Below are 57,671 nucleotides of genomic sequence, written 5' to 3'. Positions count from 1 at the left end.
CGCCGGTACGGACCTGGTCTTACGCTGTTACCGCTGGCGATCAGCTGAAAGACGCCTGGCCTCTGTCTTCTTTTGAAGGCGAACAATACCGTCTGCGTGCTTACGGTCCTAATGGTTTTTACCGCGAATTCGCCGGCAACGCCAAAGACCCGCAGGTGGACATTACCTGTGAATATCAGCGTTCGCTGCGTAACCGCAAACAGCTGACCGGCAATGCAGACCTGCATATCGCCAACCGCAGCAATAAAGCCATTACCGTCATTGTTACCGATAACGCCTATGGTAACGCGGTAGTACGTAAAACCATTGCCGCCAATACGCAGGCCGCCATGATCATTGATAACAGCAAAAGCCAGCACTGGTACGACTTCTCTGTAAAAGTAGAAGGTCATGACCAGTTTGAGCAACGCTTTGCCGGCAGAGTGGAAACCGGTGCTGAAGGGATGAGTGACCCGGCCATGGCATAATCATTTGGGTATTGGGTTATTTTGATATTTGATTATTGAGTTATGGTAGGGATTACGCCAACAGTTGAAAATGTTTATTGGCGAACCAGCTCTACCAATAGTCAAATATCAAAATAGCCCAATGATCAAATATTCTGGTGTTTATTTTGATAGGAAAAAGGCATGAGATACCTTCTTCTGTTCACCTTGCTGGCATATCTCCTGTCAGGCTGCAATTCGCCTTCAGCGCCTGAGCATGCCGAAGTCGTGACCGCTGACGTGCTTACCCCCCGAAATACAGCGATCACCCGCGAAAACGCCTATAACGACCTTTTCCTGGATACTGCCGCACTGGAAAACTTTATTACCAAACGACAGCTGAACGATAGCGTGGCCAACCGGTTGCGTAGTTTTTACAACGCCCGCAATTATCAGTTTGCCTGGATAGACAGCCGTGGCCTTACAGAAGAAGCCGCCGCCTTCCGCAGCCTGTTCAACCAAAGTCCGGACACCACCGGCGATAAGCCGCTGAACAATAAGCTGGACCGGCTCCTGGAAGAAGATACCCTTCATGCGAAAGCCTCCGATCCGGATATGATACAGACGGAATTGATGCTTACCTGGCGACTGGTGCGTTATTTCCGGAAGAATGGCGGTACGGTGGAACAAATGGAGCATATGGTGCCCATGCAGAAAGAAGATATGATGGAGATGGCCGATTCCATGCTGCATACCAGCGAGAAACAGTACCCGGCCATAGCAGGCCTCAAACCTGCCCTGCGACAGTACCGCGATATCGTCAAAAACGGTGGCTGGAAGCCAGTGGATTCATCAGCGCGGTCGATTAAAAAAGGGCAATCATCTCCCGTCATCATCGCTGTAAAACAAAGGCTGGCAACAACCGGGGAATTAAAGGAGAAAGACAGCAGTGATGTATTCACTGATGAACTGGAAGCGGCGGTCAACCGCTTTCGTAACGGTCATGGCTATTCGGAAAACGGTGTGATCAATGATACCGTTATCAGCGCGCTGAATGTGCCGGCGGAGGAACGTTTAAAACAATTGCTGATCAATATGCAGCGGATGAAATGGTTGCCCGCTACCCCTCAGGGGAAACTGATTGTGGTGAACATCCCGGCATTTATGTTGCACGTGACCAATGATGGTAAAAAAGTATTTGATATGCCGATAGTAGTGGGGAAAGAGGGGCATAGCACTACGATGTTTTCCGGGAAATTAAATCAGGTGGTATTTAGCCCTTACTGGAACATACCGCGCAGTATTGTGCGGAAGGAGATATTACCCGCTATGTCCCGCAACAGTGGTTATCTGGCGCGTAAGAATATGGAGATCACGGGTCATGTGAACGGCCTGCCGGTAGTGCGGCAGCGGCCGGGCGCCCGCAATGCACTGGGACGTGTGAAATTTCTGTTTCCCAACAGCTTCAATATCTACTTCCATGATACTCCGGAAAAAAGTTTGTTTAACCGCGACAACCGGGCCTACAGTCATGGTTGTATACGACTAAAAGACCCTGTTTCGATGGCCAGGTTTATATTGGAAGACTCACCTCAATGGACCGACGAAAAAATTGATGCCGCCATGAACGGCGGCAAACAAAAATATGTGGCCGTCAAACATCCGGTACCGGTGATTATCACTTACTTCACCGCGTGGGCGGATGAAGAAGGCGCATTGCATCTGGTACGGGACGTTTACGGCCACGATGCGGTGATGAAACAAAAAATGTTTTAGCTGTTCACACTGTCTTTAGCCAGCATCCTGGAATGCATGGAGTAGTATTTGTCCGGGCTGTACAGAAACAGGCAGGTGCCGTTGGCAATACGTTGTATCACTTTGCGATGTACCCCTTCCGGAATGGCCGGGCAGCCGAGGCTGCGGCCAATATACCCCTGGCTTCTGATCAGCGCTTCGTTGACATAATCAGCGCTGTGCATCACGATGCCGCGGCTCAGCGCATTGTCGTTGATGCCGGCTTCCTCGCCTTCCAGTCGAAGAGAATAACCATGCTCCCCGTTATAGGTATCGCCGGTTACATAAAATCCGAGGCTGCTCTTATAGCTGTTCGTTTTATTGGAAAAGGTGTTGGCCACCAAGGTTCCAGAGTTCCTGCCATGGGATACCAGCGTGTTGAATAACAGCAGTCTGTTTTTGATGTCAATCACAAAAAGCCGCTTTTTGCTGGATGGCAACGAAAAGTCGATGATAGAAAGGATGTCCGGGTTTTTGAGCCGGCCTTTACCTTCGAGTTGATTGTATCCCTGCAGCGCGCTTTCAAATGCTTCCCGGGACAAACCGGTCGTATCCAGTCGCATGCTTTCATACAAACTTTCCTCCTGCAGTGAGTCATTCACTGCCGGTATAAGGGTGCGATATGCGGTGGCAGGATTTTTTTCAGCTGAGGTAAGGGTGGTAATCAGGAATACAAAAAAACCGATGGTTGCAATAAAAATTAACGGTTTAATAAACTTCTTCACTTTCAATGTCACTCCGTAAAATATTTATCAAGGTTAGAGAATGATGATTAATCCATATCAGACGAAAATAACGATTATCATCGGGATATATTGCCCTAAAAAGGGCCATTCCAGCTCGCTTCCGGCTATTTTAACAAGATATTGACATACATGAAAAATGTTGATATGGAGCAATTTTGGTGAAAAAGGGGACAATTTCAGCATAGGATGCCAAGGGTGGATGATTATCTTTAATGTCAGATCTAAAACAGCTTTTGCGTTATGATAAAAAGATACCTGATCCTTATTCCTTTGCTGTTCCTTTTTGCCCGTACACATGCCAATACGGGTGAGCCTGTTAAGGCACTCATTCAACAAATGGCTGCAGATGTGGAAGACCTGCATAAAGTATACATTTTCCGGTACAGCCCGGAGTATTTCGGGCGTATGCGCACGTATTACCAGCAGACGCTGACATCGCTGCAATCGCTGCCATTTGCCTCTTTGCCGGTGAGCGACCAGGTGGATTACATTCTGCTGAAGCGCCGGGTGGGGCAGGAGCTGGGTCAGATCGATGAAAATGAGGCACTGTATAAGCTACTGCAGCCGGCAGTCATTCCCTTTGCACAGACACTGATGACCATGCAGGTGAAACGTCGTCGTGGTGATAACCCCGACGTACCTCAAATAGTGGCTGACCTGGCCACGGTGCAACAACAGATCATGGCCGCACAGGCATCGCTGAAGAAACGGAGCACACTAAGCCCCGCACAGGCGCGCCAGGCGGCAGAGATCGTGGATGATCTGCGCAACGGACTCAAAGGGGTATATACCTTCTATTATGGATATGAGCCTGCCTTCACCAAACAGGTGAAGCAGCCTTACCAGCAAACAGACAGCCTGCTGGGAAGCTACAGTCGTTTCCTTGGCCAGGAGCTGGCAGACAAAACTGATAGGACACTGGACGCCTCCGGTATCAAAGGAACACCTATCGGCCGCGAAGCGCTCATCGCACAGTTACAGTATGAGATGATCCCTTATTCTCCGGAAGAACTGGTGGAGATGGCCAACAAGGAGTTCGCCTGGTGTGATGCAGAAATGCTGAAAGCATCGGCAGCATTGGGCTTTGGAAAAGACTGGAAGAAGGCGCTGGAGAAAGTGAAGGAGAACCACGTGGAGCCGGGCAGACAACCGGAGATGATACACCGGCTGGCAGATGAGGCGATTAAATTTGTGGAAGACAGCAACCTGGTGACAGTACCGGCGCTGGCTAAAGAGGCCTGGCGCATGTTCATGCTCTCTAAAGAGCAACAGCGTTTCGCGCCGTTTTTCCTCGGTGGTGAATCTATTCTGGTGGCTTATCCCACAGACGATATGGACGAAGCCACCAGGGCCATGAGCCTGCGTAGTAACAATTACGCTTTTTCCCACGCCACTGTTTTTCATGAACTGATACCCGGCCATAACCTGCAAGGCTTTATGAACAAACGCAATAAACCCTATCGCCGTATGTTCAGTACGCCTTTCTCCGTAGAGGGGTGGGCGTTATACTGGGAAATGCTCTTGTGGAACAAAAACTTCCATAGCACGCCTGAGCAGAAGGTAGGCGCATTGTTCTGGCGCATGCACCGCTGCGCCCGCATTATCTTCTCCCTGAATTATCATCTGGGCAAATGGACGCCACAGCAGTGCATCGATTTTCTGGTTGACCGGGTAGGCCATGAACGTTTCAGTGCGTCATCTGAGGTGAGGCGTTCTTTTGAAGGCGACTATGGCCCGCTGTATCAGATCGCTTATATGATGGGCGGGCTGCAATTGCGGGCGCTGCATCATGAGCTGATTGACAGTGGCAAGATGACGGAGAAGCAATTCCATGATGCGTTCCTGCAGGAGAATGCTATCCCCATTGAGATGTTCCGGGCTATTATCACCCATCAGACGCTGACGCCGGACTTCAAAACACAGTGGCGTTTTGCGGACCAATTGTTGCAGCAGTAGGGAATCGTTATTTTTATAAAAAAAATGCCATGCCTGAATTACCAGACCTGAACGTGTTCAGCCACAACCTGGAGAAAGTGTTGTTACATAAACAGCTGGAGACCATCGATGTGGTGGTAAAGAAAAAACTGCATACGCCTGAAAAAGAGCTGAAGGCGGCGCTGGAAGGCCAGCAGCTGACGGCTATCCGGCGTGTGGGCAAAGAATTGCATTTCGAATTTAAAAACGGCCATGTGCTGGGCATGCATCTGATGCTGCATGGCAAACTATATCTATTTGACCAGAAAAACGAGCAGAAGTACACGATCTGCACGTTATTGTTTAAAGGTGGAAAAGGCCTGGCCCTGACGGATTATCAGGGCCAGGCGAACATCTTCCTGGACCCCGCACCCAAAGAGGCGCCAGATGCGCTTTCTAAAGAGTTAACGACAGCATGGCTGGAAGCGGCGCTGGCCAAAAAGAGAACGACGATCAAAAAATTCCTGACAGATCAAAAAAATATCCTGGGTATCGGCAATGCCTATGCAGATGATATCCTGTGGGAAGCGCGTGTCTCGCCTTTTTCTGTCTGCAATCAGATTCCTTCAGCTGCCGCGAAGGCGTTGCATAAAGCTATCCACAAAGTATTGACCACAGCAGAGAAAAATATCCGCAAACATCATCCTGATATTATCAACGGAGAAGTACGCGACTATATGCTGGTGCATAGCCACAAGCTGACAGAGAGCCCCGGTGGAGCAGCGATAAAGCACGTTTCATCAGGAGGTAAGACTTATTACACGGATGAACAGGTGGAGTATAAGTAATTTAATATTTGGGCATTTGGATATTTTGTTATTTAGACCTGCAATAAGGTCTTCAGCTCGCCGGCATTTTTTAGGGCGTATCCATGCCCGTCATTATTGAAAAAGGCCCATACGGCATGTTTGTCTGCATGCCATTGTTTTATTTTAGTGGCGTAAGCCTTTAAGGTTTTGTGGTCATAGGCCGTGTCGTAATGGCCGGTAGGACCGTGAAAACGGATGTATATATGCTTTGCCGTTATTCTTTCTGCAAACGGCCAGCGGCCGCCTGCATCTGCGATGACCCATGCGATGTTATATTGTTCCAGTAGTCTGAAGGCATCTTCCTGTAACCAGCTGTCATGTCTGGCTTCGAGTGCAAATTCATAATCCCGGTAAGTGGTTTTCAGGAGGTCAAAAAATACGTATAGCCGTTCCGGTTCAAAAGTCAGGGTAGGCGGTAACTGAATCAATACCGGCCCCAGGCTCTTTCTCACCGGATCGAACACACTGAAATAACGTTCCAGTGGTTCTGCCGGGTCCAGCAGCCGTTTTATGTGTGTGATGTACCGGCTAAGCTTCGGACAGAACCAGAAACGTTTTGGTACCTTATCTACCCAGTTTTCCACAGTACCAGGTTTTGGTAAATGATAGAAGCTGGTATTAATTTCTGTTGTCGTAAATGATTTTGCATAGAACGGCAGATACTCCACGGGCTTCAGCTCCGGAGGATAGAAAATATCTCTCCAGTGTTTATAGCTCCAGCCGGAAGTGCCGATATAGATACCCTTTTTTGCCATAACCAACAGGATACAAAAGCCGTTCCGGCGCCACAGATCAGCCTGGTGTGATAGCCACTGCCGGTGCTTCTTCCCGTTGTTCGTAAATGTTGCCTGCGATTTTTTCCACCAATGGTTTCGGGAAAAACTTCGGCAGGACTGCATTCAGTTTGTTGATGAACCCCGGCACAATTTCCGCCTTGCCTTTAAAAAGGCCGTTCACTGCTATTTTCGCTACACTTTCCGCTGTCATATTGAACCTGTCGGCAATTTTGCGGGTGCTGCGGCCCATGCGGGCGCGGTTCACAAAATCAGTGTCTGTACTACCCGGGCTCAATGCGCTCACCGAGATGGGGGAGTGACGCAGTTCATACCGCAGTCCTCTCGTGAACGACAACGCAAATGCCTTGGTGGCCGCGTAGATATTGAGGTACGGAACGGTTTGATAAGCCGTGGTGCTGGCCAGATTGAGCAGCCACGATTTTGGAAACCGGCGCAGCACCGGGATATAGGCGTATGATAATCCCACCTGGGCTTTGATGTTCACATCGATGATGTTGAACTGCTCTTCCAGTGTAAGATTTTCAAAAGCGCCATTGATGCCATAGCCAGCATTATTCACTACCACTGTCAGCTGATCGTGCCAGCGACTGCTCCATGCGGTGACTTTCGATAATGCGTCCGGTTTCGACAGGTCCTGATGAAGCGTGTGTACATGGACGTGATATAGCCCCACTAATGCTGTCGCTGTTTCCTGCAGGGACGTGTCATCGAGGTCCACCAGTAGCAGATGATAGTTTCTTTGTGCCAGTTCGGCTGCAATGGCTTTGCCAATACCCTTGGCAGCGCCGGTTACCAATGCGTAAGACATACGTATAAGATTTTTATATAGCAGTACTGTTGACTTTTGCCAGTTTGCCTTCGGCAGCTTTAGCAGTTGCCCACTGCGGTTTTCCGCCGTAGAGGTGTTGTTTCAGTTGTGCCAGTTTATGATAAAATGGAGTAGGTGATTGTGCATGTTTGGGTTGGTAAGCACCGGTGACAACCGGAATGTACATCACCCTGCGACGGCTTTTTTCGCCGGTGAAAGGAGACTGTTGTACGCGGTGCCACAGCCGGCCATCATGCACGGTGAGGTCGCCGGCTTCAATGTCGAAGCCTGTTTCCCGTTCGTCCGGCGTATGATCGATGAAATATTTTTTACGGAACAGCAGCCGGAAGATATTTTGCCGGTGTGTGCCGGCGAGTACGCGCAGGCCGCCGTTTTCCAGCGGGCAGTCATCCAGGTGGATGCCTACGTTGAGCATAGGCAAAATCCGTGAGCCGAGGAAAAGATCACGCGGGCTGTCCGTATGCCATCCCAGCTGCCGGAACTGGCTGCTGTCGGTATTTACATAGTGATTGATCACAAGACCATCTTTTTCATTTTCGCCGACGCGGCCATCATAGGGCGACAGCAGATTGGTCAGTGCCAGCAGGCGTTCATCTTTCAAAAGTTCCCGCAGGGCATTGCTGTAATGAGAGGCAAATGCGATACGTTGTATCAGCGGCGCACCGTTGATGTCGCTGCCAAACTTCAATGGGATGCCGTTTACTTTCTGTACCTGATTGCGTAACAGGAAGTCCTGTACCTGGGCCACTTCATTTAAAATAAGCGACAGTGATTCTTTGTCGAGGAAATGCTTAAACTGTATGATACCATGTTGCTGAAAATAGGTCAGTTGTGGCGCAGTGACAGTTTTCCCCAAATGAAATACGGGTTGGTTGTTCGTTTTCATGACGAGCAGATTTTGTAACAGTAAAAAATGGAGATTTGAAACGATGCTATGTGTGCGGAAGTTGGTGGGGAAGACCGCAGCAGGGGAGGATTAACAACAACAGGAGCAGGCAGCAGGTTGGCTGGCTGATAGAAGCCTTTGCAGGCGCAGGTTTAGATGTTGAGGATGATTTTTCATGATGGTAGATTTTATTAGTCTACTAATTCTGTAGACAAATGTAAGTAAAAAGATCTGATAAAAAATACAAGGGCGGAATGTTTTTTTTCGATGCCTGATAATGACGGGGTTAGCGGAGTTTTTCGAGATCTTCCGGGGTATCAATATCTATAATGCCCTCCGGGAAAGGGACGGTATTGATATCATCCTGATGTTGCCGGATGATTTTTCTCGCGCCTTCGGGTTCGGCCAACGTGAGTAAAGCGGGGAAATATTTACTGCTGAACAGCGCCGGGGAGCCGGTAACAGGGCCATAGGTACAGGCAGTGATGCCTTTGTTGTGCTGGTGATGTGTGGAGATCAGCGTTTGCAGCAGGGCAGGGGTAATAAAGGGTTGGTCGCATAAAAGGAGAAGAACGTTACTAACGTCATCGTCTATACGTATTAATTCACGGAGGCCGGTTTGTATAGAACTGCCCATGCCGCTTTCCCAGTCGGGGTTGATCACGACGGAGGCTTCGCTGTCCTGCAGGTCGGGCAGGATAGCGTCTGCGAAAGCGCCCAGGACCACTACTACGGGTTGGGCACTGGTCTGTTGCGCTGTGTGGATGATACGTTGCAGCAGGCTTTCCTGCTGGAAGCGGACCTGTTGTTTGGGCGTGCCCAAACGCCTGGAAGCGCCGGCAGCGAGAATAACTGCGCCTGTGTGCCCCATTATAGTTGTTTTTGGATGATCTCCTGGCGGGTGCGCTGATGGATAGCAGCCGGATTGTTGCGTAGTGAATCACCGGCAGCACCGGCCATTACCGCCTTCACTTCACTGATAATGGAAAGGGCTATTTCTTCCGGAGCATCCGCGCCGATATCCAGTCCGGCAGGACCGTATATGCGTGCCCGTTGTTCCGGTGAAACCATAGTGCCGGCATCTTCCATTTCCTGTAACATACGTTGCATTTTCCTGGCGGGGCCGAGTACGCCCGTATAAGGGAGATGGTGTGGCAGCAGCGCGGTCAGCAGCGCGATATCGTAGTTGTAGTTATGCGTCATCAGCACGGCGGCCGTATAATCGTCCGGTTGCAGGTGTTGCAGCACTTCTATGGGTTTGGCCACGATCACGCGTGTCGCTTCGGGGAAACGTTGTGGCTGGGCATAGGCCGGGCGGCCATCTGCTACAATGGTATGCCATCCCAGTACAGCCGCTATTTTCACCAGTGGCCGTACATCGTTGCCGGCGCCGGCAATGAGCAATTGCAAGGCCGGCGGATGCCAGGCAATGAGTGCGGTAACTTGTTCCTGTCCGTTATCGTAGGTCTTCACCGCGGAGCGCCGTGAGGAGAAGGCAGTACATACATCTGTTAGTATAGCGGTGCGCAGCGGGCCGTCTTCGAGGTGTACCTGTCTTTCTCCGCCGTCAGTAATGAGCACACAGGTGCCGGGCTGTGGGGCAGACCGTTGTTCGAGGTTAAACAGTGTAACCATCACCGTTGTATCCCGCCTGCCGGCATGTTGTTGCAGCAAGGTGATCGGGTTGAGGGCCAGGTGCGGGCCCAGCGGCTCCAGCAGGATGTGTATGACGCCGTTGCACCCCAGTCCCACGCCAATAGTAGCGTCATCTTCATCGGTCGTATCATAGGTGACCAGCATGGGCTGCTGTTGCATCATAGCCAGTTGGGCTTTGCGTAGCGCGTCGCCTTCGAGGCAGCCGCCGCTGATAGCGCCTGTCAGCGCACCTTTTTCCGTGATCAGCATACGGGCACCGGGTTGCCGGTAAGCTGAGCCTTCCACGTGTACGACGGTGGCCAGGGCTGTCCGGATGCCTTGCTGACTGGCGGCAAGGTACGCCTTCACAATATCTTCCAGCTCTTTCTGCATGGTATTAAATCAGTTTGTCGGGTGTGATGGGCAGGTCGCGGACCCGCTTGCCGGTAGCATTGAAGACCGCGTTGGATACAGCGGCAGCAAAGCCTATCAGGGCTATTTCCCCCATACCTTTAGCGCCCATCGGGTTAATAACAGGGTCTTTTTTATTGATAAACAGTACATCTGTTGGCGGCGTGTCCGCGTTGACGGGCACGTGATAGTCCGCATAGTTATTATTGACATAACGGCCAAAGCGATGATCGATCAGCGCTTCTTCTGTGAGCGCCATACCGATGCCGCCTACCACGCCGCCAATCATCTGGCTGCGGGCTGTTTTGGTGTTCACCACCGTGCCTGAATCGGCCACGCTGACGATATGTTTAATCCGTACCACACCGGTAGCCGGATGTACGTGTACTTTGGTAAAGTGAACGGAGAAAGAATACATGGCGTATTGTTTCCGTTCATCACCTGCCTGAGAGGTGGTGGTCACCATTAGCTCCGGAAGTTGCTGCTGTTGCAGTACTGCCGCATAATCCAGCCGTGTGTTGCCCGCTACCAGCTGCCCGTCCTCATGCTGTATGTTTTCCACTTTCAGGTCTTTGAAGGCCGGGATGTTGGCGGTTGCCAGTTCTCCCAGTTTCTGCTGCAGGTTGCGACATACGTCATTGACGGCGCTGCCAACGGTGGATACCGTGGAGGAGCCGCCCTGACGGGGTGCTTCAGGGTATTCCGACTCTCCCAGCAGGAATTTTATTTTTTTAACATCGATGCCGGTGGCGTCGGCGGCTATCTGCACCATGGCGGTGGCGGTACCGGGGCCGATATCTGCTGCGGCGCTGCGGATCACCAGGGAGCCGTCGGCTTTGAGCGTGGCGCTGGCAGTAGCCCTGCCGCGACCGGCACCAAATACGCCGCTGCTCATGCCATAGCCCACCAGCCAGCCGTTTTCCTCCAGTTTACCGGGCGTCTGGCTACGTTGCTGCCAGCCTATTTTGGCGGCGCCCATTTCGTAGGCTTCCTTCAGATATTTGCTGGAATAAGGCAGGTTCTTTTCCGGGTCTGTATCAGCATGATTGATGAGGCGTAACTGTAGCGGGTCCATGTGCAGTTGATGCGCCAGCTCATCGATAGCAGATTCCAGCGCAAAAGCGCCGGTGGCTTCACCGGGCCCGCGCATCCATACCGGTGTGCTGAGATTGAGCGATACCAGCTGGTAGTGCGTGTTTACATTCGGGCAGGCGTACATCATGCGGCTCATGTTCACGATCGCTTCCGTAAAGTCTTCGTACGGCGATGTGTTGGCTATCGCCTCATGTGTGATGCCGGTCAGTTTACCATCAGCAGTAGCGCCGATGCCGATACGTTGTTTGGCCGCAGGACGATAGCCCACCAGGGTGAACATATCTTTGCGGGTAAGGACCAGCTTTATCGGTTTGCGTATTTTTCTGGCAGCGATGATGGTGGCCACTTCCATGGGCCATATACGCAGCGCCATGCCGAAAGCGCCTCCCACAAACTGTGAGTGCACCGTGATCTGGCTTTCCGGCAGCTGGAACAGTGTTTTCAGCGATTGCTGCACGCTTTTAACGCCTTGTGTTTTGGCGTAGAGTGTCAGTTTATCGGGTGTTTCCCAGTGAGCGATGATACCGGCAAGCTCCATGGGGTTATGTACTTCGATGGGGATGTTGTATTCCGCTTCCAGGCTGACCGGCGCCTTTTTCCAGGCATCGGCTTCGCCGCGCTGGTAGTCTTTCATGTTTTTATTCTGGAAGGCTTTGTCGATGCTGCCGGCCATATCTGTCTGATGTACTTCCTGTGCATAGGTGACTTTCACCAGCGTAGCGGCGTATACCGCGCGCTCCAGGGTATTGGCCACCACAATGGCTACCGGCTGGCCATTGGAATAGATACGATCGTCGTAGAATATTTTAAGTCCCTGTTTGGGATTGGGATTCTCCACTTTATAGCCGGGAATGGGCGGTACGTTGAGGTGGGATACCACATCGGCCACGCCGGGTGCTCTGAGTGCCCGGGTAGCGTCGATAGCGGTGATACGGCCACTGCTGATGGGGCTGCATACCAGGGCAGCATACAGCATGCCTTCCGGCTGATGGTCGGCAAAATAGCGGGCGCCTCCGGTAACTTTGAGGCGGCCGTCTACGCGGTCCATGGATTGTCCTACTGCTTGCTTTTTCATACGGCAGCTGCTTTTTGTAAGGCGGTGACGATACTATTTTGTGCCATTGGCACTTTAAAGGCGTTGTGTTGATAAGTGCGGGCCGACTGCGTAGCTACGGTGGCGGCTATACGGAAATTTTCCACCGTCGGTGTTTTGCCGATCAGTGTTTTTTCTGCTTCGTGCAGGCGCCAGGGTTTGTGGGCCACGCCGCCCATCGCCAGCCGGGCATCGCGGATGGTATTGTTGCTGATATCCAATGCTGCGGCCACGGATACGAGGGCAAAAGCATAGGAAGCACGGTCACGCACTTTCAGGTAATATACATGATTGGTGAAGGGGCTGTGTGGTATCTCTATACCGGTGATCAGTTCCCCTTTGCCGAGGTTGTTGTCCTGGTCGGGCGTATTACCGGGCAGCCGGTGGAATTCTCCGAACGGTATACGGCGGTTGCCTTTAGGGCCGGCCACCAGCACGGTGGCGTCGAGGGCTACGAGGGCAATGCACATATCGCTGGGATGCACGGCGATACATTGATCGCTGGCGCCGAAAATGGCGTGCATCCGGTTGACACCGCCGATGGCGCCGCATCCGCTGCCAGGCGTCCTTTTATTGCACGGCATCGTTGTATCATAGAAGTAGCTACATCGGGTGCGCTGCATCATGTTGCCGCCGGTGGTGGCCATGTTGCGCAGCTGTTGTGAAGCACCGGCCAGCAGCGCCTGTGATAACAACGGGTGATGTGTTTTTATCAGCGGGTGCGCGGCCACTTCGCTGTTGAGCGTCAGCGCGCCGATATGCAGGATATTGTTATTCAGCGTAATATTTCTCAGCGGCAGCCGGTTGATGTCTACCAGCTTCTCCGGTGCGAGCACACCGTTTTTCATCAGGTCGAGCAGATTGGTGCCGCCGGCGATGAAACGGGCGGAACTGTCCCGGGTGATGGCGTCAATGGCGGCCTGCTGGCTGGCGGGCCTTACATAGGAAAACTGGTTCATACGGTATGCCCTCCCTGTTTTACTTCCGTAATAGCTGCCACGATGTTGTCGTAAGCACCGCAGCGGCAGATGTTACCACTCATGAACTCGCGTATCTCTTCCGGAGAGCCTGCATGCCCTTCACGGATACAGGCCACGGCCGACATGATCTGGCCAGGCGTACAATAACCGCACTGGAAGCCATCATGTTTGATAAACGCTTCCTGTACGGGGTGTAAGGTATCTCCCTGGGCAAGTCCTTCGATGGTGGTAATTTTTTTCCCTTCCTGCATCACGGCGAGGGTAAGGCAGGCGTTGATACGCTGACCATTGACATGTACCGTACAGGCGCCACATTGACCATGGTCGCAGCCTTTTTTAGTGCCTGTCAGGTTCAGCTGTTCACGCAGCAGGTCGAGCAGTGTCACTCTGGGCTCAACAGAGAGCTGATAGGCTTTTCCGTTGATTTCCAGACTGACCGGCATTTTCTCAAAAAGGCCGGCGATCGCTTCATCATGTTCGCCTGCTTTTACTACCAACGGCGGCGTGAATGCCAGGGCCATCAACGCGGAAGATTGTTTCAGGAAGTCACGTCTGGCTTCGTGCTTGTCCTTTTTACCCGGGCAGGATGGGTTTTCGTTTGGTGCTTGTGACATATACACAAGGGTTTTATTCAGCAATAAGATACAAAGAATATTTAGGAATTTTTTGATTTACGATTTTGGGGATGGGAGGGGAGGGATGGATTTGTGGATTTGCGGATTTTTTGATTTACGATTTTGGGGATGGGAGGGAGGGATGGATTTGTGGATTTGTGGATTTTTTGATTTACGATTTTGGGGATGGGGAAAAACGAGGAGACCGAAGCGATTTATTGTTCGCTTCGGTCTCGTTATCTATTCATCCCCAAAATTGTAAATCAAAAAATCCGTAAATCCCCACGTGTTCTAGTAACCGGGATTTTGACCGAGGCTTTTATTGATATCTCTCTCTTTCTGCGGAACAGGCCAGAGGTAATCCCTTTGCGGATTGAAGGTACGTTGTTCAACTACCACATGGTTGCCGGTCAGGGTCACCTTGCCGGTGTTGGCGTCTACGGTGCCCAGGCGGGTACCATATACGGTGCCGGTCCTGTCGGTAGAACCTGTCTGCCAACGTTGGATATCATACCAGCGAAGACCTTCCAGCGCCAGTTCCACGCGACGTTCGCGGCGGATGAGGGTCCGCAGGGAAGCTGCATTGTTATAAACGGCGCGGTCTACCACAGGCATACCGGCGCGGGTGCGTATATCGTCCAGTGCCTGGTATACGCTGTTGTCCATTACACCGCTTTCCAGCTGTGCTTCCGCATAGGTAAGCAGCACTTCCGCATAACGGATCACGATGATATTCACTCCGGTGTTCCACATGTCCGGGAAGTCTGACAGGAAAGGAACAAACTTCCGTACCAGGTAGCCGGTGGGGGAGTTGTTGCCTTCGCTGTAATAATCACCACTACCTGAAGTAATAGGATCATAGAATTTACCGCTGTATTGCAATCCGGGATATACTACGTTGGCGGCTAAACGAGGATCTCTGTTGGCATAAGGATTGTCTTCGCTATAGCCGGAAGCAGGATCATCGATGGTTTTACCGTTGGCCATTTCGTAGGCATCTACCAGTGACTGGGTAGGGCTCAGAGAAGCCCATCCGCCATAACCGGAAGAAGGCAGAATACCCAGATCGCCGTTGCTGTTATCTTTCTCGTTGGCTTTGTATTGCACATCCAGGATTACCTCCTGGTTGTTTTTCTTATCCTGACGGAAGAGATCAGTGTAGTTAGGATAGAGGCTATAACCCAGTGCCATTACTTTTTTACAGTCTTCGATGGCGCCTGCGTAGTTTTTGTCAAACAGCTCCACCCTTGCTCTCAGCGCCAATGCTGCGCCCTGGGTGATGCGTCCTACATCGCTGCCGGAATATTTCTGCGGCAGTATTTGTGCGATATCGGCCAGCTCATCTGTGATGAATTTGCGGATGTCGGCACGTGGTGTTCTGCTGATGCTGTTCGCTTCTGCCACACTTACATTTTTGGTTACCAGCGGAGCGTCACCATAAAGCTGGGACAGCAGGAAATACCGGTATGCACGCAGGAAGCGGGCTTCTGCTTTGAAGCGTTTTTTCAGATCGTCTCCGATGGTGGCTTTGTCCACATTTTCAATAAACCAGTTGCACCGCTGGATGGTGACATAATCCCACTGACTAACCACCTGCGGGTCTGTAGCGGTGGCTGTTCCGTTGCCCAGGTGCTGGAAATTGTCCCATGCCCACTGGCTGTAGCTGTTGTCACTCACCGCATCCATGTAAAGGATGTTGGTGCTGGTTTCCCAACCTTTGTAACATCCGTTGAGCGCGGCGGCGGCAGCAGCTTCGGTGGTCCACAGGGATTCATTGCTGTAACCATCGGAAGGAGATTTGTCCAGAAAATCTTTCTGGCAGGCAGTCTGTGTGAGTACGCCTGCAAGCAGTATATAGAGAAGGTTTCTTTTCATGATCATGATTTTTCGTAACGGTTAAAAACTAACATTCACGCCGAAAGTGTGCACTTTCACCTGTGGGTAATAATAAATACTGCTGCTGATGGAAGCTTCCGGATCTACCCATTTGTAGAGGTGGTCAAACGTGAGGATGTTCTGGCCGCTGTAGTAGAAGCGCAGTTTGGTAAGACCTATCCGTTTGATCATTTTTTCCGGCAGGGAGTAACCTACCTGCAGGTTTTTAAGACGCAGATAAGAACCATCTTTCACCCAGAAGGAAGAAGGTGTACCGCTGGGATCATTTTGTTTATAGTTATACCAGGCACGTGGCAGAGATGCATTCGGGTTGTCTGCTGTCCAGGTGTCGAGCAGGGCGGAAGTAGGTTTGTTGGCATTACCACCGATAGCACCGACCTTACCTGCATCGATATAGTTTTTAACGCCCGCTGCGCCCTGCAGGAAGATACCGAGGTCGATGTTTTTCCACGAAGCGTTCAGGTTCAGACCAAAAGTCACTTTCGGGAAGTAGCTGCCGAGGTATTGTCTGTCATCACCGGTGATTTTACCGTCGCCGTTGATATCACGGTATTTCAGGTCGCCAGGTGCAGTCGTTGGTAACTGGGTAGGTGAATTTTTTACTTCATCTTTAGACTGGAAGATACCGTCTGCGATATAACCGTAGAGGGAGTTTACAGGGTAACCTACCTGCTGGAAGGTGTATCCGGAGATGATGGGTCCGGAGCCACGGAGATCGGTTACTTCGTTATGAATAAAGGCGGTATTGAAACTTGCGCTATAGTTAAAGTCTCCTTTTTTATCAGCATAGCTCAATACAAATTCCCAACCACGGTTCAGTACAGAGCCTGCATTCTGGGCCGGCGCTTTGAAGCCGTAAACGGAACCTACCGGAATGGCCAGCAGGATGTCGTTGGTCATTTTGTGGAAATAGTCCGCTGAGAAATTCAGTTTACCATCGAGGAAACCTGCATCGATACCTACGCCTGTTTCTGTGGTGCTTTCCCATTTGATATCCGGATTAGCGCCGTTAACCGGTGCTACGCCAGGTACTACGCCGGCAGCTTGTCCGCCTAATACATAGTTCTGGTTGCCAACAACGGTGAAGATGTATGGGTAGTACGGATAAGTGGGATATGCAGCATCATCTATTCCTTTGATGTACTGGTTACCCAGCATACCCCAGGAAGCTCTCAGTTTCAGGTTGGACACCACCGGTTTCAGTGCGTCGAAGAATGCTTCCCTGTCGATGTTCCAGCCGGCGGAGAAAGAAGGGAAGGTGCCCCATCTGTTATTCTTGGCGAAGCGGGAAGATCCATCGCGGCGCAGATTGGCTTCCAGCAGGTATTTACCGTCGAAGTCGTAGTTCAGTCTGCCGAACCAGGAACGCAGGCCCAGTTGGTAACCATAGTTGAGCGCGTATTGTCCTTCGGTAGCGCCGAGGTTAAGATCGGTCAGTTCGTTGTTGAGATATCCTTTACGGTATCCTTCATCGAAGGTGTATTTCGTTTGTTCCTGGGAGAAACCACCCAGTATTTTGAAGTTGTGTTTATTGAAGGATTTGGAGTATTCCAGCAAAGCCTGTTGGGTAACGGTGTTGCCGAAGTTGCTCTGATCGGTAACAGAGCTGGGGCCCTGGTAGAAGGTCTTATCTCCGTTGGCATTGTAATACTGCTGATCGGCCCTGAACTTCTTATTGTTGCTGATCTTCATGATATAAGCCAGGGAGGGCTTGAAGTGCAGGTTTTTCACGATTTCCCAGTCAACGCCTACGTTACCTACGAGGTCGTAGTAGGAGTAGGTGTTGAGGCTGTTGCCTTCCAGCCAGGCCATCGGGTTACCGTCACCGATAGAGCCATATTGACCGTTGGCATACTTATAGGGTATACGTGGGTTGATCCTGTTGATCTGTCTTACCAGCTGATTAAAGTCGCCGGTGTAAGGGTTGGACGGCTCTTTCTGGCCGGTGGAAGTAAAGCCGAGGTTGGCATTTACTTTCACGTGGTTGGCCACTTCAGAAGTAAGGTTAAGACGGGTAGTATATCTTTTAGCGTTTGTTTTTTTAACGATACCGTTTTCGTCGAAGAGGCCGAGAGAAAGTGCGTATTGTGTTTTCTCTGTTCCACCGGAGAGACCAACATAATGATTTTGCTGGATGCCGCTGCCTTTGTAAAAGAGGCCGAGCCAGTCCGTGTTGGGATAGTTGTAAGGGTCGGAGCCGTCTTTATATTTAGCGATTTGGGCCGGGGTATATTTAGCGGAACCGCCTTCATTGATGGAGGCTTGATTTTCCAGTTCAGCTACCTGCCAGGAGGGCAGGAAGTCGGCGAGGCCGGTGGCTTTTTGTTTACCTACATAAGCATTGTAGGTCACCTGTGGAGCGCCTTTTTTACCCTGTTTGGTAGTAATGAGAATAACGCCGTTGGCTGCGCGGGAGCCGTAGATCGCAGCGGAGGCTGCGTCTTTCAGCACTGACATGGAGGCGATATCGTCCGGGTTGATGTTATTGAGGTTGGACACGTTGGTCACCACCCCGTCGATCACGATTACCGGATCGGTGGTGTTGAGCGTACCGATACCGCGGATACGGATTTTAGCGCCATCAGCACCAGGCTGACCGCTGTTAGCAGCCATCACTGTCACGCCGGGCATAGTACCCTGTAAAGCGTTGCTGACGCTGGTAACGGGCCTGTTGGCCAGTTCCTTGCTGCCGATGCTGGACACGGAGCCGGTGAGGTTGGCTTTTTTCTGGACGCCGTAGCCCACTACTACCAGTTGTTTCAGGGAGGCTACATCTGCCTGGAGGGTAATATTGAGATGTGTTTTCCCTTTCAGGGCGATTTCCTGCGGGGTATAGCCGATGCTGGTGATGGTCACCACGGCATTTTCATCTACGCCGGCGATCTGGAATTCCCCGTTGGGATTGGTGATAGCGCCTTTGGTGGTGCCTTTCACCATCACGGAAGCGCCCGGGATGCCTGCGCCGTTTTCGTCCACCACTCTACCGGAGATCGTTACCGGTGGAGGAGTGTTGCTCACTTCCGTTTTTATGTTTTTTTCTGTTTTTTCATTACGGGTGATGAAAACCGTATTTCCCTGTACCTCGTAGCTGAGGGACTGGTGCTGGAGCACTATGTCCATGGCTGCCTGCAGGGAAGCGTTTTTCAGTTCCACGGTCACGGGCGACGTGTTTTTCAGGTCTTCCCGGTCGTAGAAGAAGGCATAACCAGTTTGCTGGCGGATAACGTTCAGCACTTTCTGGAGACTGGCCGCACGGCCAGACCAGGTGACGGTCTGGGCGCTCGTGGCAGCGCTTACCTGTAAAATAGCCGTCAGGAGCAGAAGAGAAGTTAGCTTCATAACTAACAAAAGTTTGTTGAACAGCCCGGCCTTTTTTGGATGACAACCGGGTCCGGAATTACAAATAGCCTTTACTTGCATACTTTTGCAATGTTTGGTTGAATTAATAAAGAATGTTTACCGACTTGTTTGTTGGTTTAGCTGAACTAAGGCCGGGGTTCTGACGCCAATCTTAATCCCCGGCTTATTTCATCAAAGTACATGGGAATACCTCTCTGTTAGCCTGAATTGATCATTGTTCCTGTTTTGTTTTTCATCGTTCTTTATAAAGGTTATGGCTGGATAACGATCCTGTGGCCATCTTCTATTCTATATTTTATTCTTGTTTTGGACAATCCTTTCAACACCTGCGAGAGGGTGAGGCTGCGACCTATTTCGCCGTTAAACACGCGGTCCGGTATTTTGCCTTCGTAGCTGACTTCCAGGTTGTACCAGCGGGCCAGTTCCCGCATGACGGTGGGCAGGTCTGCGTTGGTAAAGGAAAAATATCCTTCTTTCCACGCCGTAATGGCGGAGAGGTCTACCTGGTCCGCCACTTGTACATCGGTATGGCCTACCCTTGCCTGCTGGCCTGGTTTCAGCACCAGTTGACGGTTGTGGGCAGATACACGGACAGCACCTTCCACGAGGGTGGTATTGATGGTGGCTTCGTCTGTATATGCGTTGATATTGAAATGGGTACCTAGTACTTCTACGGTGGTATTATTAGCCATGACACGGAAAGGCATGGTGGCATTTTTTGCTACCTCGAAGAAGGCTTCGCCCGTTACGTTCACTTTCCGTTCCTGGCCGGTGAAGGCGGTTGGGTAGGTGATAGATGAACCGGCGTTGAGCCATACTTTGGAACCATCGGGGAGGATCAGGCTGTATTGTCCGCCGAGAGGAGTGCTCATGGTGTTATACAGTATTTTCCCCTGACTGGTGCCGGAGGCATCGTATACCAGTTGTCCGTTGGCCAGTTTGGTGACTTTACTGCTGCCTTGTTGTGCCAGTATGCCATTGGTGGCGCTGTCGAGTGTTATTTGTGAGCCATCGCTGAGGGTCAGTACCGCTTTGTTGCCGCCGGGTGCCACATCGGGCGTGGCTTGTGTATGTACCGGCGCTGGTGTTTTAGTAGCGGGTTGCAGCCGCCACCATGTGCCGCCGGCCAATAGCAGCAGGCTGGCCGCCGCCACCCATCTCCAGGGGAGACGTCTTACCGGGGCGGTATGCTGTGCCTTGTCGGCCGCGAGGATATCGGTAACGAGTTGTTGCCACTCCGCAGGATCGTTGCTGTCCGGGACCGTAGGGCCGTGGAAGGCTTCTATCTGCGCATTGACCATACCCGTGTCGTCTGCCTGGATCATCTCCAGCAGTTCCGTGTACTCCTCTTGCGTGGCGAGGCGTTGGCGGGCCTGTGATAATAGATATATCAGTCTTTCAGTATCTGGCAATGACGTGGTTTTTGTATCGCGTGAACGTTGGATTTTGGTGTGGGATGACCCGGTTGCAAGGGGTGTCCCTGCATATACGTACCGTGAGCAACGCGATAGTACCTATCGACGGGAAAAAAAATTTAAAAAAAGTGGGAGAGGCTGTAAGAAAGCAGCATTAAAGGGATACTAATACCGTGTCTGAGCAGGTATTCCCGGATGGTGCGGAGGGAGCGTACCAGTGAATTTTTGACCGTTTGAACGGAGATGTCGAGGTGGCCGGCTATTTCGGCAATTTTAAGGCCGCTTTCCCGGCTGAGGAGGTATATTTTCATGGCCTGCGGCGGCAGCTGTGCGATGGCTTCCCGTATCAACCGGGAAGTTTCGGAGAGCGAGAGGTTCTCTTCGGTGACGTTGGTGTATTCGTCTTCGCTCCAGGACAACTGGTGACGGGCTTTTTCGCGGACGCCCTGTTTTTGCAGCCAGCTGTAGGAACGGTGGTAGGTCATTTTGAAGATCCAGTTACGGGGACTGGTGACGGCGGAGAGTTTGTCCCGTCCCATCCAGAGGCCGAGGAATATTTCCTGAATGATGTCTTTTACGGGCGTTTCTTCCTGGATGATTTGCAGGATGACGGGCCTGATGCGGGGCACATAGAGATGAAACAGTGCTTCAAACGCTGTTTCGTCTCCTTCCGCGATCCGGTCAAATAATATCGTCTCCTGTGCTACGTCGTTCTGCATCCTTCGTCCAGATACTGATCAATCAATTATTTGCCCCCGGCGAGGTCATTAACAAAATGATGATGGGTACAACAGTGTAATGAAAGAAATGGCAACCGGGGTCGTCAAAGATAACATGATAAATCGGTAAAAATGCCAGAACCTTTTAGCCAGCGGCAGAGGGGGATATGGCCAGGGTATTGATGGCAAATATTTGGGGCTGGTAAAGTGGGCGGTAGGGATTGATACTCAGTAATTCAAATATAGTCACCGAGGCTACTATGGCGCAGGGCGGCAGGGAGGCAGGGAGGCAGCGATCCGGTTGGTGTCCCGGAGGGCTGGGAAAATAGCCTTGCCGGCGACAGGGCAGCAGCCTGGTTTTCCGGGTTCATCGATATGATTTGCCGGCATTCCGGGTTTCGAAATCCTGTATATCCTTTTGTAGCTGGCGTTTCTGAAGAAGGTAGGTTTTGAGGGCCATACCGGGTTTTTCGGCTTCCAGCGCGGCGAGGGCCTGGTGCAGTTTGATCCATTCGTTGCGCAGTAGGTTTTTCTCTGCGTGGCGGGCGGCTATGAAAGCGGGGGCTTCCCGTAATACCTCCAGGGAGTAGCCTTGTTCTGCCCATTGCAGGAAATCGTCGCTGAGAACATCCATGCATTCGGGGTCGAGGGCGCCATAGCCGGTAGTATACACCGTCAGCGTGGGTTGGGTTGTATTCAGGAAGATGCCGCAGCCGCCGCTGTCGTCTGCAATGCTGAGATAGCCGGGCAGGTATTGCTGTACCTGGTAGTCCTCGTTTCTGGTCACGAGATCATCGGTGCCGTAAAGGTTCACCAGGTCGGTGACGAGGCGGCTTTCGCGTAGCTGTTCGGTTTCGAGGAAGCGGGCATAAGCACCCGGCAGGGTGATGCCGAGTGCTGTTGTTATGTGGGAAAGGATGTTATCCATTGTTTTTGAGATGAGCCAGCCACTGTTGGGCAAATTCATTGTCCGGTTCGATGGCCAGCACTTTTTCGAAGGAATCGATGGCCATAGGCACATCCTCCATTTGATAGAAAAGGATGGCGCGGTTGAGGTGCACGTAACTGTTGTCCGGTGCGATGGCCAGCGCTTTGTTGTAGCAGGCGAGGGCTTCTTCGTAGTTTTCGGCCAGCATGTACAGGGAGCCCATGTTAACGAGCAGACCGGGTTCGTTGGGCGCCAGCTCAATGCCTTTCATGGCGTATTGTAACCCCTGGAGCAGGCGTGTTTCAATACTTTTCTGCATGGCATCATCGTAGCCATTGTCTTCCATGGAGGAAATACTCTCATGGATGCCTTCCAGGAGGTTTCTCACTTCGTTGTCGTACCAGCTCGCAGTTTTCTCTACTTCCTGCGTAAAGGGAACAGCGTCGAGGTCTATGCCCTGGTCCAGTTCTGCGGCGGTTTTCATTTTCCCTTTGGCGGGAGCGTACCACCATTCGCAGAACTTGCCCAGCTCACCACCTTGCGGCAGTTCGTCGACCGGAGGGAGGCCTTCTTCATAGATGGCGTCGTTGGCCACCACATGATCCAGTATTTCTTTCAGGGCTTCCTGATCGATCGGCTCATTTTCCTGTTCGGCAGCCATCACCATGTAGGGCAGCAGCTGATACCAGCTGGCGAGTACATCGCGGTACTGTTGCTGCGCTGCGTTTTTAGCAACGATGCGGGCCATGGTGAAAACATCATACAGCTGCGGCGGCGCAGCATCGGCGCCCTGTAGGGTGCCATTGGCCACAAATGCCTCCCACAGCGTGGAACCGGCATCGCAGTACAGGATATAACGTTGCTGTTGCTGGTCGAAGTGGGCGTATCCGGCTACCGGATTGGTTTCTGCATCCCATTCGTTTTCCGGCTCGGTATAAATAAAGCTGAATTTCTGTGCGGCGGAGAGACCATCCAGGAATGCCTGATGCTGGGCATAGGACGGATGCGCGGTTATCGGGAATGTATATACGAAACGGTGTTGTATCAGAATGTCCATTACCCTGAAATGGGTGAAGCCGGTGTCAAACTGCGATTGCAGTTCATACAGACTGTAAAAGAGGCTTCTGCGGTCCAGTGCATCGTCCTGGCTTTCATGCAGGCAGTACACAGACATTTCCACCAGGGATTCTATTTCATGCATCGACATATCTTAGTTCGCTTTGTTTGAAATGCGAAAGTACGTCATTATGGAAAAAGCACCGGGGTGGCATCTGAATTAAAAAAATGTTATGAAAAACGTCGGGGTCCCTATCGTTAAACTATGCCTGGTAGGTTGCAGCCTACTGCTGTATTTCGGAAGTTTTTTTGAACTAAGGATGTATGAAATGGAATATGAGTGGATAAGGCTGATGATGGCGGGTGGGGGAAACTGGCGTGATGACTGGCCGGGACATGTTTGTTTTGTATTGGTGGTAATGGCGCAACTGGGAATATTACTCAGCATCCGGATATCGATGCGCCTGACATGGCAGCTGGTACTGGCGAGTGGGCTGGTCGCCTGCGCCATAGGGATGGCTATCCTGGTCGGGCAATTTACCCTGACATTATCATGGTTATTACTGGGAATACTATATGCCGCTTTGCTGGTGGGATTGATACCCCGGGCCGTGGCCCGGGGCTGAAGATTTTATTTCAGTAATACGTTCTTTACGTAGTTGTAACTTTTGGTGATGCTGTCAAACGGATCGATGGTGATTTTATCCTGCTCAACGAAGATATGCTGCACCCCCGCCTGCTTCGCCTGGGCGAAGATCTGCCGGAAGTTGATGCTGCCGGTGCCTACTTCTGCGAACGACACGCCGGACAACAACTGCATGGACGTTTTATTTTCGTTGCCGGCAGCAGTGAGACTGGCAGTATTCTTTTTGTCCATGTCTTTTACATGCCAGGCTACAAAACGGCCGGGCGCTTCAGAGAACAGCTTCAGCGGATCTACCCCTGACTTCACGGCCCAGAAGAGGTCCAGCTCAAAGGACACCAGTTTAGGATCGGTATTTTTGAGCATCACTTCATAACCAGTGGTGGCGCTGTCTGCCAGCTTTTTAAACTCCCAGTAGTGGTTATGGTAACCAATTTGAAGATTTGATTTCTTACAGATTTCACCGGCTTTATTCAGCTGTTCGGCCATGAACTTATAATCATCTGTTTTCAGTTTTTTATCCCAGAGGGAGAGCGGCAGTACCGGCACAATAAAATACTGCTGGCCCAGTTCCGCTGCGAGGTCTATCTGTGGCTGCAAAGCAGCGGGGTTGCCGTTGCCGCGGGTCAGATAATCGTTGAGCTGATAGTGGCCGCTGGGAGTGGCCAGCTGATATTCCTGGAACAGCGCTTTTAGTTCGGACGGTTTGAGGCCCCAGAAGGTGCCTTTGTCTTTTTCTCCTTCATAGCCGTAATAGGTTTCCACTTCTTTGTAACCAATTTGCGCTACCCGGATGATGGTGCTTTTAACGTCTTTGTCCAGCTGATCGCGCAGCGTGTACAATTGCAGCCCGATGTTGCGGGTGAGGCCTTTCTTCTCTGTCTGGGCGAAGAGGTGGCCGGGAAGCATCATGCCGGCAGCTAACAATCCGGCCTGCTGAATAAATGAACGTCGTGAGTTATGCATCTGTAATAATATTGTTTGTAACGTGGACAATGACCGAAATTAAGAAAAAGGGTTTTATCATCACGGAAAATGTTGCTGCTGCTTTACCGCAGCGGGTTTTCGGCTAAATAAATTTTATACGGATATGGTTTTAATTGGTTAAATTGTTTAGACAACTGATTATCCTAAAGCCAACTCGATGAAGCTATTTTTCTGGAAGAGGAAAACAGCCGGGGGACCCCAAAAAAAGAAATCAAAAGTCAGGGAATGGATAGACGCGGCCGTTTTTGCCATTGTGGTGGCCACACTGATCCGGACCTTCCTGTTTGAGGCTTTTATGATTCCCAGCGGCTCTATGGAAAGGACCCTGTTAATCCACGACTATCTTTTTGTTAGTAAGATCAGCTATGGTCCGCGTATTCCGATGACACCACTGGCGTTCCCGTTTGCTAATCACACGCTGCCCTTTACGAAAACCACGAAAGCCTTTTCCACGGCGGTGCAGTGGCCCTACAGAAGATTGCCCGGCTTCGGTAACATAGAAAGAAATGATGTGATCGTGTTCAATTATCCTTGCGGCGATACGGCGTTGTATAGCAAAACGGGTGAGGATGTGGATTACTATCGGGTGAAACGGGCCCTGACACCAGACTCGCTGAAACTGTTTTATCAGGACCCCATCTATAGGCCGGTGGATAAACGGGAGACCTGGATCAAACGTTGTGTGGGCATCAGTGGGGATACTATTATGGTAGTAGATGGACAGCTGTTCGTAAACGGCAAACCCGGCTTTGAGCCGCCACACGCACTTACCAGCTACCGGGTAAGAACAGGAAGCGGAAAACCGTTCAACGATAAACAGGAAAAAGACCTCAGCCTGGAGAGTGGATACGGAGTAGGACAGGATTCCAGCCGGTACCTTACTTATGATCTGACGAAAGACAATGTAGCGCTGATAAAAAAATGGGGAGATACTGTGCAGCCTGACCCGAAAATACAAATCCGAAAAGCCATTTTTCCGGGAGATCCTGGCAGGTTTCCCTGGAGCGAGGATACATACGGACCGGTGTACGTGCCTAAGAAGGGAGCCACTGTACAGCTGGATACCTGTGTATTGCCGCTTTACAGCCGTATCATCACCACCTATGAACACAACCAGCTGGAAGTGAAAGGAGATAAAATATTTATCAACGGCCGGGAAACAAAAGCTTATACTTTCAAAATGAACTACTACTGGATGATGGGGGATAACCGCCATCAGTCCATCGATTCCCGCTTCTGGGGCTTTGTGCCGGAAGATCATCTGATCGGCAAAGCCTGGGTGATATGGTTTAGCTTCCACAAAAGCTATAAGGCATTTTATATCCGCTGGGGAAGATTTTTTACGCTGATTAAATAAGGAAAGCGAAGCCACTAACAGTAGCCTCGCTCCATATGTATACAGCAGGGAAAATTAATGTGCGTTGGCTGCTTTCACCTGGTTGAGCAGCTGGTCCAGCGCGGTGCGGTCCAGCAGTTGCCCTTTGGTGACGACCGCATTTATTTTTTCTGTGTTGTGGATATCTTCGAGCGGATTGGCGCTGAGCAGCAGGATATCCGCTTTTTTGCCGGCAGCCACAGCACCATAACCTTGCTGATGCAGGAACTCAGGAGAATGGATCACTGATGCCTGTAGCGCCTGTAACGGCGTAAGTCCGAAATGTACCATCAGTGCCAGTTCGCGGTGCAGCCCAATACCGGGATAATCGAATGAATTCAGGTAACCTGCGTCCGTACCAGCCATGATCATTACGCCGGCTTTTTGCAGCAGCGGCAGAATGGCCGATTCTTTTTCGTATAGCGCTTTCCGGTAGGCGATAGCTGCGCTGTCGTCTTTCATCACCCTTTTCACCCGCATCTCGTACGTTTTCTGCAGCCCTTTGCCGATATAGGCCAGATAAGGGTCCTGCGCGTGATTGTCCTGATCGAAATAAGCGAGGATTTGGCCGAGCGAAAGGGTAGGAGTAACCGCCGTGCCTTTGGCTGCCATGTGACGGTAGGCCTTCAGCGCGGCGGCGGTATCAAAATGGGTCAGTATATACCGGTTGATATCGCGGCCTTTGATTTCCCCGTTAGCGATGCTGCGGGAAAGGGCTGCTTCGTCTTTTACGCCTGCTTTCCAGACATATGACAGATGCTCCACGGAACTGAGGCCTGCATCGGTCACCTGTTGCAGGGTAAGTGCATAAGGCACATGCCCGGAAATGATCATGCCTCGTTGTCTTGCTGCTTTCACCGCTTCCAGGTAGAGCTCGGGCTTAATGGTGTTGTCTGTGATTTTTACGAAGTCTACGTGCATACGTTGCAGTGAGTCCAGCGCATGATTTAGTTCGGCGGTGGTGCCTATTTCTATGTCACCAATCCATACGGACTTATAGCCTTCCAGCTTAGGGCCGGAAGTGAAGATGGTAGGGCCCTGCAGCGTTCCTTTGTTCACTTCATCGCGCCATTTCAGTACCTGTGCGCTGATGTCGGCGGCACAGTCACGGATAGTGGTGATGCCATGGGCGAGGTAGAGCGGGAGGAAGTTTTTATTTTCATCGGCGAGGGTATCGCCGCCACCGAAGTGCATGTGGTTGTCCCACAGGCCGGGCATGGCATACTGATGGCCGCCGTCGAGGGTTTGGGCTGCATGGTATTGCCGTGCGCGCGCTGGTGTGGTAACGGCGAGAATCGTATCGTGCCGCACCACGATCGCCTGATGAGGGGTGATCTTTCCGGTTTTGATATCGATCACTTTCACCGGGGAGATGATCAGGTCTGCCTGCTGTTGTGCGGAGACGGTGATACCACCCAGTAAAGAGAGGAAGAGGAAGATACTTTTTTTCATGATGGTGTATTATTCCGTTGTTGAAAATTCAGTAAAAAGGCTGCCAGTACAAAGGTGCCGCCGAGGAAACAAACACCGGTCCATTGCCAGTGGCTCCATACCTGCGCACCCAGTAGCGAGCCGAGGGCGCCGCCGGAGAAAGCGCTGGTCATGTATACGGTGTTGAGCCTGCTGCGTGCTTCCGGCAGTAAGGCAAATACTTTCGACTGATTGGAGATATGCGCTACCTGTTGACCAATGTCCAGCAGGATAACGCCTACGATAAGTCCTGCCAGTGAGGCGGCAGAGAAGCCCATGATCACGAAGGAGACCAGCATGGCCAGTACGCCGAGGCGCAGCGTGAACTGCGGCCCTCTGCTATCGGCTGATTTACCTGCTGCCGGCGCAGCCAGTGCGCCGCAGGCGCCTATCAGCCCGAAGAGGCCTACCATATCGCTCCTATAGAAGAAGGGGCTGCCTTCCAGCAGAAACACCAGTGTGGTCCAGAACACGCTGAAAGCGCCAAAGGTCAGGAAGCTGGTGAGTGCTGCGTGCCGCAAAGGCGGATATGTTTTTATCAGCGATACAAGTGATTTCATCAGGGTGCTGTAGCTGCCGGTGAAAGTCGGCGGGTCTGTGGGCAGCATACGATAAAGCACGATCAGTAAGATGGCCATCATACCGCCTCCCAGCAGAAATACGGCCCGCCAGCCCCAATGGGCGCCGATGATGCCACTGAGGGTGCGGGACAACAGAATCCCGATCAGCAGTCCACTCATTACTTTACCCACAATCCTGCCACGGGATTCATCCGGCGCCAGTGTGGCTGCCATCGGCAGCAGCAGCTGTGGCACGGCAGAAAAGAAACCGATGAACAGGCTGGCAGCTACCATCATATAATAGTTCATGGATGCCGCAGCAAGCCACATACAAATGGTGGCGCCTGCAAGTTTCCATAATATCAGTTTACGTCTTTCTGTTTTATCTCCCAGTGGTACTACCAATAATAATCCCAGTGTGTATCCTACCTGTGTAATCGTAGCGATCACGCTCACTTTGCTGTCGCTGACACCGAAGGTGTCGGCCATCATCAGCAACAGTGGCTGATTGTAATAGATATTGGCTACTACCATTCCACAGGTAACGGCCATGAGTATTACAAGGGTATTCGTTATCCGGCTGCCTTTCCTTTTGACCGGCAGTGTCATCACATTTTCCATACAATCATTCATTTGCTACAAAAGTAGACCGCATGGCAGGGCTAAAATGGTACTCATTATTGAATGAAGGGTACTTTTTATAGGTGGCCGGCATGCCGACGAAAGTCTACCGGGGTTTGTGTGGTATACTTCCTGAAAAAGCGGGAGAAGTAAGAGGTATCGTTGAAACCGAGGGAAAAAGCAATTTCTTTCACATCCATATCTGTCAGAATCAGGAGGCGTTTGGCTTCCAGCAGCAGTCTCTCCCGGATATATTCACCGGCGGTGATACCGGATTCTTTACGGCACACGGTGTTGAGATAGCTGGGCGTGACATGCAGTCTGGCGGCATAGTAGTTTACTTCGCTTTGTTGAGCGTATTGTTTTTCCAGCAGCTGGAGGAAACGGTTGATCAGCCGGTTGCCTGCGGCGGCTGTTTCGGATGGATAAGCTACCGCATACCACCGCTGCAACAGGAGCAGGATAATTTGCAACCGATGTTGCGTGATATTGGCGGCTGTGTCGCCACTCATCAGCTGTAGCTCTGCGTTGAGCTGCGTGTATTGTTCCGGACTTAATTTCAGCACAGGATGAGCGGAAGGGGTAAAAAACGGCCACATGGGTCCTTTCTGTAACATAAAACTTCCGGAGAACATCACCTGACAGCCGGTCATATTGGCGGAAAAGTTCCACTGGTGTGCCTGCCCGGGTGCCAGGAAAAATACGGTGCGCGGTCCTGCCTTATAATCCCTGAAATCGATGGTATGGGTGCCGCTGCCTTTGCCCACTATCAGCAACATGAAAAAATCATGTTTGTGCGCTTCGTCTATCACTGGCATATTGATAGGGTTGTGTTGCACGAGTTTAAAATCCTCCTGCCGGTAGGGGAGATTGAAGATTTTCTCTATGCCCAAAGTCTTTAATCCCGTGATGGCCATGATGATTTGCTGATTGGATGAGGAACGCTCATACAGCGATCACTATAAATTTATGATAATCACCGGCAATTTACTGTTTATCTTTGTGTCCTGATATAAAATGCAGCCATGGAGTACGCAGCGCCTTTCCTTTTACGTAATCGTCATATGCAAACGATCTACCCTTCTCTTTTCCGGAAGGTGAGGCCGGCTGCTTATCAGCGGCGCCGTATCGACACGCCTGATGGCGATTTCCTGGACCTGGATTTCAGCGAACAGGGGAAAGACAGCGTGGTTGTGATCCTGCATGGTCTGGAAGGCAACGCTTCACGGAAGTATGTGCTGGGTATGGTGCATATCTTTAATGAAGCGGGTTTTGATACCGTATCCATGAATTTCAGGGGATGCAGTGGGGAACCCAATAAGTTGCTGCGGTTTTATCATAGCGGAGAAACGGAAGATCTGCATACAGTGATACAATACCTGGTTTCACTGGGAAAGTATAAGGCCATTCATCTGATAGGTTTTTCCCTGGGCGGCAATGTTACGCTGAAATACGTCGGAGAGCGGGGAAATACGATCCTGCCTGTGATCAAATCGGCGGTGGCCATCTCGGTGCCGGTAGACCTGAAAGGCAGCTCAGCTGAACTGGAAAAGAAGCATAATATCATTTACATGCAGCGGTTCATTCGTAATCTGAAAGAAAAGCTGGAGCTGAAAAAACAACAATATCCGGATGGTATCAGCCTGGAAGGTTTTGAGCATATCCGCAGTTTCCGGCAGTTCGATGACCGCTACACCGGTCCTATGCATGGTTTCCGGGATGCCCTTGAATACTGGGAGCTGTGTAGTTCGCTGCGGGTGTTGCACCAGATCAGTATTCCCACGTTGTTAATCAATGCGAAAGATGACCCTTTCCTCAGCCCCGCCTGTTACCCTTACGAAATAGCGCGCCACAGCGATACTTTTTTCCTCGAAACACCGTTTAATGGAGGCCATGTGGGCTTCGTGACTTTTAATGAGCCTTACTACTGGTCAGAACAAAGGGCGCTCGCCTTTATCCGGGAACATGCTTAACATCACGGACAAAGAAATGCGCCGGCGGGTGTTTATTTTTTATTATTTTGATGTTTAATGGCCACCAACAGTAGTGATCAAATACGGATGTTGTTCGAAGAACAACGTAACGGTACCCTCTCCGAATCTGCAGCGCAGCAGCTGAAACAGTTGCTGGACAATGATCCGCTTGCCCGTGAAACATGGGAGGCATTGCAGGCGGAGGCTTCCTATCCGACATTACCTCCTGCGCCCCCTCGCCGTCTTTCCGGTCAATGGTTTGTATGGGCCGCTGCTGCCTTGCTGCTGATGGTGGCTGCCGGTAGTTTTTTCATTTATCACACCCATCAACATGACAGCACATTTCCCGCTGTGACACGCGAGTTTGTGCCGATAAAAAACGCGGTGCAGTTGCTCGTCCCCGGCCGCGCTTCGCTGGCGCTGACAGGCGACAGTGCTTTTCAGCTTTGGCAGGTGGGACAGGTGCAGTTGCGCAATGATTCTGCCGGACTGCATTACAGCGGTAATGCCAAAGGATATGGGCTCAATACTTTGCTGATACCGGCTGGTGCGGATTATCGCGTTACGTTGTCCGACGGCACCGAAGTGTGGCTCAATTGCGCCTCCAAACTGCGTTTCCCTTTCAGTTTCCCCGACCATAAACGGGAAGTCTACCTCGAGGGCGAAGCCTGGTTTAAAGTGTCGCCCAATGCGCAACAACCTTTTGAAGTACACACACGCAATACCTCCATCCTCGTAGTGGGCACGGCGTTCAACGTCAATGCCTACGATGACGAACGGGTACGGGTGTCGCTGGTGCAGGGCGCAGTGACCGTACAAGGCGCCTCCGACGAAGCCGTGACGCTGAAGCCTGGCATGGAATGCGTCTATGGTGATTACAACGGTCTCCGTACTGCCCCTTTCGATACCACCACCATCCGCGGATGGATGAAAGGTGAAGGATACGCCATCAGCAATCAAAAACTGCGTGACCTGAAACCTATACTGGAACGCTGGTTTGCCGTACAGGTCATTTTTGATAAACCTGAAATCGCTCATATCGCCGTCACCGGACCACTGGAAAAAAATAAACTGCCGGCTTTCCTGCATGAAGTCGAAACCTCCGGGCATGTCCGTTATTATTTCACAGGCAACGAATTACATTTCGCGCTACCGTAAATTAATGTAACAGTTTCTCAATAGTAGAAGCTTGATTTTTACACAGAAGATTTAGAAGGACAGATCATCACCCGTCGGCGCATTTTCTGCTGAACTTAAAGTGGCTAAATAATCACTATTAGAGCCTTGTAGATTACTAAATCTGGCATCTAATTCACTTTTTATAGTATTCTGAATATTTTTTTGAATAGTAGCAATGCTTCTGCTTATGTCTTCATTGTGTGTAATTATTTGTTCAATTGCTCTCCATTCCGAACCATACCCTTGTAATCAAGTTCCTTTCTCAGAGAGGTTTATTTGCTTTTATGGGTATAATTGGGTATTTTTATGGGTATAATTGGGCGTTTTTATGGATATTGCTAGTCTTGTTTCAAAAATCTTCATTACTCCTGAGATCTTATACCTCATTGCTGAAATCGATGAGTTTAAGGGCGCCTGGCAGGCCTTAGGTCAACTCGCTCCAGATCGTCTTTATAGTTTGAAACGGGTTGCAACGATCGAGAGTATTGGTTCTTCAACTCGTATTGAAGGTGCTAAACTGACAGACAAGGAGGTTGAAATCCTAATGAGCAATCTTTCAATTCAACAATTTGGCTCGCGAGACGAAGAAGAAGTTGCAGGCTATGCAGCCGTTATGAATATGATCTTTGAAAGTTATAGCGATATTACACCAACGGAAAGCCATATTAAACAACTTCATCGCGATCTCTTAAAGTATAGCCGTAAAGACGAATGGCATCGAGGCAATTATAAAAAATCTACCAATCATGTAGAGGCATTCGATCTAAATGGTAAAAGCTTAGGTGTGATATTTGAAACTGCAACCCCTTTTGATACGCCATTAAAAATGGAGGAACTTGTCAACTGGACGATGAAAGCTTTTGAGAATAAAGAACTTCACCCTTTATTAATTGTTTCTGTTTTCACTGTTGTATTTCTTGCTATTCACCCCTTTCAAGATGGGAACGGTCGGCTAAGTCGTATTATGACCACGTTATTATTATTGAGAGCTGGTTATGCTTATGTTCCATTTAGTTCATTAGAAGCTGTTGTTGAACAAAGCAAAGACGCATATTATCTTTCATTAAGGAAAACACAAAGCTCTTTAAAGACCGAGACACCAGATTGGATGCCATGGTTATCATTCTTCCTTCATGCCTTACAGCAACAAAAGAATCGTTTGAAAGTAAAAGTTGAACGGGAGAAATTATTACTCGGACAATTACCTGCGCTATCTCTGGAAATATTGGAACTGGTGAAATCTCAGGGAAGGCTGTCAATCAGCGAAATTGTGATATTGACGAATGCTAACCGTAACACGGTAAAACGACACCTGGAAAATCTTGTAGCGGGTAAACACCTTCAAAAACATGGAGCGGCACGTGGGTCATGGTATTCAATCTGATGGAGATGACTCCATAACTTTATTCTCGTCCTCATGCACCGCTGCGGGTCCGCTGCCCGTATATTTGAAAAATATTCCTTCCTGATTTTATTATCTTTCTGCTCTTGACCAATTGATCTCCTATGGGACTTGCACGCAGAAAATTTCTGAAGAACATCGGGCTGGCCATGGCCGGCACTATCATGATAAAGATACCGGCGTTAGGTAGGGCGATAGCACCTGATGGCAGCGTGTTGCTGACCAGGCAGCCCGATACCGCATGGCTGGCGTCTTTATATGACCGTGGGCAGACCACTACCTATCTGAAAAGCAGAAATGAGCTGCAATACATTGGTATGCCGGTAGGCGGTATCCTTTGCGGCACGGTATATCTCGGCGGTGATGGCCGTTTGTGGCTGTGGGATATTTTCAACCAGAACCAGGAAGGGATTGAACCGAAAGAGGTAGCGTGGAAAGAAGCAGTACTGGGACAGGCAAAAAAAATCCGTTCCCGGGATGGTGCCTGTTACATTCAGCCTTCCAAAGATATCCGGCCGCTGGACCAGGGGATGGCGCTGCAGCTCACCATGGGCAAAGAAACCATTATCCGTCCGCTGGACGAAGCCAGCTGGCCGGAGATAGCGTTTGAAGCGACGTATCCCATGGCGACCATTCGTTATATAGATCCTACGCTGGCGGTGGAACTGACGCTGGAAGCGTTTTCGCCCTTTATTCCGTTGAATGAAGATGATTCCGGTCTGCCAGTGACGCTGCTTTCCTTCCATATCCGAAACAAAGGCAAAGTGCCGGTGGAAGCTACTTTGCTGGGATGGCTGGAGAATAAGGCCGGCATACATCATGCCCGGGAGAATCAGCACGAGCGTGTAAACACCGCCACCGGTGGCAAAGGCTGGAAAGGCGTGTTGGCTACCGTACGCTCCAAAGACGCTGCGGATGCGGCTTTGCAGCAAAGTCCGGATTATGGTAGTCTCTGTCTGGCTGCACTCGATGAAAAAGCGGACATGCATACGCAACTGGCATTGCCATTAACAGCTACTTCGTTTAGTCGGTACCGTGATCAGCCTGTTGTACAAGACATCAATAAAAAACTGACCGGCGGCGTGATGGTAAAACATCGTTTGCTACCGGGAAAGGATATACGTACCGATTTCGCCATCAGCTGGTATTTTCCGAATCTCTCCTTTAAAGACATACAGGGCAACGGCCGGTATTATGCCAACCACTTTACCGATGCCGCCGCGGTAGTGAATTATGTACGAGCGCATCATAGCCGATTGACCGGCGACAGCCGCCTGTGGAAAAATACCTGGTACGACGCATCGTTGCCATGGTGGCTGATGGAGCGTACCTTCCTGAATATTTCCACCTTGGCCACTACTACCGCGCACCGCTTTCAGTCGGGCCGGTTTTATGCCTGGGAGGGCGTAGGCTCCTGTGAGGGCACGTGCACGCATGTATGGCAATATGCGCAGGCAGTAGGAAGGATATTTCCCGCGCTGGAGCGTGATACACGGCAGCGGGTGGACCTGGCCATCGGTATGCAACCCGATGGCGGCATCCTGTTCCGCGGAGAAGCAGAGAAACGTCCTGCTATCGACGGACAGGCAGGTACCGTGCTGCGTATTTACCGTGAACACCAGATGACCACCGACGACCGTTTCCTGCAACGGAACTGGCCGCAGATCAAAAAGGCCACGCAATTCATCATCCGTCAGGACCGCAACGGCGACGGGCTGGAAGACACGCCCATGGAGAATACACTGGATGCCATCTGGGACGGTGAAATAGCGTGGATAGCAGGACTGTGCATCGCCGCCGTGCAGGCAGGCGCTCTTATGGCCACCGAAGCAGGAGATACTGCCTTCGCCGATATCTGTAAAGACTATGTGGAAAAAGGCCGCCGGAACATGGAATCGCAGTTGTATAACGGAGAATACTTTATTCATCAGCCTGACAAAGTGAAAGGCCGTTCTGTGATCGGCAGTTATAATACCTGCCATATAGATCAGGTGTATGGCCAGAGCTGGGCATTTCAGGTTGGGATGGACAGGGTGCTGGACAAAGAAAAAACATTGTCCGCCCTGCGGGCTTTGTGGAAATATAATTTTATGGAAGATGTAGGCCCGTATGTGGCCACTCATCCGGGCGGCCGCCCTTATGCCCTGCCGGGAGAAGGAGGCATGATCATGAATACCAATCCTTACAGGGAAGAATATCCTTTCGGCGTGAAAGATGCGTGGCAGCTGGGATATTTCAATGAATGCATGAGCGGCTTTGAACACCAGGTAGCCTCGCACATGATGGCCGAAGGCATGACCACCGAAGCGCTCACCCTCACCAAAGCGGTGCATGACCGTTACCATGCCGCCAAACGCAATCCGTTCAACGAAATTGAGTGCAGTGATCACTACGCCCGTGCCATGGCCAGTTACGGCACTTTTATCACTGCCTGTGGCTTTGCGTACCATGGACCGCACCAGTACATCCGTTTTGCGCCGGCACTGCAAAAGGAGCATTTCAGAGCGCCTTTTGTTACTGCCGAAGGATGGGGCACCTACACGCAACAACAGCAGCACGGCCGCGGAGAATACCGGTTGGCATTGAAACATGGTAAGTTGTCATTGCTCACCTGTTGTTTTGAGCAGGCTGCGCCGGCTACCGTAGTGGTGAAGAACGGCGCACGCCAGCTGCCGGCTTCATTCACGCACGACAACGGCCGTATCACGATTACGTTGAAACAGGCGGTCACCCTGCATGCGGGAGAAACGTTGCAGGTGACCATGATTTCCTGACACCAGAATTCAGTAGTTTTGCGTTTTCGTTAAACCCTAAGTAAATGGAATCTTTGAAACTGTACATGTTATTGCTGGGCTGTACAACACCCGGCCGTCATACGGAGCAACACGATGTTTTTTTTGGTATCGCCCATAAACTGAGCGATCTGGTGCCAGTGATGAAAGCCTTCTGGCCTGAAGCCGGTGATAAACTACATATCGATGCCTGGCGCGAAGTGACCAGCGTCGGCAACTATCGCATTACGATAGTGTCCCGCGAGGAAACAGTAGACAATCCGGAACAGCTGTATTTCCTGAATCTTGGCGGATATAAGCCGGGAGAAATGGAAGAGTATCACTATAAAATGCTGAGTGTAAGCAAAGATATCGGTGCCGCTATCCGGGATGCAAAGGAAACCGCCTTCTATAAGCATATGGGTTTTTCCTCCGACGCTTCACCTGCTGCCACCTCTTATGTGGATGATAAATACGGCGTAGATGTGGATGATATTATCCCCGTAAAAGATATCTTACCAGAACCGGTAAGATCACAATACCAGCTGAAAATAACGCCGGTAGCGGAATCCGGACCTGAAGATGAACTTCACTTAGGTTATTTCCAGCTCCACAAAATATAATCAGGAATTTACGGATTTTGGGATTTTTTGATTTTGAAATTTATGAAACGAAGTACAATATTGTATTGTTGATCTCCGCTGCATTTCTACATCTCGAAATCAAAAAATCCAAATCCGTAAATGATTAAGGGTTTTCTTCATCAATTTCTTCCTGTGAGTGCTCGTCCAGATCTTCATCGTATTCGAGTTCTTCCTGATCTTCCAGATCTTCCTGGTCTTCCTGCTTTTTCTCGTTTTGCTGATCTTGTCGGTCCTGGTGGCTCGGTGAGTTGGGCTGGACAACACCATAGTTGCTGGTTTCCTCGGTCTGATGAAATTCACCGCTTTCTTCCCGTTCTGTATGATGTTCGTTACCATCGGGCTGACCGGCGGGTTTACGTTCTTTTGCCATACCACATGATTTTACTGAAACCGTCACAAAGACTACGCCATAGGGATGAGCGGTAAATCATTTTTCCGTTTTTTTTAATACTTTTCCGGTCACAACCAACCATAAACCACCGATGAAAAAAGTTTTTCTCGTATGCGCTGCTATGGCAGGCATGACCAACTTGTATGCACAAAAAAAGGGGGTAACGATCACTGGTAAAATACCACCCGTTTTCAACAATGAGTATATCTATCTGGCAAAAGGCTTTACAATCCTGGATTCCGCGAAAGTGGAGAAAGGGTCCTTCACGCTGTCTCATCCTTTAACAGATACCATCCAGGCGCTGTTAAGGGTGGCAAAGAAAGAAGATGGCAAGATCTACCGGGGAGTAAAGGTAATGTACCTTGCGCCGGGCGATAAAGTCACAATGATGGTGAAGGACACCAGTGGAGGCAACTTGCTGGCTCAGGGTATTGTGAAGGGCGCACCGATCAATGCACAGGAGGACCAGTTACAGCAACAGTTGAAAGACGTAAGACGGGAAATCGATTCCGCTCGTAAAGAATACATGCAGCTGATGCAGTCACCCAATGGTAAAACAGATACCGCCGGAATGATGGCCCGGGGCAAACGGATGGACGTGCTGTTTGATAAGCAGGAAGAAATGGTGAACGCCTTTATTGATGCGCATCCTGACTATTATATCAGCCTGACAAACTTTAAGGAAAACCTCGGTAGTCCTGTAAAAGATGTGGCAGCTGCTGAAAAACGTTTCGCCAAATTTACGCCGGCACTGCGTCAGTCTTCCCTGGGGCTGTCCATTCAGGACCTGCTGAAAGCGTCTGCCAAACTGAGCATCAATCAACCTGCGCCTGATTTCGCTTCTACCACGCCGGACGGTAAAACGCTGAAACTGTCTGACCTGAAAGGTAAATATGTGCTGCTCGATTTCTGGGCCAGCTGGTGCGGTCCCTGCCGTGCGGAAAACCCGAATGTGGTAAAAGCTTTCCAGCAATATAAAGACAAAAACTTCACCGTGCTGGGCGTGTCACTGGACCGTGAAGGGCAGCATGATAAATGGACGGCAGCGATTGAAAAGGATGGTCTTGCATGGCATCACGTAAGTGACCTGAAGTGGTGGAAAGCAGATGCAGCCGCGCTGTATATGATCCGTTCTATCCCGCAGAATTTCCTGATCGACCCTAACGGAAAGATCATCGCTACCAACCTGCGTGGTGAAGCGCTGCAACAGGAACTGGCCAAGTTGCTGCAATAACAAAATAGTCAAATAGTAAAGTAATTATCGCTCCAGGATCGCGGTAACGCCCATACCACCGGCGGTGCAGATAGATACCAACGCCCTGCCTTCGCCGCGTTCCTGGAGTATTTTGGCCGTTTGCGCCACAATTCTTGCCCCGGTGGCCGCAAAAGGGTGACCAATGGCCACACTGCCGCCTTTGGTGTTCAGCTTGCTGCGGTCAATACTTCCCAATGGAGCATCCAGTCCCAGTTTCTTACAGTAGGCGGCGTCTTCCCAGGCTTTGAGGGTACAGAGTACCTGTCCGCAGAATGCTTCATGAATTTCATACACGTCAAAATCCTGCAGGCGCAGGTTGTTGCGTTTCAGCAGCCTCGCTACGGCGTAGGTAGGCGCCATCAGCAACCCTTCTCCCTGTACATAGTCTACCGCGGCGGTCTCTCCGTCTGTCAGGTAAGCTTGTACCGGCCATTGTCTGCGCTGCGCATATTCTTCGGATGCCAGCAGCAAAGCTGCTGCGCCGTCGGTATAGATGGTGCTGTTGCCCGCGGTGAGCGTGCCTTTGCCGGTATGGTCGAAGGCTGGTTTCAGCATAGCTAATTTTTCGGGCGTAGTATCGGAGCGGATAATGGTATCGCGACTAACCTGTTTAAAGGGGATGACGAGGCCTTCGAAGAAACCGTCCATATAGGCATGGGTGGCGTTCATATGGCTGGTATAGGCCAGTGCGTCCTGGTCCTGCCGGCTGATGCCCCATTCCTGCACCATCTTTTCGGTATGCTGTCCCATCGAAAGACCGGTGCGCGGTTCCACGATGGAAGGATAGAGCGGCGACAGTTCGCGGAAACGGATGGAAGTGAGTATGCGTAGTTTTTCTCCCGGTGTTTTAGCCGCTTTGAGGGCGGTGAGCTTCCATGACAGCTGTTGTTGCAGCATCAGCGGCAGGTCGCTGTTGGTATCACTGCCGCCGGCGATGCCGGTTTCTATCTGTCCTGCTGCGATGCGCAGGCCCAGCTGGATAGCGGCATCGAGGCTGGTGCCACAGGCACGTTGTACATTGTAGGCAGGCGTGTGCGGATCGAGCGCAGTGCCCAGCACACATTCGCGGGCGAAGTTCCATTCGGTGGAGCGGTTCAGCAGCGCGCCCAGCGCCACGTCGCCGATACGGACGCCTTCCAGTTGATAGGTACTGACAAGCGCATGCAGACAGGTCGTCAGCATTTCCTGATTGGACACCCGGTTATATTCCCGGAACGACTTAACGAAAGGAATACGTTTCCCACCGATGATAGCCACTTTTCTCATAAAAGCGCATTTACTTAAAGGTACTTAAAATGAGAGAAGCGACCACGCTGTTATAGGCTGGTGACCTGATTGGGCAGCGGTGTGCCTTCGAAAGCGGCCAGGATGTTTTTCGCCGCCATCACCGACATGGCATTGCGGGTTTCCACGGTGGCGGAGCCAATATGTGGTAATACCGCCACAGTAGGCATATCGAGCAAGGAATTATCAGGCTGCATGGGTTCGGGATTAGTGACATCCAGCCCGGCGCCCCAGATGATGCCCTGTTGCAGTGCGGTAATCAGATCGGCCTCGTTGTGGATAGCGCCTCTGGCGGTGTTGATAAAAATGGCGGAGGATTTCATCTGCCGGAAGACATCTTTGTTGAACATACCGGTGGTTTCAGGTGTCAGCGCGGTATGCACAGAGAGCACATCACTCTGCGCCAGCAGTTCCTCGAAAGAAACCCTCACCGCACCGAGCTCTTTTTCTGCCGCTTCATTGCGGCCACGGTTATGATAAATCACTTTCATGCCGAACGCACTCACGCAGCGTTTGGCCATCACATGTCCGATGTTGCCCAATCCCCAGATGCCGAGTGTTTTCCCTTCCAGATCGATGCCCAGGTTGGCTGTCGGCTCGGAAAAATTCCATTCCCCGCGCAGGATACGTTTGTAATTGAAAAAGGCTTTGCGGGCCACTGACAGCATCAGCAGAAAGGCTGTATCGGCCGTAGCGGCACTTAATACGCCCGGTGTATTGGTCACCGGTATACGCAGTTCATTGGCAGCTGCCACATCTACTTTGTCATATCCTACGGACAGCAAAGCAATGATCTTCAGGTGACGGCACTGCTCCAGAAAAGGGCGGTCTATGTGGTTGTCGCTGGCCAGCAGCAATGCGTCGTACTGTTGACAATGCGCGATCAGCTCTGCCGCGGAGAGCCCGCGCTTTTCCGTCCACTGGGTAACGGTCAGGCCTGCACGTTGTAATAATGCCAATCCATCGGGTGGAATAACTCTTGTCGCAAATATTTTCATATTTGGTTATTTTTTTATTTAGATATTTTTTGAAGGATGAAGAAGTCTTCCATACTTAAGAAATCTCCCAATAACCAAATATCTAAATGTCTAAATATCTAAATGTCTAAATGTCTCATTCTTTTGCTCCATTTCCAGAGTTCAAACCACCATACAGATATCGCGCCAACGACGGCGCAGGTGAGCACGGAACGTGTATCCAATGCCGTGATACTGAAGAAACCCGCCACCGGCGGGATATACAGCATTGCTGCCAGCAATACCAGTGTGATCAGGACCACTCCTACCATCAGTTTGTTGCGATTGTTACGCATGCTGGTGATAAATGAATAATAGAAAGAGCGGTTGACCTGGGTGAGAAACACGTTGGCCAGCACCAGTGTGGTAAACACCATGCTGCGGGTATATATTTCGTCGTATCCCTGTGACAGGCTGTATTGATAGATGCCCAGTACGCCGGCGGTGATCATCAGTCCCTGCAGCAGGCTGATGGCCATCTCCCTGAAAGACAGGAATGTTTGGCTGATAGGCCTTGGCGGCAGCCGCATGGCGTTGGCTTCCATCGGTTCGTTTTCATAAACGATGGAGCAGGTGGGGCCCATGATCAGCTCCAGGAAGATCACATGTACCGGCGTGAAAATATTAGGATAGGCCCATCCCAGGAACAGTGGCAGCGATACGGTGAGGATGATGGGAATATGAATGGAAATAATGTATTGTACCGCTTTTTTGATGTTGGTATAAATTCTTCTGCCCATGGCCACGGCATCTACCATGCCGGAGAGGTCATCGTTTACCAGAATCAGCGCTGCTGCCTGTTTGGCGATCTCGGTGCCTTTCTTTCCCATAGCGATGCCGATGTGAGCGGCTTTCAGCGCGGGGCCGTCGTTGACGCCGTCGCCGGTCATGGCTACCACTTGGTTGTCTGCTTTGAGTGCGTTGATAGCGGCCAGTTTAGCTTCAGGGAACATGCGGGTGAAGATGTTGACCCGTTGCAGGGTGGCCTGCATATCGGGGAGGGATTGTTGCATCAGCGCTTCGCCGTCTATCGCTTCCGTGGCGTGCCGCAGCCCTGCCTGTGTGGCGATGGCTTTGGTGGTGGCGCTGTTATCGCCGGTGATGATCTTAATATCGATACCGGCCTGGTAAAACTGCCGGAAAACGTCGCCTATATTAGCTTTGGGAGGATCGTAAAAAGCAACCAGGCCCACAAAGGAAAATGGCAGTTCCTGCTGCTGCTCCGGATAATCTGTGCCGGTGAAGTCAGACGTAGCGACGCCTAATATGCGGTATCCTTTTTCTGCCAGTTGACTGAGCTGTTGTTGTACCTGTTTTTTTTCTGCCTCCGGCAGATGACAAACGCGGAGGATGGCTTCCGGTGCGCCTTTGGCGGCGATGATGCGTTGGCCTTCAGTTGTTTCAAAGACGTGGGTCATCATGGGTGGTTTGCCTTCCAGCGGATATTCATGAACGATACGGTATTGCGGGCGTTCATCCGTGGCCGTAGTTTGCGCGTACAACTGGTGCAGTGTTTTTTCCATGGGATCAAACGGTACCGGTTCGCTGGCCCACATAGCCGCGCGGATAACGGCAGCGGGCCATTGGCCGTCTTCATACAGCGTATGGTCGGCAGCGTTATACGCCGATTGCAGGCTCATTCTGTTTTCTGTGATAGTACCGGTTTTATCGGTGCAGATGACAGTGGCGCTGCCCAACGCTTCCACGGTGCGTATCTTCTTGACGATGATGCCCAGCTGCATCAGCCGCCTGGAACCGAGCGCCATGAAAGTAGTGAAGGCCACGGGTATTTCTTCCGGCAGGATAGACATAGCGAGGGTGAGGCCTTTGAGCAGGCTGCCGGTCAGGCTGCGGCTCTGGATAAAATTATAAAGCCATACGGCAAGGAATACCCCGATACCGATAATGGCCATCCATTTTACAAATTGTTCTATTTGTTGTTGCAACGGGGTGGGCTCTTCCCGTATGTCCAGGATGGCTTTGCCCAGCTGCCCTATTTTGGTTTGTTCCCCGATCTGTTCCACGCGGCAGATGGCGAGGCCGGACACCACTACGGTACCACTATATACGTAAGGATCATCGCTGTCTGCCTCCTTAAAAACGGCATAGGCTTCTCCGGTCAGGGCGGATTCATTAACAGAGAAATCGTTGCTGTGTACAATCACGCCGTCGGCGTTGATGGTGTTGCCTTCGGAGATGACCAGCATATCACCGATGACGATATCGGCGGTGGAGATGGATTGCAGCGTGCCGTTGCGGATGACTTTACTCAGCGGCTCATTCATTTTCTCCAGCGCTTCCAGGGCCTTACGGCTACGGCTATCCTGATAAAAAGAAATGCCGGATACCAACGCGATGGCCGCCAGCATAAAATAAGCCTCGCCCCATTCGCCCAATACGAAATAAATGGCTGTTACAGCGATCAGCAACATCAGCATGGGCTCCTGCAGTATCTCCTTCAGCAACGCCAGCACCGGATTGATGGACGGTTCCGGCGGAAGATTACGTCCGTTCTCTTCTCTGGAAGCAGCTACTGCTGCATCATCGAGGCCGCTGATATTTTCCGGGAGATTTATTTTTACTGCTGCCATACGCCAGATTTTTTGTTGATAGTGCCGTTGAAAACCGCCACAGTTTGCATCAGGATGGGGAAATAATAGTATGTCGAATATAACAAATAATAGCGGGGCAATGTGCAAAAGTGTTATCTTCCCGATAGAAACACGTCCGGAATGGTTCTTGTGGGCATATTTATCTAACTGTCGTCACAACTCATGCGGAAACCTGGCCCGAGCAATCTGTTTTTCAGATACCTCTATGCGAATAAATGGCTGGTAGCTGCCATCTGTATCGTTACTGTACTAAGACTTTCTTTTGTAGGCGCTATGGGGCTGATGCCTCAGGATGCGTATTATTTTTTTTATGGTCAGCATCTGGCGCTGTCCTACTTCGACCATCCGCCGGCTATTGCCTACACATTGCGGATTTTCACGGACGTATTGGGCAGGCATGCCTGGGCGATCAAGCTGGCCGATACGCTGGTAACGATCGGAACGTTGCTGGCCTTTTACCGGCTGTCCACCTTTTTCCTGTCGCGGCACCGTGCCTGGAACGCGGTACTGCTGCTGTATTCCACGCTGATGATCACGTTGCTGTCGCTGGTGTCTACGCCGGACGTGCCGCTGATGCTGTGGTGGAGTATTTCACTGATTGGTTTATATAAGGCGGTGTTTGAAGGGAGCCGCATCGCGTGGGTATGGACGGGCATTGCTATGGGACTGGCTTTTGACAGTAAGTATACCGGCATATTGTTACCCGCGGGCGCGATACTGTTTTTATTGTTGTCTGCCCGTTACCGGCACTACCTCTGGTCACCGTGGCTGTTGCTGGCCATTGCGTTCTTTTTGCTGACGATTTCTCCGGTGGTGATCTGGAATGTGGACAACCAGTTTGCCTCCTTCCGTTTTCAGTCGTCCGGGAGGGTCGGTGGCATGGAACTGCATCCGCTGGATTTCCTCGGTGTGATTGGTCATCAGGCGGCGGTGTTGATACCGGTATTGCTGGGCGCGTTGTTTTATTATCTCTACAAGGCGTTCAGGCGTTATCAGCGTAGCGGGTGGCGTATGCCGGCGAAGCAGTTGTTCCTGTTTTGTTTTTTCCTGCCGTCGTTTTTGGGTTTTATGGTGATTTCCCCCATTTATTGGGTGAAGCTGAACTGGATGATGCCGGCGTATATCACAGGAATTATCTGGGTGAGCGCCTGGATGGGCATGAAATATATCCGTTGGCAGTGGATCGTGTCGATGGTGGTGCATCTGGCGCTGGCGGTAGAGATACTTTTTTATCCGGTGCCTATTCATTCAGATGATACAATGATTGGCTGGGAGGGGCTGGGGAAGGCTGTGAGGGAGATACGCGGACAATACCCGAATGATTTTATTTTTTCGGCAGATGATTATAAAACGAGTGCCATGCTCAATTTTTATCTTCCTGAGCTGGTGTATTCAAGGAATGTTATTGGCGAGCCTGCGCTGCAATTTGATTATATAGGTACGGATCTGCGTAGGCTGGAGGGCAGGAATGCCATCTTTATTAATTCGCTGACCGATGTGGACGATGATAAGGATGAACAGGCCTTTGTAAAGGAATTGCACCCCTGGTTCTCCGACGTGGAGCCGTTGCCGCCTATTATCGTAAAACTGCATGGCAGGGTGGTACGTAAGTTTCTCGTGTACCGTTGTTTCGACTACAGGCCACCACAGCCGGCTGTGGAATAGCGGCCGTTTACAGGTCCAGTTCTTTTCTCACCAGTGGTACATTGTCTTCTGCGGCGGTGATCAGCATGGTAAGACTGTTATAGGTGGCGTTGTCCCAGGCGCCGGTATGTTTGATCTGATCGAAGCAGGGCTGTAGGTAGTCCATACCGAGGCTGTTGAAAGAGGTAGCTATCTTATGGGTTTGCTGTTTCAGGGCTTCGAGGTCTTTGTTGGCTGCGATTTGGCGGCAGTCTGCCGCATAATTCACCATCGCATCCAGATACATGGTGGCGATTTCTTTAAGGAAAGCATAGTCGCCGGCGCTGACGAGCAGGAGGTATTGAAAGGAGTAGGCGGGCGTGGCGACATTTTCCAATTGTCTGAGTTTTTCCGCAGCAGTGAGCATACGTGGGTTTCTTGAGGGTTTATAAATAGATCTGTACCATTAAGTTACGATAATCAGCCGGATTTTGTTGACGGCGGTCACTGATTTCGTTGATGACAATCATTGCATGTTGCCACATTTATCATTGTTCAGGGTTGGGGGTGGCGGTACCTTTGTGATGTCGGGAATATTTAATGTTTTTCTTTTTTTAATATGAACGCATATGTTTACCGGTTTCTTTTCCTCATCCCTGCAGCGGAGATTTTGTGAAGGCTTTCTTTTTTATCCGATCAGGAGGCTGCGCCAGTACGGAGGATATATTTTCAAACAATATAAATCCAAGTCTGGTATCAAAACGTTGTTGGACAACCAGCGGCAGATATTTGACTTCAATGGTTACTATGCGGCCGAACTGGCCCGGCAGTTGAAGGAAACAGCATTACCACATGCCGTGAAGCTCTCCCGTAAACTGGAAGCGCTGTATGTGGCCAGCCGGCAGGAGCATCATGCGGTGGGCTTTATGGAGTTCAATGAGATGATCATTAGTTATTACCGTGAACTGAGCACTTATCAGGCGGTAGTGTTGGAGAGCCTGGAAAAAGAAATGAAGCCGGCTATTCGTATCAAGGCTGATGACACGCCTTTACAGTCTTTCAGGCCCGATTACCACGGCAACGTGAGAGACGTGATGAAAGCCTTTATCCGGGAAAGTAACCGGACGGCCCGATATTTACAAAAATGTATTGATAGTGACAGTAATATTTATGATATTTGTGCAGATAGAAAAATGCAGGACCTGGTCAACAGCATCAAGGAAATGTCATTGATACAGCGTGGAATGGTTACCTTGCTGCAACACTGGGAGGACCAGCAACGACTAAATGGTCTGCAAGTGTATTATAATTAGCAGTACTTACTATGAACAACCGGGAAGAAATAAGGGGCAAGAATCTGCAAGACCAGCAGATATGCAGAGGGTGGCTAAGTATTTTGGAAGGATTGAGAAAAGAGAACACAGCACTGTTGGACAGGCTGACTGCCTCTCTGCGCCATACCAATTCCCGGGAGTTTCTGGACCAGGCCGAATCGTTTCAGGAAAAGATGATCAGTAAAAATGAATCGCTGAAACTATTACGGCATGAGGTGATGGAGCAGCTGGACTGGCTGGATATTGTGCCACAGCCCAGAGAAGAGGCGCCACACGACTGGCCGGTGCTGACGCAGGATATGCGGAAAATGCAGGAAGAATTTGAAAAGATGAAAGCGGCGTTCAATAACCTGCTGCGCAACTGGCAATTAGAGTAGATACCTGAATGATTGATAAATGAGAAGGAAGACGATTGTAAAAGATGTAATGTGAATGTGCGGGGGAAAGTGTAGCGAAATGATGAGAAAGACAGCGTGGATGTAAAGATGGTGAAAGTGAGTGTAGGGATGGTTTGTGAATGGATGGGAATGTGAAAGTGCTATGCGGCGATGATGGGTTTGAAATTGTGGGGAATGTGAAAGTGATGATGTGTGGAGATCATTTTTTGTTCCCCGGGCTCACTGGCCCGGGGCAAAAAGTGCTTTAAGCCGGATCAGTTGCGCATCGCGGCGATTTTATCTTTTTCCATCAGCACAATGGTACCGTCGCGCAATGTAATCAGTTGTTCGTCCCTGAAATCCCCGAGGGTACGTATGAGCGACTCCTTGGCCACTCCGGCCACAGCAGCCAGGTTCTCCCGGCTGATATCTATTTCAAAATGTGTTTTTTGTGTGGTGTTGTACTTATGGTCCAGCGTAATCAGGGCAGAAGCCACTTTTTTACGCAGGGAGCTGTAAGCCAGCGCAATCAGTTGCTGTTCTTTTTCTGCAATGTTTTTGGCCAGCAGTTGCACAAAACGGCTCAGCACTTCCGGATTGTTATTCACCAGGTCTTCAAAATCCTGGTGCGGAATGATGGCCAGTACGGTATCTTCAATCGCTTCGGCACTTTCCTGATAAGCGCCTGCTTCCAGTAAAGCGGTATAACCCAGAAAATCTCCTTCGTTATATAACCCGGTGATCAGCTCTTTACCATCATCATTGCGCTGATAGATCTTCACCTTGCCTTCCATGATATAGTAAAGGCTCTCGGGCCGGTTGCCGGCCGCGTAAATCTGTTGTTTTTTCTTATAATGATTGGTGTTGCGGCCTTCCTTCAGCGATGCCAGGAGGTCTTTCCCTGATGTGCTGGACAACAGGGTATGCAGTCCGCTGATGCCGGAGGCTTCCGGTTGTCTTATTTCCGCGCATCTCCGGAGGCGGCTTTCAATGGCGCTGAGTAGTTCGGCGCCTTCAAACGGTTTGGTGATGTAATCGTCGGCGCCCATCTCCATTCCTTTTCTGACATCGGTGCGTTCGGTTTTGGCGGTCAGAAAAATGAAGGGGATAGGCCGGAGGCTTTCATTCTTATGTAGCATATGCAATACGCCGTAGCCGTCCAGCACGGGCATCATGATATCGCATACAATGAGATCGGGCTGTTGCTCCAGGGCTATGGTCACACCCTCTTTGCCGTTGGAGGCCGTCAGTACATGGTAATTGGCCAGTTCAAGAATCTCCGCCAGGTTATCACGGATATCTTTGTTGTCTTCGATTAACAGGATTTTTTCCAAGATATGTCAGGTTTTGGGGGTGGGAATATGAACGATGAATTCGGTGCCTTTGTTTGGTTCACTGTGACAAGTCACCTGTCCTTTCATCAGTTCCGTGTACTTGGCCACAATATGGAGGCCGAGTCCGGTGCCCTGAATGTTTTCCACATTGCTGCCGCGGAAAAATCTTTCAAACAGGTGCTGTTGGTCTTCTGATTTAATGCCAATTCCGCAGTCTTTTACCGACAGGGTAAGCCGATAGGGAGTAGACAACGTACGTACATAAACGATACCCTCTTCAGGAGAGAATTTTAATGCGTTGGATACCAGGTTGGTGAGCACGTGGCGAAGCAGGTTACCATCGAAGGTGCTTTCTGCCGGGCCTTCGTGGCTGTATACCACCTGTTGTTTGCCCCGTTTCAGTCCTTCGGCTTCTGCCAGTATTTTTTCAACATGTTTCCGTGTGTCGGTCAGCGCAGGCCGTACCTGTATTTTGCCTTCCTCAATTTTTCCGAGTGACAGGAAATCATTCAGGATGTCGGTCAGCAGATGTACGGCGGACGCAATCTTCCGGATATGCGCCAGTCGTTTGGGTTGGTCTTCTGTGGTGGTGTATTTCTCCAGCAGGTAGGTAGATGACAACACGGTGCTCAGCGGTGTACGGAATTCATGTGAAGCGATAGAGACGAACCGGGATTTGAGTACGTTGAGCTCTTTTTCCTTGTCCAGTGCCTGCCGCAGCTCTGCTTCCGACTTCCGCCGGGCGGAAATGTCGAGGCCTATGGCGATATAGCCGGTGATCAGCTGGTTTTCATCCCGTATAGCCGATACCGTTAACGCCACGGGAAACCGGCTACCGTCTTTGCGGATGTAAGTCCATTCGTTTTCGTTGGGCAGGTTCAGCCTTGCTTTGACGGTAAGGGTGTTGAAGCCGGCTTCTACCGGCTGTTGCAGCTCTTCCGAGAGCTGGGCAGCCCGAAGCTCCAGCTCCTCAAAGTCGTGAAACTGTATCAGGGCGCCGGTGTCTGTCACCTCGCAGGCGGGATATCCCAGCATTTTTACCGCTGCGGGATTAAAGAACCGGATATGTCCCATCGGTTCGGTGACAATCAGAATCGCGTCAAGATTGGTCCAGATACTGTTGAGGAAATTACTGACCCGCCGGTAGGCAGATTCCTTGCCCGCCATGATGTGCGCTTCCAGCTGTTGAGCGTCCTGCGCGCGTTTCAGCGCGTCGGCGGTTTGCTGTTGCGTGGAAATATCGGTGACAAAACAGATCTGGTGATGCTGGTCGTCCTGCAGATAGGAAGTACTGCTTACTTTTACGGGCAACGCCTGTCCGTTTTTACAACGCAGCCATGAACGGATATCGCCGGCCAGCAGGGAGTCCATCGGTTTGCCCTGCACTTCTTCCGCAGTATAGCCGCTCCATTCCAGAAAACAGGGATTGGCCGCCTGAATCAGGCCGGCCCCGTCTACCAGGAGGATGCCCTGGGTAGCATGATTGAAGAGCAGCTCAAAACCGGGCATACGTGCCGTGCTTGTGATGGTCATGGGTCTGAAAGGGTCTGTATAAAAATAAGGAATCCATTGTTATAAAAATACAGGTCGTTCGATTTCGGACCATCTCTTTTGACAAATGGATAGATAAATTTAAATTTTAATTGGTAAAAATATCATTTTGACATGACTGTAAAATTGTCAATGCCATGATCGGGATATTTTGAGGAGAGGAAGTAGGTTGATGACGGCCTTCGGTACGGTAAGTCTCCAGGCGTAACGAAACAGTGGTGAGGGTAAAAAAAACTGATGAGGATTATTTCTGATTGATGGGCGTTTCTATAATCAGAAACTCGGTTTCTTCGCCGTGTTGCAGGCTGATTTCGCTCGCTTCCCAGATACCCATGGCATCGCGGGGATGCAGCACCTGGTTGTTCACTTTCAGGGTCCCTTCTATCAGGAAGATAAAAAGACATTTATTGAGTGGTTGGAGGGTATAAGGCACAGAGCCGGGCAGATCATAGTAGCCAAGGGTGAGCCGGCTGTTTTGATTGATCCAGCAGTGTTCCTGGCCTTCTTCGGAGGACACGATGGTGGTGAGGCGGTTTTTTCTTTTGTTGCGGGGAAAACTTCTCTGCTGGTAGCGGGGGGTAATGTTCTGTAACTTAGGTTGGATCCATATCTGAAGAAAATTTACGTTGCCTTCGCCTACATTGTATTCTTCATGTCTTAATCCTTCTCCGGCGCTCATGATCTGTACGCCGCCGGCTTCTATTTTGGTGCTGTAGCCCAATGTGTCTTTGTGGTTCATTTTGCCTTTCAGCAGCACGGAGATGATCTCCATGTTCATATGCGGATGGATACCGAAGCCTTTTCCGGCGGCCACAACATCATCGTTGAAAGCCAGCAGCGTACCAAAGGCGCTGCGCATGGGATGGCAAAAGTCGCTGAAGCTGAAGAAGAAGTTGCTTTTCAGCCATCCAATGTCTTTTACCCCTCTCTCACCGGCAGGGAAGTATTGTGTTTTCATAGTCAATGGGGTTAAGTTTCACGCAAAGCCGCTAAGCAGCAAAGACGCAAAACAAAATAAGATAACAAGATCAGATTGTTCCTGGTTGCTTAGCTGCTTTGCGTCTTTGCGTGAAGAAATTAGCTGTTGAAAGAATTGTAGCTGCTGATCAGGCTGTCGTAGCTGCTACCCAGTGATTCCACCTGGTATTCATCTATTTTGCCTTTTTCAGCGCTGTCACGCATTATTTTTTTCGCAGTGATCAGGAAGTCATTCACACGATCATAGAAAGATTTATAGTAGCCATCCTTGTTTTCCTTTTTAGCATTGTCCAGGTTCAGCTGGCTGTGTTCACCCTTGGCTTTTTCCAGTGCAGCATAAGCGGCTTCTGCTTTTTGTTTGATGGCGTTGTAATTTCCCTCGCTGCCTTCTGCCAGTTCCACGAAGTCGCGTACTGCTTTCAGGTCGGCTTTCATGGCGAGGATATAATCTTTCAGCGGGCTCTCTTTCAGTACAATGGCTTCACTGGCGTCAGCGATTTCATTGACTTTTTTCATCAGGATGGCTTTGTCGGCCATCAGCTGTTGGGAGCTGGCACGGATAGAATCTACCAGTGCAAACCCTTTGGCGCTTTTATCGTCTTTGAAGTCTTCCGCCTTCAGGTAGTCGGCCAGTTGTTTGTACTGCTCCTGCAGCTTTTTGAAACTGGCGGTATAGGCAGGTACTTTTTCTTTGAAGAATTTTTTGTCGTCGCTGTTCAGTTCATCTACCGGTTCATCTGCCTTTACTTTATTGATGCCTCTGGGCATGTCGAAGTAGGTAGGGGTAATGATGCCGATAAAAGCGAAGTGGTCGGAAGGGTTCTTCAGGCCTTTTTCAATTTTGTCAACATTATCTGCCACCCGGGTGATATAGTTGTTCTGTTTGTTGGCCATATCGATCAACAGATTGGTGTATTCAATAACATGGCTGGCCTTTTCTACGGAGTTATTTTCATAGGCGGCTGCCGGGCCTTTGCCACCTTTGCCGTTGTCACACGATACAGATACAGAGAGCATAGCCACACCAATGGCTGCATAAAGGAACTTTTTGTTCATAGTGAAATGGTGATTATTTGGATTAAACAAATGACCGGGGTAATTTGATTGTTAATGCCGCAAATATAATATTTAAAACGTCTAAATACAATCCGGAGGGTTCAGGTTGTTATCTCCGGTACAAAATCTGTGACCTGATCTGCATTCGTTTCTCACCATTTAAACCCGGATAACCATGGCAAAGAAAAAGACAACGCTTCCCGATAAGAAGGCGGAGCAGTTGGCCCCACATACCGAAGAGGGCGCAGATCAGTACCTGACCACCAACCAGGGGGTTCGTATCAATGATAACCAAAACACGCTGAAAGCGGGGGAGAGAGGGCCTTCCCTGCTGGAAGATTTTATCATGAGGGAAAAAATCACCCATTTTGATCACGAACGGATACCGGAACGTATTGTACATGCCCGTGGAGCCGGTGCACACGGATATTTTCAGGTATATGAGTCCATGGCGGCCTATACAAAAGCCGGCTTCCTCTCCGATCCGGCCCGGCGTACTCCTGTGTTTGTAAGATTCTCCACAGTGGCTGGTTCCCGCGGTTCTACGGACCTCGCGCGGGACGTCAGGGGCTTCGCCGTCAAGTTTTACACCGATGAAGGTAATTATGACCTTGTCGGTAACAACGTGCCGGTATTTTTTATTCAGGACGCGATGAAGTTCCCCGATTTTGTACATGCCGTGAAACCAGAGCCACATAATGAGATACCGCAGGCAGCCTCCGCGCATGATACCTTCTGGGATTTTATTTCCATTGTGCCGGAATCCATGCATATGATCATGTGGGTGATGAGCGACAGGGCTATTCCCCGCAGCCTGCGCATGATGGAAGGCTTTGGCGTACATACGTTCCGGTGGATCAATGAAGCAGGCAAAGGTTGTTTTGTTAAGTTCCATTGGAAACCCCTACTAGGCGTGCACTCCGTCGCCTGGGAAGAAGCGCAGCAGATCTCCGGCAAGGACCCTGATTTTCATCGCCGGGACTTATGGAATGCCATTGAGGCCGGTAATTTTCCGGAGTACGAATTAGGGGTGCAGCTGATACCGGAGGAAGATGAACATAAATATCCTTTCGATCTGCTGGACCCGACCAAGCTCATTCCGGAAGAAGTAGTGCCGGTGAAGCGCATCGGGAAGATGGTACTGGACCGTAACCCGGACAATTTTTTTGCCGAAACCGAACAGGTAGCTTTCCATCCGGGGCATCTGGTGCCAGGCATCGATTTTACCAATGATCCTTTATTACAGGGACGGTTGTTCTCCTATCTCGATACACAGCTGTCGCGCCTCGGTAGTCCCAACTTTCATGAGATACCGGTCAACCGGCCCGTGGCGCCGGTCCATAATAATCAGCGTGACGGACATATGCGGCAAACCATCAACAGGGGCGGCACTTCCTATGAGCCCAATACCATCAGTGCCGGATGCCCTTTCCAGGCAAAGGTGGCAGACGGCGGCTTCAGCTCCTATACCGAGCGCATCGACGGACAAAAGATACGTGGCCGAAGCAAAAGTTTCTTCGATCATTTCAGCCAGGCCGCATTGTTCTATCACAGTCAGTCAACGGCAGAACAACGCCACCTGATCAATGCGCTGCGTTTTGAACTGGGTAAAGTCACCAATGTGGATATACGTGTTCGTATGGTGGGGCTGCTTGCCCAGGTGGATGATGGTCTGGCTACCGCCGTAGCGGAGGGGTTAGGCCTGACAGTGCCGGCACAGCCGGAACAACCGATAAACCGGAGCATTCCGGCTGATGGTGATCCGGAGCAGTATCAGCCGCATACGGTGAAACAACCGGTAGAAAAATCAGACGCGCTCAGTATGGCCCATACCGTGAAAGACACGGTCAAAACCAGACAGGTAGCCTTTCTGATAGCCGATGGGGTAGATGCTACCAGTGTTACCGCCATGAAAGAGGCGCTGCTGAAAGCCGGCGCACAGGTACAGCTGATAGCACCACGACAGGGGGCTATACAAACAGCCGGGGGCAGTAGTGTGGAGGCCGACCAAAGCCTTTTGGGCGCTGCTTCTGTGCTCTTCGATGCGGTATATGTGCCCGGTGGCGCTGATAGTGCAGCATCATTAGCATCACATCCGGATGCTATCCGGTTCATCAATGAAGCTTATCGTCATTGTAAGGCGCTCGCCGTGCACGGTGAGGGGCTGCAGGTGCTCAAAGCCACGCTGGTGCCACCGCAGGAAGCACCCGGCGTGGTGGTCAACGGACAGCCGAAGGCGTTTATAGCGGCGATGGCGCAGCACCGGTTCTGGGAACGCGAGTAGTGCACGCAAAGGCGCTAAGCAGCGAAGGCGCAAAGAAAATAGATAAGAAAACAAAGAAAACAAAGGAGCGAAGATCAAATTTGATCTTCGCTCCTTTGTTTTCTTATTAATCTTATTAAAATCTTCGCTCCTTTGTTTTCTTATTAATCTTATTAAAATCTTCGCTCCTTTGTTTTCTTAATTAATCTTATTAAAATCTTTGCTCCTTTGCTTTCTTATTAATCTTATTAAAATCTTTGCGCGCTTTGCTGCTTTGCGCCTTTGCGTGATTATCTTTAATCACATGAAGACTACCATTCTTGTCTGCACCTTGATGGCTGCTGCCGTCAGTATTGCTGCCCAGTTCAAAGATCCACGGCCGGTAAAGCCGAAGCCTAACATTATCGTTTTTCTGGTAGATGATATGGGTTGGGAGGATACATCGGTCCCTTTCTGGGACCAGGTGACGGAGAAGAATAAACGTTTCCGTACGCCCAATATGGAGCGGCTGGCCAAAGAAGGGGTGAAGTTTACCAATGCGTATGCCACGCCGGTATGTACGCCATCGCGGGTGAGTATGATCACAGGGATGAATGCTGCGCATCATGGTGTTACCAACTGGACGTCGCCGCGGAAGGACGTCAATGCGGACGCGCCGGACAACACATTGGAAAGCGCTCCCTGGAACCACAACGGCTTTAGCCCGGTAGAGGGCGTGCCACATACCGTATATGCCACACCGTTGCCCGCTTTGCTGAAAGGTGCGGGTTACTATACTATCCATGCCGGCAAGGCCCACTGGGGCGCGATGGGCACGCCGGGCGCCAATCCATACAATATGGGTTTTCTGGTGAATATTGCCGGCCATGCGGCCGGGCATCCGCAGAGTTACCTGTCGGAGGAGAACTACGGCAATATGCCGGGTAAGGCCACCGCGCAGGCGGTGCCTGATCTGGAGGAATATTATGGCACCGGCACCTTCCTCACGGAGGCGCTTACACGGGAAGCGCTGAAGGCCCTGGATGAACCGGTCCACAGGCGACAGCCTTTTTATCTGTACCTCGCACACTACGCGGTGCACATGCCTTTGCAGGCAGACAAGCGCTACTATCAACATTATCTGGGCATGGGGCTGGACGAGGCCGAAGCGAAATACGCATCGCTGATAGAAGGGATGGACGCCAGTCTGGGGCAGGTGATGGACTACCTTGCCTCGCGGAAGATCGCAGACAATACCATCATCCTTTTCATGAGCGATAACGGTGGACTAAGCCTTGCGCCGCCGCGGGGTGGCGCGCCACATACCCAGAATTTGCCACTGCGTGCCGGCAAAGGATCGGTGTATGAAGGTGGCATCCGGGAACCGATGCTGGTGAAGTGGCCGGGGGTAACCCAGGCTGGCAGCGTAGCGCAGCAGTATGTGATGGTGGAGGATTTTTTCCCTTCTATATTGGAAATGGCCGGTATAGAATTGTATAATGCCGTTCAGCAGATAGATGGCCGGAGTTTTGTGCCGGTCCTCCGGAAGCCGGCTACAGCAGACTCTCTGCGGACGTTGGTATGGCATTATCCGAATAAATGGATTCCGGACGGTGGTCCGGGTATCAATTATAAAAGCGCGCTCCGGCAGGGACGCTGGAAGGTGGTGTATGACCAGCAGCAAGGCAGTGCAGAGCTGTACGATCTTGTGGCGGATATTGGTGAAAAGCGCGATCTGGCGGCTGTTTACCCCGGTAAGGTACAGTCGTTGCTGGCGCTGTTATCACAGCAATTGAAACAGTGGCATGCGCCGATGCCGATATTGAAAGCGAGTGGAAAACCTTTACCGTGGCCGGAAAATAAACGGTAACCTGGAGGAAAGTAAAGGCCTTTTTTAAAATTTGGTGTCGTACATTTGTGGCTTGTTACTAACAGTGTAACAGTTGTAGGTTATATGGTGACTGGAATAATCTTATCCGAGTCTCGATAGAAGAGGCTATCCCTTATAATGGATAGCCTCTTTTATTTTTCTATTTACTTATTTACTTATTTTCTCCATTGTCTTTTGCGTCTTTGTCATGACGCTGTGCGTTCAGGGCTTTCAGTTTGGCCTGCTGATCAGGAGTGAGGATGGTCTGGTACTGCTGTTTGCGATAGGCGGCAATTTCTTTTTTACCGTTACCGTCTTTCTGGCCGGAGGCTTTCAGCGCATCTTTGCGGCGGATGCATTCTGTGTTGACAGCCAGCACCTTTTTATATTGATCATCTGTCAGGTTCAGTTTTGTTTTCAGCTCGTCCGCATACTGGGCAGCACGTTGTTCCGGAGCAGGTAATGCTTTGGGCGCTTTGGCTGGTTTAACCGGCGCCTGTTTGGCGGGAGCAGCTGGAGCAGGAGCAGTGGGAGCGGTTTGGGCGAAGGCCGGAGCAACAGCCAACATAATAGCGATAGCAGCGATTAACTTTTTCATGTGTTTTAAAGTTTTGTATGCCTGTTAATTCAATTTCCTTGCCATTGGGCCAAAACTTGCCCGGCAGCGGCTTAAAATTTCATTAAAACATACAGGAGGGGTGATTGGTTTAGCTGACTTTGATCTTTTTACGGTAGGCAGAAGGGGAGAGGCTGGTGACCTGTTTGAAAAGGCGGGTGAAGTAGGACGCTGATTGGTAGTTGAGTTCAAAGGCAATGCCGGCGATATCGCGGGAAGGGTCTTGCAGGAGGATCTGGCTGTGAAGGATACTGATTTCGTTGATCCATTGTTTGGGTGGTTTGCCGGTTGCCTCCTTCACACATTTATTCAGGTAGTTTTCGGAGATATTGAGTTGTCGCGCGTAATATTCCACTGTTTTTTCCCGAAGATGATGGCGTTGTACTTTTTCCCGGAAGCGCAGCGATATATCCAGGCTGCGGTTGAGCGTCACAGGACGCGGAGATTCGTGCAGCAGTATTTTATTGAGCAGGGCACGGAACAGTGGCACACATATTTCCATGGAGCCGTTGATGAGGCTCAGTTCTTCTTCCAGCAGCGCGCTGAGGTGTGCCAGCCATTTCACGGCTTTCGCCGGCAGTGTCACAAATGGGGTGGCAAAGAAAAAGTTAAGCAGGCTGTTGTTGAGCGAAAGCCGGTTAATAATTTCATTTTCATATACAATAAAAAAACCGGTGGCGTCCGGTGATATTTCCAGGGTAGCGGTGATGCTGCCTTGTTTGATGAGCAGCACAGAGTTGGCTTCCAGTTTATAGGAAGATACCTCCAGCTGTTGTACGATCGTGCCTTTGGTGACGAAGAGCAGGAAATTGAAAGAGGTTCGGTAGGGTGGCACGGGAATGACGATGTTGCGCAGATAATTTTCGATGCGGTATACCTGTAGCTGCGCATCGTTGAACAGTACCTGCCTGGATACGCCCGGGAGGAAGGATTTCTTATATTCGAAATTGGTAAATAATTTAACGGATGATTTCATGCCCGCTACTAAGGTAGCATGATTTGTGAAAAAAAATGCGGGATTTGTGCTATTCATCGGTTGTTTTAA

48 protein-coding genes (1 of these 48 cut by a window edge) are annotated in these 57,671 nt (G+C 50.6%); 17 read left to right on the top strand and 31 right to left on the bottom strand.

What is annotated here, in order from left to right:
- Together ICL55_RS16710 and ICL55_RS16705 are read left to right on the top strand one after the other, a co-directional pair.
- On the top strand, window positions 1–467 hold the final stretch of the coding sequence (locus ICL55_RS16710) for a phosphocholine-specific phospholipase C (RefSeq protein ID WP_188099289.1). The gene continues 2,065 nt to the left of window position 1, outside the view; 467 of the gene's 2,532 nt are visible here — the last part of the coding sequence; the start codon falls outside the window, past its left edge; it ends in the stop codon at window positions 465–467.
- Window positions 468–629: 162 nt separating this feature from the next.
- Window positions 630–2,201, top strand: coding sequence for a L,D-transpeptidase family protein (locus tag ICL55_RS16705; protein WP_188099287.1), 1,572 nt, complete (start codon window positions 630–632; stop codon window positions 2,199–2,201).
- On the opposite strand, the gene ICL55_RS16700 is transcribed toward ICL55_RS16705, so the two are convergent.
- Window positions 2,198–2,956 carry a murein L,D-transpeptidase catalytic domain family protein gene (locus ICL55_RS16700; protein ID WP_343067805.1) on the bottom strand — a complete coding sequence of 253 codons (759 nt, stop codon included), beginning with the start codon at window positions 2,954–2,956 and terminating at the stop codon, window positions 2,198–2,200. The genes ICL55_RS16705 and ICL55_RS16700 overlap by 4 nt on opposite strands.
- 249 nt (window positions 2,957–3,205) lie before the next feature.
- Between ICL55_RS16700 and ICL55_RS16695 the strand changes: the two genes are divergently transcribed.
- Window positions 3,206–4,921, top strand: a complete 1,716-nt coding sequence (locus ICL55_RS16695) for a DUF885 family protein (protein ID WP_188099285.1) — start codon at window positions 3,206–3,208, stop codon at window positions 4,919–4,921.
- Window positions 4,922–4,950: 29 nt separating this feature from the next.
- The gene (locus ICL55_RS16690; protein ID WP_188099283.1) at window positions 4,951–5,727 is read left to right on the top strand and encodes a DNA-formamidopyrimidine glycosylase family protein; all 777 of its coding nucleotides are present in this window, start codon (window positions 4,951–4,953) and stop codon (window positions 5,725–5,727) included.
- A gap of 32 nt (window positions 5,728–5,759) precedes the next feature.
- On the opposite strand, the gene ICL55_RS16685 is transcribed toward ICL55_RS16690, so the two are convergent.
- From ICL55_RS16685 to ICL55_RS16620, 15 genes are all read right to left on the bottom strand, one after another.
- Window positions 5,760–6,503, bottom strand: coding sequence for a DUF72 domain-containing protein (locus ICL55_RS16685; protein WP_188099281.1), 744 nt, complete (start codon window positions 6,501–6,503; stop codon window positions 5,760–5,762).
- 37 nt (window positions 6,504–6,540) lie between these two features.
- The gene (locus ICL55_RS16680; protein WP_188099278.1) at window positions 6,541–7,353 is read right to left on the bottom strand and encodes an SDR family NAD(P)-dependent oxidoreductase; all 813 of its coding nucleotides are present in this window, start codon (window positions 7,351–7,353) and stop codon (window positions 6,541–6,543) included.
- Window positions 7,354–7,366: 13 nt separating this feature from the next.
- Window positions 7,367–8,260, bottom strand: a complete 894-nt coding sequence (locus ICL55_RS16675; RefSeq protein ID WP_188099275.1) for a phytanoyl-CoA dioxygenase family protein — start codon at window positions 8,258–8,260, stop codon at window positions 7,367–7,369.
- A 286-nt stretch (window positions 8,261–8,546) separates the two neighbouring features.
- Window positions 8,547–9,131 carry a nucleotidyltransferase family protein gene (locus tag ICL55_RS16670; protein WP_188099273.1) on the bottom strand — a complete coding sequence of 195 codons (585 nt, stop codon included), beginning with the start codon at window positions 9,129–9,131 and terminating at the stop codon, window positions 8,547–8,549.
- Window positions 9,131–10,288 (bottom strand): XdhC family protein, encoded by a 1,158-nt coding sequence (locus tag ICL55_RS16665; protein ID WP_188099271.1) that lies wholly within the window; start codon window positions 10,286–10,288, stop codon window positions 9,131–9,133. Before ICL55_RS16665 ends, ICL55_RS16670 begins: the two co-directional genes overlap by 1 nt.
- 4 nt (window positions 10,289–10,292) lie before the next feature.
- A complete protein-coding gene (locus tag ICL55_RS16660; RefSeq protein ID WP_188099268.1) occupies window positions 10,293–12,476 on the bottom strand; it encodes a xanthine dehydrogenase family protein molybdopterin-binding subunit in 2,184 nt (727 codons plus the stop codon).
- Window positions 12,473–13,453 (bottom strand): FAD binding domain-containing protein, encoded by a 981-nt coding sequence (locus ICL55_RS16655; protein ID WP_188099266.1) that lies wholly within the window; start codon window positions 13,451–13,453, stop codon window positions 12,473–12,475. The genes ICL55_RS16660 and ICL55_RS16655 overlap by 4 nt, the downstream gene beginning before the upstream one ends.
- The gene (locus tag ICL55_RS16650; RefSeq protein WP_188099264.1) at window positions 13,450–14,088 is read right to left on the bottom strand and encodes a (2Fe-2S)-binding protein; all 639 of its coding nucleotides are present in this window, start codon (window positions 14,086–14,088) and stop codon (window positions 13,450–13,452) included. The genes ICL55_RS16655 and ICL55_RS16650 overlap by 4 nt, the downstream gene beginning before the upstream one ends.
- 291 nt (window positions 14,089–14,379) lie before the next feature.
- The gene (locus tag ICL55_RS16645; protein ID WP_188099262.1) at window positions 14,380–15,963 is read right to left on the bottom strand and encodes a RagB/SusD family nutrient uptake outer membrane protein; all 1,584 of its coding nucleotides are present in this window, start codon (window positions 15,961–15,963) and stop codon (window positions 14,380–14,382) included.
- Window positions 15,964–15,984: 21 nt separating this feature from the next.
- The gene (locus tag ICL55_RS16640; RefSeq protein ID WP_188099260.1) at window positions 15,985–19,323 is read right to left on the bottom strand and encodes a TonB-dependent receptor; all 3,339 of its coding nucleotides are present in this window, start codon (window positions 19,321–19,323) and stop codon (window positions 15,985–15,987) included.
- A gap of 272 nt (window positions 19,324–19,595) precedes the next feature.
- Window positions 19,596–20,756 carry a FecR family protein gene (locus ICL55_RS16635; protein ID WP_188099258.1) on the bottom strand — a complete coding sequence of 387 codons (1,161 nt, stop codon included), beginning with the start codon at window positions 20,754–20,756 and terminating at the stop codon, window positions 19,596–19,598.
- Window positions 20,757–20,878: 122 nt separating this feature from the next.
- Window positions 20,879–21,478, bottom strand: a complete 600-nt coding sequence (locus ICL55_RS16630; RefSeq protein ID WP_188099256.1) for an RNA polymerase sigma factor — start codon at window positions 21,476–21,478, stop codon at window positions 20,879–20,881.
- 236 nt (window positions 21,479–21,714) lie between these two features.
- A complete protein-coding gene (locus tag ICL55_RS35430; RefSeq protein WP_281392562.1) occupies window positions 21,715–21,849 on the bottom strand; it encodes a hypothetical protein in 135 nt (44 codons plus the stop codon).
- Window positions 21,846–22,406, bottom strand: coding sequence for a hypothetical protein (locus ICL55_RS16625; RefSeq protein ID WP_188099254.1), 561 nt, complete (start codon window positions 22,404–22,406; stop codon window positions 21,846–21,848). Before ICL55_RS16625 ends, ICL55_RS35430 begins: the two co-directional genes overlap by 4 nt.
- Entirely contained in the window at window positions 22,399–23,613 is a 1,215-nt protein-coding gene (locus ICL55_RS16620) for a tetratricopeptide repeat protein (protein ID WP_223151478.1), read from the bottom strand. Before ICL55_RS16620 ends, ICL55_RS16625 begins: the two co-directional genes overlap by 8 nt.
- Before the next feature lie 82 nt (window positions 23,614–23,695).
- Here ICL55_RS16620 and ICL55_RS16615 point away from each other — a divergent pair, with 82 nt between their 5' ends.
- The gene (locus tag ICL55_RS16615) at window positions 23,696–24,088 is read left to right on the top strand and encodes a hypothetical protein (protein WP_188099250.1); all 393 of its coding nucleotides are present in this window, start codon (window positions 23,696–23,698) and stop codon (window positions 24,086–24,088) included.
- A 5-nt stretch (window positions 24,089–24,093) separates the two neighbouring features.
- Here ICL55_RS16615 and ICL55_RS16610 read toward each other — a convergent pair whose 3' ends face one another.
- Window positions 24,094–25,071 carry a sugar phosphate isomerase/epimerase family protein gene (locus tag ICL55_RS16610; RefSeq protein WP_188099248.1) on the bottom strand — a complete coding sequence of 326 codons (978 nt, stop codon included), beginning with the start codon at window positions 25,069–25,071 and terminating at the stop codon, window positions 24,094–24,096.
- Between the two features lie 178 nt (window positions 25,072–25,249).
- Between ICL55_RS16610 and lepB the strand changes: the two genes are divergently transcribed.
- Window positions 25,250–26,449 carry a signal peptidase I gene (gene lepB / locus ICL55_RS16605; protein WP_188099246.1) on the top strand — a complete coding sequence of 400 codons (1,200 nt, stop codon included), beginning with the start codon at window positions 25,250–25,252 and terminating at the stop codon, window positions 26,447–26,449.
- 54 nt (window positions 26,450–26,503) lie between these two features.
- On the opposite strand, the gene ICL55_RS16600 is transcribed toward lepB, so the two are convergent.
- The 3 genes from ICL55_RS16600 to ICL55_RS16590 all read right to left on the bottom strand — a co-directional run bounded on the left by ICL55_RS16600 (window position 26,504) and on the right by ICL55_RS16590 (window position 30,035).
- A complete protein-coding gene (locus ICL55_RS16600; RefSeq protein WP_188099244.1) occupies window positions 26,504–27,919 on the bottom strand; it encodes an amidohydrolase family protein in 1,416 nt (471 codons plus the stop codon).
- Window positions 27,916–29,118, bottom strand: a complete 1,203-nt coding sequence (locus tag ICL55_RS16595) for an MFS transporter (protein ID WP_223151477.1) — start codon at window positions 29,116–29,118, stop codon at window positions 27,916–27,918. Before ICL55_RS16595 ends, ICL55_RS16600 begins: the two co-directional genes overlap by 4 nt.
- A 77-nt stretch (window positions 29,119–29,195) precedes the next feature.
- On the bottom strand, window positions 29,196–30,035 hold the full coding sequence (locus ICL55_RS16590; RefSeq protein ID WP_188099242.1) for a helix-turn-helix domain-containing protein: 840 nt from the start codon (window positions 30,033–30,035) through the stop codon (window positions 29,196–29,198).
- A gap of 108 nt (window positions 30,036–30,143) precedes the next feature.
- Here ICL55_RS16590 and ICL55_RS16585 point away from each other — a divergent pair, with 108 nt between their 5' ends.
- The 5 genes from ICL55_RS16585 (at window position 30,144) to ICL55_RS16565 (ending at window position 37,066) form a co-directional block, all read left to right on the top strand.
- A complete protein-coding gene (locus tag ICL55_RS16585; protein ID WP_188099240.1) occupies window positions 30,144–31,091 on the top strand; it encodes a YheT family hydrolase in 948 nt (315 codons plus the stop codon).
- Between the two features lie 57 nt (window positions 31,092–31,148).
- Window positions 31,149–32,249: a FecR family protein gene (locus ICL55_RS16580; protein ID WP_188099238.1), complete on the top strand. Its 1,101-nt coding sequence runs from the start codon at window positions 31,149–31,151 to the stop codon at window positions 32,247–32,249.
- Window positions 32,250–32,598: 349 nt separating this feature from the next.
- The gene (locus tag ICL55_RS16575; protein ID WP_188099236.1) at window positions 32,599–33,654 is read left to right on the top strand and encodes a Fic family protein; all 1,056 of its coding nucleotides are present in this window, start codon (window positions 32,599–32,601) and stop codon (window positions 33,652–33,654) included.
- A gap of 122 nt (window positions 33,655–33,776) precedes the next feature.
- Entirely contained in the window at window positions 33,777–36,446 is a 2,670-nt protein-coding gene (locus tag ICL55_RS16570) for a GH116 family glycosyl-hydrolase (RefSeq protein WP_188099234.1), read from the top strand.
- A gap of 44 nt (window positions 36,447–36,490) precedes the next feature.
- On the top strand, window positions 36,491–37,066 hold the full coding sequence (locus ICL55_RS16565; protein WP_188099232.1) for a DUF1543 domain-containing protein: 576 nt from the start codon (window positions 36,491–36,493) through the stop codon (window positions 37,064–37,066).
- Between the two features lie 124 nt (window positions 37,067–37,190).
- On the opposite strand, the gene ICL55_RS16560 is transcribed toward ICL55_RS16565, so the two are convergent.
- On the bottom strand, window positions 37,191–37,457 hold the full coding sequence (locus tag ICL55_RS16560; RefSeq protein ID WP_188099230.1) for a hypothetical protein: 267 nt from the start codon (window positions 37,455–37,457) through the stop codon (window positions 37,191–37,193).
- 112 nt (window positions 37,458–37,569) lie between these two features.
- Between ICL55_RS16560 and ICL55_RS16555 the strand changes: the two genes are divergently transcribed.
- On the top strand, window positions 37,570–38,712 hold the full coding sequence (locus ICL55_RS16555; protein WP_246496404.1) for a TlpA disulfide reductase family protein: 1,143 nt from the start codon (window positions 37,570–37,572) through the stop codon (window positions 38,710–38,712).
- A 24-nt stretch (window positions 38,713–38,736) separates the two neighbouring features.
- On the opposite strand, the gene ICL55_RS16550 is transcribed toward ICL55_RS16555, so the two are convergent.
- The 3 genes from ICL55_RS16550 to ICL55_RS16540 form a co-directional block, all read right to left on the bottom strand.
- A complete protein-coding gene (locus ICL55_RS16550; RefSeq protein WP_188099228.1) occupies window positions 38,737–39,999 on the bottom strand; it encodes an acetyl-CoA C-acetyltransferase in 1,263 nt (420 codons plus the stop codon).
- 50 nt (window positions 40,000–40,049) lie between these two features.
- A complete protein-coding gene (locus ICL55_RS16545) occupies window positions 40,050–41,015 on the bottom strand; it encodes a 2-hydroxyacid dehydrogenase (RefSeq protein WP_188099226.1) in 966 nt (321 codons plus the stop codon).
- 98 nt (window positions 41,016–41,113) lie between these two features.
- Window positions 41,114–43,624, bottom strand: a complete 2,511-nt coding sequence (locus ICL55_RS16540) for a cation-translocating P-type ATPase (RefSeq protein WP_188099224.1) — start codon at window positions 43,622–43,624, stop codon at window positions 41,114–41,116.
- 183 nt (window positions 43,625–43,807) lie between these two features.
- On the opposite strand from ICL55_RS16540, the gene ICL55_RS16535 reads away from it, so the two are divergent.
- The gene (locus tag ICL55_RS16535) at window positions 43,808–45,310 is read left to right on the top strand and encodes an ArnT family glycosyltransferase (RefSeq protein ID WP_188099222.1); all 1,503 of its coding nucleotides are present in this window, start codon (window positions 43,808–43,810) and stop codon (window positions 45,308–45,310) included.
- 7 nt (window positions 45,311–45,317) lie between these two features.
- Here ICL55_RS16535 and ICL55_RS16530 read toward each other — a convergent pair whose 3' ends face one another.
- On the bottom strand, window positions 45,318–45,695 hold the full coding sequence (locus ICL55_RS16530) for a hypothetical protein (RefSeq protein WP_188099219.1): 378 nt from the start codon (window positions 45,693–45,695) through the stop codon (window positions 45,318–45,320).
- A gap of 202 nt (window positions 45,696–45,897) precedes the next feature.
- Here ICL55_RS16530 and ICL55_RS16525 point away from each other — a divergent pair, with 202 nt between their 5' ends.
- Together ICL55_RS16525 and ICL55_RS16520 are read left to right on the top strand one after the other, a co-directional pair.
- Complete coding sequence (locus ICL55_RS16525) at window positions 45,898–46,581, top strand: hypothetical protein (RefSeq protein WP_188099217.1); 684 nt, start codon at window positions 45,898–45,900, stop codon at window positions 46,579–46,581.
- Between the two features lie 11 nt (window positions 46,582–46,592).
- Window positions 46,593–46,979, top strand: a complete 387-nt coding sequence (locus tag ICL55_RS16520) for a hypothetical protein (RefSeq protein ID WP_188099215.1) — start codon at window positions 46,593–46,595, stop codon at window positions 46,977–46,979.
- Between the two features lie 275 nt (window positions 46,980–47,254).
- On the opposite strand, the gene ICL55_RS16515 is transcribed toward ICL55_RS16520, so the two are convergent.
- From ICL55_RS16515 to ICL55_RS16500, 4 genes are all read right to left on the bottom strand, one after another.
- Window positions 47,255–48,313 (bottom strand): response regulator, encoded by a 1,059-nt coding sequence (locus ICL55_RS16515; RefSeq protein WP_188099213.1) that lies wholly within the window; start codon window positions 48,311–48,313, stop codon window positions 47,255–47,257.
- A 6-nt stretch (window positions 48,314–48,319) separates the two neighbouring features.
- The gene (locus tag ICL55_RS16510; RefSeq protein WP_188099211.1) at window positions 48,320–49,846 is read right to left on the bottom strand and encodes a sensor histidine kinase; all 1,527 of its coding nucleotides are present in this window, start codon (window positions 49,844–49,846) and stop codon (window positions 48,320–48,322) included.
- Between the two features lie 262 nt (window positions 49,847–50,108).
- Window positions 50,109–50,822: a pirin family protein gene (locus ICL55_RS16505; RefSeq protein ID WP_188099210.1), complete on the bottom strand. Its 714-nt coding sequence runs from the start codon at window positions 50,820–50,822 to the stop codon at window positions 50,109–50,111.
- Between the two features lie 119 nt (window positions 50,823–50,941).
- Window positions 50,942–51,898 (bottom strand): YiiG family protein, encoded by a 957-nt coding sequence (locus tag ICL55_RS16500; RefSeq protein ID WP_188099208.1) that lies wholly within the window; start codon window positions 51,896–51,898, stop codon window positions 50,942–50,944.
- Window positions 51,899–52,073: 175 nt separating this feature from the next.
- Between ICL55_RS16500 and ICL55_RS16495 the strand changes: the two genes are divergently transcribed.
- Window positions 52,074–54,182 (top strand): catalase, encoded by a 2,109-nt coding sequence (locus tag ICL55_RS16495; RefSeq protein WP_188099206.1) that lies wholly within the window; start codon window positions 52,074–52,076, stop codon window positions 54,180–54,182.
- A 283-nt stretch (window positions 54,183–54,465) separates the two neighbouring features.
- Window positions 54,466–56,010, top strand: a complete 1,545-nt coding sequence (locus tag ICL55_RS16490; RefSeq protein ID WP_188099204.1) for a sulfatase — start codon at window positions 54,466–54,468, stop codon at window positions 56,008–56,010.
- 172 nt (window positions 56,011–56,182) lie between these two features.
- Here ICL55_RS16490 and ICL55_RS16485 read toward each other — a convergent pair whose 3' ends face one another.
- Both ICL55_RS16485 and ICL55_RS16480 read right to left on the bottom strand, forming a co-directional pair.
- A complete protein-coding gene (locus ICL55_RS16485) occupies window positions 56,183–56,608 on the bottom strand; it encodes a hypothetical protein (protein ID WP_188099202.1) in 426 nt (141 codons plus the stop codon).
- Window positions 56,609–56,717: 109 nt separating this feature from the next.
- Window positions 56,718–57,602 carry a helix-turn-helix domain-containing protein gene (locus ICL55_RS16480; RefSeq protein ID WP_188099200.1) on the bottom strand — a complete coding sequence of 295 codons (885 nt, stop codon included), beginning with the start codon at window positions 57,600–57,602 and terminating at the stop codon, window positions 56,718–56,720.
- Window positions 57,603–57,671 lie beyond the last annotated feature (69 nt).

Origin of the sequence: Chitinophaga varians (assembly GCF_014529945.1) — a bacterium.
GTDB classification, from domain to species: domain Bacteria; phylum Bacteroidota; class Bacteroidia; order Chitinophagales; family Chitinophagaceae; genus Chitinophaga; species Chitinophaga varians.
Note: the sequence above shows the minus strand (reverse complement) of the source record. Positions and strands in the feature narration are given on the sequence as shown.

Bases quoted from the DNA above. Each gene is read 5' to 3' on its own strand.
- ICL55_RS16705 (WP_188099287.1), top strand. From the start codon at position 630: ATGAGATACCTTCTTCTGTTCACCTTGCTGGCATATCTCCTGTCAGGC.
- ICL55_RS16695 (WP_188099285.1), top strand. From the start codon at position 3,206: ATGATAAAAAGATACCTGATCCTTATTCCTTTGCTGTTCCTTTTTGCC.
- ICL55_RS16690 (WP_188099283.1), top strand. From the start codon at position 4,951: ATGCCTGAATTACCAGACCTGAACGTGTTCAGCCACAACCTGGAGAAA.
- ICL55_RS16685 (WP_188099281.1), bottom strand. From the start codon at position 6,503: ATGGCAAAAAAGGGTATCTATATCGGCACTTCCGGCTGGAGCTATAAA.
- ICL55_RS16680 (WP_188099278.1), bottom strand. From the start codon at position 7,353: ATGTCTTACGCATTGGTAACCGGCGCTGCCAAGGGTATTGGCAAAGCC.
- ICL55_RS16675 (WP_188099275.1), bottom strand. From the start codon at position 8,260: ATGAAAACGAACAACCAACCCGTATTTCATTTGGGGAAAACTGTCACT.
- ICL55_RS16670 (WP_188099273.1), bottom strand. From the start codon at position 9,131: ATGGGGCACACAGGCGCAGTTATTCTCGCTGCCGGCGCTTCCAGGCGT.
- ICL55_RS16665 (WP_188099271.1), bottom strand. From the start codon at position 10,288: ATGCAGAAAGAGCTGGAAGATATTGTGAAGGCGTACCTTGCCGCCAGT.
- ICL55_RS16660 (WP_188099268.1), bottom strand. From the start codon at position 12,476: ATGAAAAAGCAAGCAGTAGGACAATCCATGGACCGCGTAGACGGCCGC.
- ICL55_RS16655 (WP_188099266.1), bottom strand. From the start codon at position 13,453: ATGAACCAGTTTTCCTATGTAAGGCCCGCCAGCCAGCAGGCCGCCATT.
- ICL55_RS16650 (WP_188099264.1), bottom strand. From the start codon at position 14,088: ATGTCACAAGCACCAAACGAAAACCCATCCTGCCCGGGTAAAAAGGAC.
- ICL55_RS16645 (WP_188099262.1), bottom strand. From the start codon at position 15,963: ATGAAAAGAAACCTTCTCTATATACTGCTTGCAGGCGTACTCACACAG.
- ICL55_RS16640 (WP_188099260.1), bottom strand. From the start codon at position 19,323: ATGAAGCTAACTTCTCTTCTGCTCCTGACGGCTATTTTACAGGTAAGC.
- ICL55_RS16630 (WP_188099256.1), bottom strand. From the start codon at position 21,478: ATGCAGAACGACGTAGCACAGGAGACGATATTATTTGACCGGATCGCG.
- ICL55_RS35430 (WP_281392562.1), bottom strand. From the start codon at position 21,849: ATGAACCCGGAAAACCAGGCTGCTGCCCTGTCGCCGGCAAGGCTATTT.
- ICL55_RS16625 (WP_188099254.1), bottom strand. From the start codon at position 22,406: ATGGATAACATCCTTTCCCACATAACAACAGCACTCGGCATCACCCTG.
- ICL55_RS16620 (WP_223151478.1), bottom strand. From the start codon at position 23,613: ATGTCGATGCATGAAATAGAATCCCTGGTGGAAATGTCTGTGTACTGC.
- ICL55_RS16615 (WP_188099250.1), top strand. From the start codon at position 23,696: ATGAAAAACGTCGGGGTCCCTATCGTTAAACTATGCCTGGTAGGTTGC.
- ICL55_RS16610 (WP_188099248.1), bottom strand. From the start codon at position 25,071: ATGCATAACTCACGACGTTCATTTATTCAGCAGGCCGGATTGTTAGCT.
- lepB (WP_188099246.1), top strand. From the start codon at position 25,250: ATGAAGCTATTTTTCTGGAAGAGGAAAACAGCCGGGGGACCCCAAAAA.
- ICL55_RS16600 (WP_188099244.1), bottom strand. From the start codon at position 27,919: ATGAAAAAAAGTATCTTCCTCTTCCTCTCTTTACTGGGTGGTATCACC.
- ICL55_RS16595 (WP_223151477.1), bottom strand. From the start codon at position 29,118: ATGGAAAATGTGATGACACTGCCGGTCAAAAGGAAAGGCAGCCGGATA.
- ICL55_RS16590 (WP_188099242.1), bottom strand. From the start codon at position 30,035: ATGGCCATCACGGGATTAAAGACTTTGGGCATAGAGAAAATCTTCAAT.
- ICL55_RS16585 (WP_188099240.1), top strand. From the start codon at position 30,144: ATGGAGTACGCAGCGCCTTTCCTTTTACGTAATCGTCATATGCAAACG.
- ICL55_RS16580 (WP_188099238.1), top strand. From the start codon at position 31,149: ATGGCCACCAACAGTAGTGATCAAATACGGATGTTGTTCGAAGAACAA.
- ICL55_RS16575 (WP_188099236.1), top strand. From the start codon at position 32,599: ATGGATATTGCTAGTCTTGTTTCAAAAATCTTCATTACTCCTGAGATC.
- ICL55_RS16570 (WP_188099234.1), top strand. From the start codon at position 33,777: ATGGGACTTGCACGCAGAAAATTTCTGAAGAACATCGGGCTGGCCATG.
- ICL55_RS16565 (WP_188099232.1), top strand. From the start codon at position 36,491: ATGGAATCTTTGAAACTGTACATGTTATTGCTGGGCTGTACAACACCC.
- ICL55_RS16560 (WP_188099230.1), bottom strand. From the start codon at position 37,457: ATGGCAAAAGAACGTAAACCCGCCGGTCAGCCCGATGGTAACGAACAT.
- ICL55_RS16555 (WP_246496404.1), top strand. From the start codon at position 37,570: ATGAAAAAAGTTTTTCTCGTATGCGCTGCTATGGCAGGCATGACCAAC.
- ICL55_RS16550 (WP_188099228.1), bottom strand. From the start codon at position 39,999: ATGAGAAAAGTGGCTATCATCGGTGGGAAACGTATTCCTTTCGTTAAG.
- ICL55_RS16545 (WP_188099226.1), bottom strand. From the start codon at position 41,015: ATGAAAATATTTGCGACAAGAGTTATTCCACCCGATGGATTGGCATTA.
- ICL55_RS16540 (WP_188099224.1), bottom strand. From the start codon at position 43,624: ATGGCAGCAGTAAAAATAAATCTCCCGGAAAATATCAGCGGCCTCGAT.
- ICL55_RS16535 (WP_188099222.1), top strand. From the start codon at position 43,808: ATGCGGAAACCTGGCCCGAGCAATCTGTTTTTCAGATACCTCTATGCG.
- ICL55_RS16530 (WP_188099219.1), bottom strand. From the start codon at position 45,695: ATGCTCACTGCTGCGGAAAAACTCAGACAATTGGAAAATGTCGCCACG.
- ICL55_RS16525 (WP_188099217.1), top strand. From the start codon at position 45,898: ATGTTTACCGGTTTCTTTTCCTCATCCCTGCAGCGGAGATTTTGTGAA.
- ICL55_RS16520 (WP_188099215.1), top strand. From the start codon at position 46,593: ATGAACAACCGGGAAGAAATAAGGGGCAAGAATCTGCAAGACCAGCAG.
- ICL55_RS16510 (WP_188099211.1), bottom strand. From the start codon at position 49,846: ATGACCATCACAAGCACGGCACGTATGCCCGGTTTTGAGCTGCTCTTC.
- ICL55_RS16505 (WP_188099210.1), bottom strand. From the start codon at position 50,822: ATGAAAACACAATACTTCCCTGCCGGTGAGAGAGGGGTAAAAGACATT.
- ICL55_RS16500 (WP_188099208.1), bottom strand. From the start codon at position 51,898: ATGAACAAAAAGTTCCTTTATGCAGCCATTGGTGTGGCTATGCTCTCT.
- ICL55_RS16495 (WP_188099206.1), top strand. From the start codon at position 52,074: ATGGCAAAGAAAAAGACAACGCTTCCCGATAAGAAGGCGGAGCAGTTG.
- ICL55_RS16490 (WP_188099204.1), top strand. From the start codon at position 54,466: ATGAAGACTACCATTCTTGTCTGCACCTTGATGGCTGCTGCCGTCAGT.
- ICL55_RS16485 (WP_188099202.1), bottom strand. From the start codon at position 56,608: ATGAAAAAGTTAATCGCTGCTATCGCTATTATGTTGGCTGTTGCTCCG.
- ICL55_RS16480 (WP_188099200.1), bottom strand. From the start codon at position 57,602: ATGAAATCATCCGTTAAATTATTTACCAATTTCGAATATAAGAAATCC.